Source organism: Micromonospora sp. NPDC092111 (assembly GCF_044755745.1).
GTDB lineage: Bacteria > Actinomycetota > Actinomycetes > Mycobacteriales > Micromonosporaceae > Micromonospora.
This window is the reverse complement of record NZ_JBIVRQ010000006.1, coordinates 173,015-230,309: the sequence shown is the minus strand read 5'-3', so window position 1 is coordinate 230,309 and position 57,295 is coordinate 173,015. Positions and strand designations below refer to the sequence as shown.

49 protein-coding genes (2 of these 49 cut by a window edge) are annotated in these 57,295 nt (G+C 73.6%); 28 read left to right on the top strand and 21 right to left on the bottom strand.

The genetic code is table 11. The annotated features are described in order from the left end of the window. The 7 genes from ACIQG9_RS15295 to ACIQG9_RS15265 all read left to right on the top strand — a co-directional run. Positions 1-918 carry the 3' portion of a proline racemase family protein gene (locus ACIQG9_RS15295; protein WP_400402205.1) on the top strand. It extends 84 nt beyond the left edge of the window, so the window shows 918 of its 1,002 coding nt (coding positions 85-1,002); its start codon lies beyond the left edge, outside the window; it ends in the stop codon at positions 916-918. Then, positions 915-2,339 (top strand): aldehyde dehydrogenase family protein, encoded by a 1,425-nt coding sequence (locus tag ACIQG9_RS15290; protein WP_400402203.1) that lies wholly within the window; start codon positions 915-917, stop codon positions 2,337-2,339. Before ACIQG9_RS15295 ends, ACIQG9_RS15290 begins: the two co-directional genes overlap by 4 nt. Next, complete coding sequence (locus ACIQG9_RS15285) at positions 2,336-3,751, top strand: aminopeptidase P family protein (protein WP_400402201.1); 1,416 nt, start codon at positions 2,336-2,338, stop codon at positions 3,749-3,751. The genes ACIQG9_RS15290 and ACIQG9_RS15285 overlap by 4 nt, the downstream gene beginning before the upstream one ends. After that, positions 3,727-4,896, top strand: a complete 1,170-nt coding sequence (locus ACIQG9_RS15280; RefSeq protein ID WP_400402198.1) for an NAD(P)/FAD-dependent oxidoreductase — start codon at positions 3,727-3,729, stop codon at positions 4,894-4,896. Before ACIQG9_RS15285 ends, ACIQG9_RS15280 begins: the two co-directional genes overlap by 25 nt. Next, the gene (locus ACIQG9_RS15275; protein ID WP_400402195.1) at positions 4,883-5,137 is read left to right on the top strand and encodes a (2Fe-2S)-binding protein; all 255 of its coding nucleotides are present in this window, start codon (positions 4,883-4,885) and stop codon (positions 5,135-5,137) included. Before ACIQG9_RS15280 ends, ACIQG9_RS15275 begins: the two co-directional genes overlap by 14 nt. Beyond that, on the top strand, positions 5,134-6,573 hold the full coding sequence (locus ACIQG9_RS15270; protein WP_400402192.1) for an FAD-dependent oxidoreductase: 1,440 nt from the start codon (positions 5,134-5,136) through the stop codon (positions 6,571-6,573). Before ACIQG9_RS15275 ends, ACIQG9_RS15270 begins: the two co-directional genes overlap by 4 nt. A gap of 182 nt (positions 6,574-6,755) precedes the next feature. Further along, a complete protein-coding gene (locus tag ACIQG9_RS15265) occupies positions 6,756-10,127 on the top strand; it encodes a M12 family metallo-peptidase (protein ID WP_400402189.1) in 3,372 nt (1,123 codons plus the stop codon). A 107-nt stretch (positions 10,128-10,234) separates the two neighbouring features. Here ACIQG9_RS15265 and ACIQG9_RS15260 read toward each other — a convergent pair whose 3' ends face one another. The 6 genes from ACIQG9_RS15260 to ACIQG9_RS15235 all read right to left on the bottom strand — a co-directional run bounded on the left by ACIQG9_RS15260 (position 10,235) and on the right by ACIQG9_RS15235 (position 16,923). Next, positions 10,235-11,146, bottom strand: coding sequence for a CU044_5270 family protein (locus ACIQG9_RS15260; RefSeq protein ID WP_400402186.1), 912 nt, complete (start codon positions 11,144-11,146; stop codon positions 10,235-10,237). Between the two features lie 16 nt (positions 11,147-11,162). Continuing rightward, the gene (locus ACIQG9_RS15255; RefSeq protein WP_400402183.1) at positions 11,163-11,732 is read right to left on the bottom strand and encodes an RNA polymerase sigma factor; all 570 of its coding nucleotides are present in this window, start codon (positions 11,730-11,732) and stop codon (positions 11,163-11,165) included. A 149-nt stretch (positions 11,733-11,881) separates the two neighbouring features. After that, the gene (gene mptB / locus ACIQG9_RS15250) at positions 11,882-13,402 is read right to left on the bottom strand and encodes a polyprenol phosphomannose-dependent alpha 1,6 mannosyltransferase MptB (protein ID WP_400402180.1); all 1,521 of its coding nucleotides are present in this window, start codon (positions 13,400-13,402) and stop codon (positions 11,882-11,884) included. A 487-nt stretch (positions 13,403-13,889) separates the two neighbouring features. Beyond that, positions 13,890-14,681, bottom strand: coding sequence for a DeoR/GlpR family DNA-binding transcription regulator (locus ACIQG9_RS15245; protein ID WP_400402179.1), 792 nt, complete (start codon positions 14,679-14,681; stop codon positions 13,890-13,892). Further along, on the bottom strand, positions 14,678-15,709 hold the full coding sequence (gene pdxA / locus ACIQG9_RS15240; RefSeq protein ID WP_400402177.1) for a 4-hydroxythreonine-4-phosphate dehydrogenase PdxA: 1,032 nt from the start codon (positions 15,707-15,709) through the stop codon (positions 14,678-14,680). Before pdxA ends, ACIQG9_RS15245 begins: the two co-directional genes overlap by 4 nt. Next, on the bottom strand, positions 15,706-16,923 hold the full coding sequence (locus ACIQG9_RS15235; RefSeq protein ID WP_400402176.1) for a four-carbon acid sugar kinase family protein: 1,218 nt from the start codon (positions 16,921-16,923) through the stop codon (positions 15,706-15,708). Before ACIQG9_RS15235 ends, pdxA begins: the two co-directional genes overlap by 4 nt. Before the next feature lie 208 nt (positions 16,924-17,131). Here ACIQG9_RS15235 and ACIQG9_RS15230 point away from each other — a divergent pair, with 208 nt between their 5' ends. Genes ACIQG9_RS15230 through ACIQG9_RS15195 form a run of 8 tightly spaced genes read left to right on the top strand, consistent with a single transcriptional unit; the run spans position 17,132 to position 25,327 of the window. After that, positions 17,132-18,757: an ABC transporter substrate-binding protein gene (locus ACIQG9_RS15230; RefSeq protein WP_400402174.1), complete on the top strand. Its 1,626-nt coding sequence runs from the start codon at positions 17,132-17,134 to the stop codon at positions 18,755-18,757. 3 nt (positions 18,758-18,760) lie between these two features. Next, complete coding sequence (locus ACIQG9_RS15225; protein WP_400402172.1) at positions 18,761-19,696, top strand: ABC transporter permease; 936 nt, start codon at positions 18,761-18,763, stop codon at positions 19,694-19,696. Next, on the top strand, positions 19,693-20,601 hold the full coding sequence (locus ACIQG9_RS15220; RefSeq protein WP_400402170.1) for an ABC transporter permease: 909 nt from the start codon (positions 19,693-19,695) through the stop codon (positions 20,599-20,601). The genes ACIQG9_RS15225 and ACIQG9_RS15220 overlap by 4 nt, the downstream gene beginning before the upstream one ends. Next, complete coding sequence (locus ACIQG9_RS15215; protein WP_400402168.1) at positions 20,601-21,449, top strand: ABC transporter ATP-binding protein; 849 nt, start codon at positions 20,601-20,603, stop codon at positions 21,447-21,449. Before ACIQG9_RS15220 ends, ACIQG9_RS15215 begins: the two co-directional genes overlap by 1 nt. Next, positions 21,446-22,294, top strand: a complete 849-nt coding sequence (locus ACIQG9_RS15210; RefSeq protein WP_400402166.1) for an ATP-binding cassette domain-containing protein — start codon at positions 21,446-21,448, stop codon at positions 22,292-22,294. The genes ACIQG9_RS15215 and ACIQG9_RS15210 overlap by 4 nt, the downstream gene beginning before the upstream one ends. Continuing rightward, complete coding sequence (locus tag ACIQG9_RS15205; RefSeq protein WP_400402164.1) at positions 22,291-23,268, top strand: aldo/keto reductase; 978 nt, start codon at positions 22,291-22,293, stop codon at positions 23,266-23,268. Before ACIQG9_RS15210 ends, ACIQG9_RS15205 begins: the two co-directional genes overlap by 4 nt. 29 nt (positions 23,269-23,297) lie before the next feature. Then, the gene (locus ACIQG9_RS15200) at positions 23,298-24,083 is read left to right on the top strand and encodes an HpcH/HpaI aldolase/citrate lyase family protein (protein WP_400402162.1); all 786 of its coding nucleotides are present in this window, start codon (positions 23,298-23,300) and stop codon (positions 24,081-24,083) included. Further along, entirely contained in the window at positions 24,080-25,327 is a 1,248-nt protein-coding gene (locus ACIQG9_RS15195; RefSeq protein ID WP_400402160.1) for an exo-alpha-sialidase, read from the top strand. The genes ACIQG9_RS15200 and ACIQG9_RS15195 overlap by 4 nt, the downstream gene beginning before the upstream one ends. Here ACIQG9_RS15195 and ACIQG9_RS15190 read toward each other — a convergent pair. The 3 genes from ACIQG9_RS15190 to ACIQG9_RS15180 are packed head-to-tail and all read right to left on the bottom strand — an operon-like array spanning position 25,314 to position 27,820. Next, complete coding sequence (locus ACIQG9_RS15190) at positions 25,314-25,778, bottom strand: hypothetical protein (protein ID WP_400402159.1); 465 nt, start codon at positions 25,776-25,778, stop codon at positions 25,314-25,316. The two genes, ACIQG9_RS15195 and ACIQG9_RS15190, sit on opposite strands and share 14 nt — an antisense overlap. Then, a complete protein-coding gene (locus ACIQG9_RS15185) occupies positions 25,753-26,388 on the bottom strand; it encodes an RNA polymerase sigma factor (RefSeq protein ID WP_400402157.1) in 636 nt (211 codons plus the stop codon). The genes ACIQG9_RS15190 and ACIQG9_RS15185 overlap by 26 nt, the downstream gene beginning before the upstream one ends. 28 nt (positions 26,389-26,416) lie before the next feature. Beyond that, positions 26,417-27,820, bottom strand: coding sequence for a S8 family serine peptidase (locus tag ACIQG9_RS15180; RefSeq protein WP_400402155.1), 1,404 nt, complete (start codon positions 27,818-27,820; stop codon positions 26,417-26,419). A 190-nt stretch (positions 27,821-28,010) separates the two neighbouring features. Between ACIQG9_RS15180 and ACIQG9_RS15175 the strand changes: the two genes are divergently transcribed. Further along, positions 28,011-30,626 carry a CHAT domain-containing protein gene (locus ACIQG9_RS15175; RefSeq protein ID WP_400402153.1) on the top strand — a complete coding sequence of 872 codons (2,616 nt, stop codon included), beginning with the start codon at positions 28,011-28,013 and terminating at the stop codon, positions 30,624-30,626. Positions 30,627-30,822: 196 nt separating this feature from the next. On the opposite strand, the gene ACIQG9_RS15170 is transcribed toward ACIQG9_RS15175, so the two are convergent. After that, positions 30,823-30,960: a VOC family protein gene (locus ACIQG9_RS15170; RefSeq protein WP_400402460.1), complete on the bottom strand. Its 138-nt coding sequence runs from the start codon at positions 30,958-30,960 to the stop codon at positions 30,823-30,825. Positions 30,961-31,011: 51 nt separating this feature from the next. On the opposite strand from ACIQG9_RS15170, the gene ACIQG9_RS15165 reads away from it, so the two are divergent. The 3 genes from ACIQG9_RS15165 to ACIQG9_RS15155 all read left to right on the top strand — a co-directional run bounded on the left by ACIQG9_RS15165 (position 31,012) and on the right by ACIQG9_RS15155 (position 33,858). Beyond that, positions 31,012-32,031, top strand: a complete 1,020-nt coding sequence (locus tag ACIQG9_RS15165; protein WP_400402151.1) for a LacI family DNA-binding transcriptional regulator — start codon at positions 31,012-31,014, stop codon at positions 32,029-32,031. After that, positions 32,028-33,263 carry an MFS transporter gene (locus ACIQG9_RS15160; RefSeq protein ID WP_400402149.1) on the top strand — a complete coding sequence of 412 codons (1,236 nt, stop codon included), beginning with the start codon at positions 32,028-32,030 and terminating at the stop codon, positions 33,261-33,263. The genes ACIQG9_RS15165 and ACIQG9_RS15160 overlap by 4 nt, the downstream gene beginning before the upstream one ends. A gap of 175 nt (positions 33,264-33,438) precedes the next feature. Continuing rightward, on the top strand, positions 33,439-33,858 hold the full coding sequence (locus ACIQG9_RS15155; protein ID WP_400402147.1) for a VOC family protein: 420 nt from the start codon (positions 33,439-33,441) through the stop codon (positions 33,856-33,858). 22 nt (positions 33,859-33,880) lie between these two features. Here the strand turns inward: ACIQG9_RS15155 and ACIQG9_RS15150 are convergent, their stop codons facing one another. Next, positions 33,881-34,309 carry a VOC family protein gene (locus ACIQG9_RS15150; RefSeq protein ID WP_400402458.1) on the bottom strand — a complete coding sequence of 143 codons (429 nt, stop codon included), beginning with the start codon at positions 34,307-34,309 and terminating at the stop codon, positions 33,881-33,883. Between the two features lie 167 nt (positions 34,310-34,476). After that, positions 34,477-35,034, bottom strand: coding sequence for a DinB family protein (locus ACIQG9_RS15145; protein ID WP_400402145.1), 558 nt, complete (start codon positions 35,032-35,034; stop codon positions 34,477-34,479). Between the two features lie 62 nt (positions 35,035-35,096). On the opposite strand from ACIQG9_RS15145, the gene ACIQG9_RS15140 reads away from it, so the two are divergent. The 4 genes from ACIQG9_RS15140 to ACIQG9_RS15125 all read left to right on the top strand — a co-directional run bounded on the left by ACIQG9_RS15140 (position 35,097) and on the right by ACIQG9_RS15125 (position 38,157). After that, entirely contained in the window at positions 35,097-36,098 is a 1,002-nt protein-coding gene (locus tag ACIQG9_RS15140) for a helix-turn-helix transcriptional regulator (protein ID WP_400402143.1), read from the top strand. A gap of 104 nt (positions 36,099-36,202) precedes the next feature. Continuing rightward, on the top strand, positions 36,203-36,613 hold the full coding sequence (locus ACIQG9_RS15135) for a hypothetical protein (protein WP_400402141.1): 411 nt from the start codon (positions 36,203-36,205) through the stop codon (positions 36,611-36,613). A 15-nt stretch (positions 36,614-36,628) separates the two neighbouring features. Further along, a complete protein-coding gene (locus ACIQG9_RS15130) occupies positions 36,629-37,225 on the top strand; it encodes a cell wall protein (RefSeq protein WP_400402139.1) in 597 nt (198 codons plus the stop codon). A gap of 65 nt (positions 37,226-37,290) precedes the next feature. Beyond that, positions 37,291-38,157, top strand: coding sequence for a MauE/DoxX family redox-associated membrane protein (locus ACIQG9_RS15125; protein ID WP_400402138.1), 867 nt, complete (start codon positions 37,291-37,293; stop codon positions 38,155-38,157). Positions 38,158-38,344: 187 nt separating this feature from the next. On the opposite strand, the gene ACIQG9_RS15120 is transcribed toward ACIQG9_RS15125, so the two are convergent. From ACIQG9_RS15120 to ACIQG9_RS15095, 6 genes are all read right to left on the bottom strand, one after another. Beyond that, positions 38,345-41,176 (bottom strand): PQQ-dependent sugar dehydrogenase, encoded by a 2,832-nt coding sequence (locus ACIQG9_RS15120; protein WP_400402136.1) that lies wholly within the window; start codon positions 41,174-41,176, stop codon positions 38,345-38,347. Between the two features lie 90 nt (positions 41,177-41,266). Continuing rightward, the gene (locus tag ACIQG9_RS15115; protein ID WP_400402134.1) at positions 41,267-42,433 is read right to left on the bottom strand and encodes a ThuA domain-containing protein; all 1,167 of its coding nucleotides are present in this window, start codon (positions 42,431-42,433) and stop codon (positions 41,267-41,269) included. A 586-nt stretch (positions 42,434-43,019) separates the two neighbouring features. Next, the gene (locus tag ACIQG9_RS15110) at positions 43,020-43,928 is read right to left on the bottom strand and encodes an NADP-dependent oxidoreductase (protein WP_400402132.1); all 909 of its coding nucleotides are present in this window, start codon (positions 43,926-43,928) and stop codon (positions 43,020-43,022) included. Positions 43,929-44,107: 179 nt separating this feature from the next. Next, the gene (locus ACIQG9_RS15105) at positions 44,108-46,162 is read right to left on the bottom strand and encodes a copper resistance protein CopC (RefSeq protein WP_400402130.1); all 2,055 of its coding nucleotides are present in this window, start codon (positions 46,160-46,162) and stop codon (positions 44,108-44,110) included. A 197-nt stretch (positions 46,163-46,359) separates the two neighbouring features. Then, positions 46,360-46,935 carry a sigma-70 family RNA polymerase sigma factor gene (locus ACIQG9_RS15100; protein WP_400402127.1) on the bottom strand — a complete coding sequence of 192 codons (576 nt, stop codon included), beginning with the start codon at positions 46,933-46,935 and terminating at the stop codon, positions 46,360-46,362. Beyond that, positions 46,935-47,636: a YcnI family protein gene (locus tag ACIQG9_RS15095; protein ID WP_400402123.1), complete on the bottom strand. Its 702-nt coding sequence runs from the start codon at positions 47,634-47,636 to the stop codon at positions 46,935-46,937. Before ACIQG9_RS15095 ends, ACIQG9_RS15100 begins: the two co-directional genes overlap by 1 nt. Before the next feature lie 210 nt (positions 47,637-47,846). Between ACIQG9_RS15095 and ACIQG9_RS15090 the strand changes: the two genes are divergently transcribed. Together ACIQG9_RS15090 and ACIQG9_RS15085 are read left to right on the top strand one after the other, a co-directional pair. Continuing rightward, positions 47,847-49,298, top strand: a complete 1,452-nt coding sequence (locus ACIQG9_RS15090; RefSeq protein ID WP_400402119.1) for a PepSY-associated TM helix domain-containing protein — start codon at positions 47,847-47,849, stop codon at positions 49,296-49,298. 409 nt (positions 49,299-49,707) lie between these two features. Then, positions 49,708-50,463, top strand: a complete 756-nt coding sequence (locus ACIQG9_RS15085; RefSeq protein WP_400402116.1) for a zf-HC2 domain-containing protein — start codon at positions 49,708-49,710, stop codon at positions 50,461-50,463. A gap of 44 nt (positions 50,464-50,507) precedes the next feature. Here ACIQG9_RS15085 and ACIQG9_RS15080 read toward each other — a convergent pair whose 3' ends face one another. From ACIQG9_RS15080 to ACIQG9_RS15070, 3 genes are all read right to left on the bottom strand, one after another. Next, the gene (locus tag ACIQG9_RS15080; RefSeq protein ID WP_400402114.1) at positions 50,508-51,920 is read right to left on the bottom strand and encodes an acyltransferase; all 1,413 of its coding nucleotides are present in this window, start codon (positions 51,918-51,920) and stop codon (positions 50,508-50,510) included. Between the two features lie 218 nt (positions 51,921-52,138). Further along, the gene (locus tag ACIQG9_RS15075) at positions 52,139-53,218 is read right to left on the bottom strand and encodes a low temperature requirement protein A (protein ID WP_400402111.1); all 1,080 of its coding nucleotides are present in this window, start codon (positions 53,216-53,218) and stop codon (positions 52,139-52,141) included. Positions 53,219-53,704: 486 nt separating this feature from the next. Then, positions 53,705-54,547 (bottom strand): NAD(P)H-binding protein, encoded by an 843-nt coding sequence (locus ACIQG9_RS15070; RefSeq protein ID WP_400402109.1) that lies wholly within the window; start codon positions 54,545-54,547, stop codon positions 53,705-53,707. 72 nt (positions 54,548-54,619) lie between these two features. Between ACIQG9_RS15070 and ACIQG9_RS15065 the strand changes: the two genes are divergently transcribed. The 3 genes from ACIQG9_RS15065 to ACIQG9_RS15055 all read left to right on the top strand — a co-directional run. Further along, on the top strand, positions 54,620-55,558 hold the full coding sequence (locus tag ACIQG9_RS15065; protein ID WP_400402106.1) for an AraC family transcriptional regulator: 939 nt from the start codon (positions 54,620-54,622) through the stop codon (positions 55,556-55,558). A gap of 123 nt (positions 55,559-55,681) precedes the next feature. Further along, positions 55,682-56,146 carry a hypothetical protein gene (locus tag ACIQG9_RS15060; protein ID WP_400402101.1) on the top strand — a complete coding sequence of 155 codons (465 nt, stop codon included), beginning with the start codon at positions 55,682-55,684 and terminating at the stop codon, positions 56,144-56,146. Between the two features lie 322 nt (positions 56,147-56,468). After that, positions 56,469-57,295: the start of a beta-L-arabinofuranosidase domain-containing protein gene (locus ACIQG9_RS15055; RefSeq protein WP_400402099.1), read on the top strand. Its footprint extends 1,492 nt past the window's final position; the window shows 827 of its 2,319 coding nt (coding positions 1-827); its start codon is at positions 56,469-56,471; the stop codon falls past the right edge of the window.

Genomic DNA, 57,295 nt, shown 5'->3' with positions numbered 1-57,295 from the left:
ATCCCGGGCGACACCATGGCGCAGCGCCGGGAGCACCTGGTGGCGCACCTCGACGACCTGCGGACCTTCCTGATGTACGAGCCCCGGGGCCACTCGGCGATGTCCGGGGCGATCCTGCAACCGCCGACCCGGCCGGACGCCGACGTCGGCGTCCTGTACATCGAGGTGTCGGGCTGCCTGCCGATGTGCGGTCACGGCACCATCGGGGTGGCCACCGTGCTGGTCGAGACCGGCATGGTGGCGGTCACCGAACCGGTCACCACCATCCGCCTGGACACGCCGGCCGGGCTGGTGGTGGCCTCGGTCGCCGTCACGGACGGCCACGCCACCGCTGTCACCATCCACAACGTCCCGTCCTTCGTGGCCGCGCTGGACGCCACCGTCGACGTTCCCGGGCTCGGGCGGATCCGCTACGACCTGGCGTACGGCGGCAACTTCTACGCGATCGTGGACCTCCCCGACCTGGGCCTGCGCCTCGACCGGGCCGACCGGCAACGGCTGCTGGACGCCGGACTGGCCATCATGGCGGCGATCAACTCCACCAACCGGCCGGTGCATCCGGCACAGCCGGAGATCGCCGGCTGCCGCCACGTCTACCTGGCCGCGGCGGGGTCGGACGCCCACCGGTCCCGGCACGCGATGGTGATCCACCCGGGCTGGTTCGACCGGTCGCCCTGCGGCACCGGCACCTCCGCGCGGATGGCCCAGCTCCACGCCCGGGGGCTGCTCCCCCTGCACCAGGAGTTCGTCAACGAGTCGCTGCTCGGCACCCGGTTCATCGGCCGGCTGGTCGACTCGACGACCGTCGCCGGCCGGCCGGCGGTGGTGCCGACCGTCACCGGCCGGGCGTGGCTCACCGGCACCGCACAGTACTTCCTCGACCCTGACGACCCCTTCCCGGCGGGATTCCTGTTGTGAGTGAGCTGATCCGGAGTTGTTCCCCGCAGAGCCCGGCCGACGTGGTCGCGGAGTCCGCCGCGGTCTCCCCGCAGCAGGTGCGGGACCTGGCGGGACGGGCACGCCTGGCGCAGGTCGAGTGGCACCGGCAGGGGGCGGCCGGCCGCGCCTCGGCGCTGCGAGCGGCGGCGGACCGGTTGCGGGACCGGGCCGACCCGATCACCGACCTCGTCGTCCGCGAGGTGGGCAAACCGGTGACCGAGGCCCGCGCGGAGGTCGGCCGCGCGGCGGCCATCCTCGACTACTACGCCCAGGCCTGCTTCGCCGCCACCGGTGACCTGCTGGCACCGTCGCTACCGGCGAGCCAGCCCGGCCTGCTCTACACCGAACGCCGGCCCCGCGGCGTCGCCGGGCTGGTCACCCCGTGGAACTTCCCGCTGGCGATCCCGCTGTGGAAGGCCGCCCCCGCGCTCGCCACCGGCAACGCCGTGCTGCTCAAGCCGTCACCGGAGGCGATCGCCTGTGGTGCGGAGGTCGAGCGCCTGTTCGACGGGCTGCTCCCGGCCGGGCTGCTGCACGTCGTACCGGGCGGGGCGGAGACCGGGCGGGCGGTGGTCGAGGCGGCCGACGTCGTGTCGTTCACCGGGTCGGCGGCGGTCGGCGCGGAGGTGTCCGTCGCCGCCGCCCGCGCCGGGCTGCCGGCCCAGGCGGAGATGGGCGGCCAGAACGCCGCCGTGGTGCTGCCCGACGCCGACCTCGCGTCGACCGCGGCGCTGCTCGCCAACGCCGCCATGGGGTACGCCGGCCAGAAGTGCACCGCCACCAGGCGGATCGTCGTGGTCGGTGACCCCGCCCGGTTCACCGAGGCACTGGTCGCCGCCGTCGCCGCGCTGCGGTTCGGTGCTCCGGCCGAGCCGGGCGTGGCGGTCGGTCCGGTGATCAACGCGACCGCGCGGAGCCGGGTCCTCGACGCCGTCGAGGCGGCCCGGGCCAGCGGCGGTCGGGTGCTCACCGGCGGGCACGGCGGCGACGGCCTGTTCGTCGCGCCGGTGCTGGTCGACCGCGTCGACCCGGCACACCCGGTGGCCCGGGAGGAGACCTTCGGACCGCTGGTCACCATCTTCGGCGTACCGGACCTGGCCAGCGCCGTCAAGCTGGTCAACGGCGTACGGTACGGGCTGGTGACCTCGGTGCACGGCGGCGACGTCGGCATGTTGCTCGACGCGGTACGGGGCATCGACACCGGCCTGATCCGCGTCAACGCGCCGACCACCGGAGTGGACTTCCACGCGCCGTTCGGCGGGGAGAAGGCGTCCAGCCACGGCCCGCGCGAGCAGGGCACCGCCGCGCTGGACTTCTACACCTCGACGCGCACCGTCACCTTCGCCGCTCCCCCACCGCCCGCCCCGGCACCGTCCCGCCCCGTCGAGGAGGTCGCGTGACCCGCGCCGAACTGCACACCGGCAGCCACGACCTGCCGGTCAGCCCCGCCCTTGAGGAGTTCATGCGGTCCGGCTGGGCGGACAGCGAGCGGCACGACCTGCCGGTCGACGAGGTCGCCGGCTGGGCCGCGACGCGGCGGGCGCACCTGCACGCCCGGTTCACCGGCGAGCGGCTGGTGGTCCCGGCCGGCGGGTACCAGCGGCGCTCCAACGACCAGCACCACCGCTTCCGGCCGCACTCGGCCTACGTCTGGCTGACCGGCGACCAGTCCTCCGACGGGGTGCTGGTGATCGAGCCGGACGGGGACGCGACCCTGTTCCTGCGGCCCCGCTCGGGTCGGGGCGACGGTGAGTTCTTCCGGGACCGGGTCTACGGCGAGTTGTGGGCCGGCCGGCGGCCCACCCTCGGGGAGAGCAACCGGCGGCTGGCGGTGCCGACCCGGCACCTGGCCGAGCTGGCCTCGGCGCTGTCCGGGGCGGGCGTCCCGACCCGGGTGCTGCGCGGCGTCGACCACGGCGTCGAGGCGCTGCTCGGCACGCCGGCCGGGCCGGGCGACGCGGAGTTCGCCGCGGTCCTGGCCGAACTGCGGCTGGTCAAGGACGCCTGGGAGATCGGCCAACTGGAGCAGGCGGTGGCGACCACCACCCGGGGATTCGAGGACGTGGTCCGGGCGCTGCCGATGGCGATGCGCACCTCCGAACGCCACCTGGAGGGAGTGTTCTGGCAGCGCGCCCGGCTGGAGGGCAACGACGTCGGCTACCACTCGATCGTGGCCGCCGGCGCGCACGCCGCGACGCTGCACTGGATCGACAACGACGGGCCGGTCCGCGAGGGCGATCTGCTGCTGCTCGACGCCGGCGCGGAGACCCGGTCGCTGTACACCGCGGACATCACCCGGGTGATCCCGGTCTCCGGCCGGTTCAGCCCGTTGCAGCGTGACCTGTACGAGCTGTGCCGACAGGCCAACGACGCCGCCCTGGCGGCGCTGAGACCCGGCGCCGAGTTCCGGGCGTTCCACCGGGCGGCGATGACCGTCCTGGCCCACGGGCTCGCCGACCTCGGGGTGCTGCCCTGTCCGCCCGAACAGGCGCTGGCCGAGGACTCCGGCCTGTACCGTCGGTGGACCCTGTGCGGCTCGGGTCACATGCTGGGCTTGGACGTGCACGACTGCGCCGCCGCCCGGTCCGGCAACTACCTGGACGGCCGGCTCGCCGCCGGTCACGTGCTCACGGTCGAACCGGGGTTGTACTTCCAGCCGGACGACGAGCTGATCCCCGCCGAGTTGCGGGGGCTGGGCCTGCGCATCGAGGAGGATGTCCTGATCACCGACGAGGGGTACCGGATGCTCTCCGACGGCCTGCCGCGCCAGGCGGACGACGTCGAGTCGTGGATGCACCGGATCAGTTCATGACCATGCCCGGCACCGACGTGGTCGTCATCGGAGCCGGGATGGTCGGCGCTGCCTGCGCGTACTACGCGGCCCGAGCCGGGCTCACGGTGACCGTGGTCGACCGGGGCGGCGTGGCCGCCGGCACCACCGGCGCCGGCGAGGGCAACATCCTGGTCTCCGACAAGCCACCCGGCCCGGAACTGGCGCTCGCCCGCCATTCGGCGGAGCTGTGGCGGGAGCTCGGCGACACCCTGGGCGGGGCACGGATCGAGCTGGAACACAAGGGTGGCCTGGTGGTGGCCACCTCGGCGGCGGAGCTCGCCACGCTGCGGACGTTCGCCGCCGGCCAGCGCGCCGCCGGGGTCGAGGCGTACGACGTCGCCGCCGACGCGTTGCCCGACTACGAGCCGCACCTGGCCACCGACCTCGCCGGCGGGGTGCACTATCCGCAGGACATGCAGGTACAGCCGATGCTGGCCGCCGCCCTCCTGCTGCGCGCCTCCCGGGTGCGGGTGCTGACCGGGACCCGGGTCGTCGGTCTGCCCCGGGATCCGGCCGGCGCGGTCCAGGCGGTGGCGACCGATCGGGGGCTGCTGCCGACCAGGATGGTGGTCAACGCCGGCGGGGTCTGGGCCGGCGAGGTCGCCGCGCTGGCCGGCGTCGCGCTGCCGATCCTGCCCCGGCGCGGCTTCGTGCTGGTCACCGAGGCGCTACCCGCGCTCATCCGGCACAAGGTGTACGCGGCCGGCTACGTCGCCAACGTCGAACGCAGCTCCGCCGACCTCCAGGTGTCTCCGGTGATCGAGGGGACGCGGGCGGGTCCGGTCCTGATCGGTTCCACCCGGGAACGGGTGGGCTTCGAGCCGACCTTCTCGCTGCGGGCGCTGCGTGGCCTCGCGGCGGAAGCGGTCCGGCTGTTCCCGGTCCTCGGCTCGGTGTCGGCGATCCGCGCCTATCGAGGGTTCCGCCCGTACAGCCCGGACCACCTGCCGATGATCGGGGCCGATCCCCGGGTGCCGGGCCTGCACCACGCGACCGGGCACGAGGGGGCGGGGATCGGTCTCGCCCCGGCGACCGGGCACGCCGTCGCGGCGCTGCTGGCCGGCCATCCACCACAGGTAGACCTACGATCATTCGCACCGGAGCGGCACGATGTTCACCTTTGACGGTCGTCCGATCCCCTCGGACGGCGAGCGGACCATCGCCGCGGCCCTGCTGGCCGCCGGTGTCCGCACCTGGCGACTCAGCCGGGTCGGCGGTCGGCCCCGGGGGGTCTTCTGCGGGATCGGGGTGTGCTTCGACTGCCTGGTGCGGGTCAACGGCGTGCCGTCCCAGCGGGCCTGCCTGCTGGTCGCCCGCCAGGGGGACGTGGTCGAGACCCAGGACGACCGGCGGGATCGGGCATGACCGGGCACGACGTGGTGGTGATCGGCGCCGGACCGGCCGGGCTGGCCGCGGCGGCCACCGCCGCCGACGCCGGTTGCCGGGTGGCCCTGCTGGATGCCGGGCCACGACCGGGCGGCCAGTACTGGCGGCACCGGGCCGGTGCGGACGGCCGGGAACACCAGGAGTGGTCGACGTTCGCCGGGTTGCGGGCCCGGCTGCACCGGGTCGACCGGCGCGCCGACGCCGCCGTCTGGTTCGTCGAGTCCCACCCCGGTGCCGAGGCGGCCGGGCCGGGGTTCGCCGTGCACACCGGGGCGGGGGTCGTACACGGGCGACGGCTCGTCATCGCCACCGGCGCCCACGACCGGGTGGTGCCGTTTCCGGGTTGGGAGCTGCCCGGGGTGGTCACCGCCGGCGGCGCTCAGGCCCTGCTCAAGGGGCAGGGGGTGGTCTTCGGCCAGCGCGTCGTGGTGGCCGGGACCGGGCCGTTCCTGCTGCCGGTCGCGACCGGTCTCGCCGGTGCGGGCAGCACCGTGGTCGGGGTGTACGAGGCGAACGACCTGGCCGGGTACGTCCGCCGGTTCCGCCAGGTCCTCGGCGCGGCCGGCAAGCTCACCGAAGCCGGCCGGTACGGGTGGCAGTTGCTCCGGCACCGGGTGCCGTACCACCATCGGATGGCGGTGGTGGCCGCGCACGGCACCGACCGGTTGACCGGGCTGACTGTCGCCGCCGTCGATGCCCGCGGCGCGGTGCTGCCGGGCAGTGAGTCCCAGGTGGAGTGCGACGGCCTCGCGGTCGGGTTCGGCTTCACCCCCCAGGTGGAGCTGCCGGTGGCGCTCGGCTGCGCGACCCGACTCGACGGGGACGGCAGCCTGGTGGTGGACGTCGGCCCGGACCAGGCGACCTCCGTGCCGGGGGTGTACGCCGCCGGTGAGGTCACCGGGGTCGGCGGGGCGGGGTTGGCGCTGGTCGAGGGGCAGCTCGCCGGGGGTGCCGCCGCCGTCTCGCTGGGCCGCCCACTGCCCTGGTCCACGGGCCGGCAGGACCGCCTGCTGCGGACCCGGCATCGGCTGCGTCGGTTCGCCGCGGCGCTGCACGCGGTGCATCCGGTGCCGGCCCGGTGGCCGGACCGGTGCGACGACGACACGCTGGTCTGCCGGTGCGAAGAGGTGTCGGTCGGTGCGGTACGGCAGGCGGTCCGGGAGTTGTCCGCGAGCGACGCCCGAGGCGCGAAGCTGCTGACCCGGGCCGGCATGGGCTGGTGTCAGGGCAGGGTGTGCGGCTACGCCACCGCCTGCCTGACCGCCCGGGAGGCGGCCCGGCGGCCCGGCGCGGCGGACCTCGCCGGGTACGCGTCCCGCCCGCTGGCGCAGCCGATCACGCTCAGTGAGTTGGCGGCCGGCCAGGCCGCCGACCAGCCCTGGCGCCCCCGCCGATCCGGCACGGCCGACGGGTGACGACCCGGTCACCGGACAACAAACATGATCGTTTTCTGTTACCACCTCCACCTTTACGGATGATGTTCCGGCGGGACCGCCGCCATAGCGTGTTTTCCCTGGGACAGCCCGGTGAGGTAGCCGAACGCACGACGCCCGGCCTGTTCCGCCGACCCCCGACGCACGAAGTGAGGCCCCCCTCGATGCACGTTCCACTTCCCTCTCCCGCTGGCCCAGGCGGTCACCGCCGCCGGCTGGCCGGCCTGCTCGTCGCCGTGCTGGCCGCCACCGCGCTGCCCCTGATCGGCGGCAGCGCCCCGGCGGTCGCCACCCCGGCCGACCGCGGCCCCTGGCAGGCGGTGTCCGGCGACGTCTCGACGACCGCCCGCAGCGGGCGTGCCCCCGACATCCGCGCAGAGCGTTTCGCCGCGTACACCCTCGACCGGGCCAGCCTCGCGGACACCCTGGACGATGCCCCGGCGGAGCGGGCGGGTACGGCCCGCCGCGGCCAGCCGGCGCTGACGGTCGCCCTGCCCACCCCGACCGGCGAGTTCCAGCGGTTCGCGCTGCTCGACTCCCCGGTGATGGAGCCCGGGCTCGCCGCCCGGCACCCGGAGATCAAGACCTATGTCGGCCGGGGCCTGGACGACCCGACCGCGACCGTCCGGGCCGACCTGACCCCGCTGGGCTTTCACGCCTCGGTCCGGTCGAGCGCCGGAAGCTGGTACATCGACCCGTACTACCACGCCGACCAGAGCGTGTACGCCAGCTACTACGGCCAGGACCTGGTTGACGGCGACCCCGCGTTCGTCGAGCGCGAGGACGTCGCGGCGGCGGCCGAGGCGTTGCAGCCGGAGGTGACCGGGGCCGTGCCGGCGGGCCCGCTGGTCAGCCTGCGCACCTACCGGTTGGCCCTGGTCACCGACCCCTCGTACGCCACCTTCTTCGGCGCGGGGAACGTCACCGCGGCCAAGGTGACCCTGATCAACCGGGTCACCCAGATCTACGAGGACGAGACGGCGATCCGGCTCGTGCTGGTCAACGACACCGACAAGACCAACCTGAACACCGCCGCCCTGGCCACCGAGCCGAACGGACCGTGCGGCGCGTCGGCCTGCTACACCACGGCCCAGATCTCGTCGTGCACCGGCTCGCTGCTCAACCGCAACCGGATCGTGCTCGGCCAGCTCATCGGCGCCGGCAACTACGACGTCGGGCACATCGGCCTCGGCCTGCCCGGCGGCGGCGTGGCCGGGCTCGGCGTGGTCGGCGGCGACGGCAAGGCCCGCGGCTGCACCGGCCTGCCGACCCCGGTCGGTGACTTCTACGCGGTCGACTACGTGTCGCACGAGATCGGCCACCAGTTCGCCGGCAACCACACCTTCAACGGCACCCAGTACAACTGCTCCGGCGGCAACCGCAGCGCGACCAACTCGTACGAGCCCGGCAGCGGGTCGTCCATCATGGCGTACGCGGGCATCTGCCAGCAGGACAACCTCCAGCCGCACAGCGACCCGTACTGGTCGCAGCGCAGCTACACGGAGATCACCACGTTCATCACCGGCACCCGCCCGGCGATCAACGAGGTGCAGACCCTCTCGTTGTACGGCTTCGACACCGACGGCGAGTCGTTCACGGTCAGCTACGCGGGCCAGTCCTCCGCGCCGATCGTGCGCGGCGGCAACTACACCACGGCCGGCATCAAGGCCGCCATCGAGGCGATCGCCGGCTGGCCCGCCGGAGCCACCGCCACCGTGGCGGCGTTCGGTGGCAGCGGCACGCTGAACGACACCGGCTTCCAGGTCACCTTCGGCGGGGCGCTGGCCGCCACCAACGTGGGGTCGCTCGGCCTGACCGGCGGCGACGGGGTCACCGGCTTCGTCGGTGAGACCGCCAAGGGCGGCACGGTGGACAACGGCGGTGTGCTGGTCGAGCAGACCAGCAACCGGGCCCCGGTGGTCACCCTGCCGACGTCCTCGTACACCATCCCGGCGCGGACCCCGTTCACCCTCACCGGTGGCGCGACCGACGCCGACGGCGACACCGTCACCTACCTGTGGGAGCAGAACGACCGGGGCGGCAGCGCCGGCACCGCGCTGGTCAACAACACCAAGACGAACGGCCCGCTGTTCCGGCAGTTCGGCGTGGCGGCGGCGGTCAGCCCGACCGACACGCTGGAGTACCACTCGCCGGGTGAGAACGCGGTGAGCACCGACCCGACCCGGCACTTCCCGGACCTGGGTCAGATCGCCGCGAACAACACCAACGCGGCCACCGGCGTCTGCCCGGCCGCGCCGGCTCCGCCGGCCACCGGCGGCGCGAGCAACGTGCCGGCCGCCACGGTGGACTGCTTCTCCGAGTTCCTGCCCACCGCGGACTGGGTCGGCATCGACAACGACCGGACCATGCACTTCCGGCTCACCGCCCGGGACAGCCACCCGGGTGGTGGCGGCATCGGCAGCGCCGACGTGTCGCTGACGGTCGCCCCGACGGCCGGCCCGTTCCTGGTCACCTCGCAGGCGGCGCCGACCGCCCACCTCGGTGGCGGCACCGCCCCGGTCACCTGGGACGTGGCCGGCACGAACACCGCACCGATCAACGTGACCGACGTGCGGATCTCCCTGTCCGTCGACGGTGGGGCCACCTTCCCGTACGTGCTGGCGGAGCGGACCCCGAACACCGGTGCCGCGACGGTGACCCTGCCGAACGTGGACACCGCCCGGGGTCGGATCAGGATCGAGGCGCTCGGCAACGTGTTCTTCGACCTCAACGACGCCGACCTGACCATCACCCAGGTACGCGCGGCGACGGTCGCCTACACCGGCGACGCCCTGGCGTACCCGGTGGCCGGCGCCGGCTCGACCGGTGTGCTGCTGCGGGCGACCGTCCTCGGCGCCGGTGGTGACGTCCGGAACGCGACGGTGACCTTCAAGGAGGGCGACGAGGTGCTCTGCTCGGCGCCGGCCAAGCCGTTCGGCGGGGCCGCCACCGACGGTTCGGCAAGCTGCTCGGCCGTACTGCCGGTCGGCGCGCATTCGATCACCGCGGTGCTCGGCGGGGCGTACACCGGCAGCGGCACGGCCGGTGTCACGGTGGCCGGCTGGGACGGCCGGTCGATCGCCGGATCGGGCTACCTCAAGGGCGGGAACACCGCCGGCGGCTACCCGCTCGACGACGACCGCCGGATCGAGCTCACCCTGGACGCGCGGATCAACAACGGCAAGAAGTTGGTCGGCACCGCCAAGGTCGGCTACAAGTCCGACGGCAAGCGGTACAAGTTCCAGAGCACCGGGCTGGACTCCATCGGGATCGGCGAGGTGGCCGGCGTGCCGGTCGCCGACCTCCGCTACCCGGTCACCCTGTACGACATCTCCACCGCGCAGAGCCCGGTCGCCGTGGCCACCGGGTTGACCATGCGGGTGACGGTCACCGACCGGGGCGAACCGGGTCGCCGGGACGGGGTCGGGATCACCGTCTGGGACGGTGACCGGCTGGTCTTCTCGTCCGACTGGACCGGGTCGACGACCCAGGAGATCACCCTGACCGCCTCCGGCGGCAACCTCACCATCGGCTAAGGACGAACCGTCGGCAGGGCGTCGGACCACGGTCCGGCGCCCTGCTGACGGGGACCACCACGACCAGCCCGCTCGACCGGCCGCTGGCCTGGACGCGGCGGGCCCGGTCAGGGTAGCTGGCCCGACCGGTCGACGATCGCCAGCCGGACGATGGCGGTACTCGTGTAGAGCGACTCCCTGCCGTCCCGCACCAGAACCCGGCGGGTGCCGAGGTAGGCGTGGGTCTCCCGGTCGAAGATCAGGTCGAGGTGTGCCCCGACCACGCCGGGCATCCGCAGCGCCACCCCGCGCCGGCCCGCGGCGTCCCGTACGTCGCCAGGCGCCACCTCGGCCCCGGTAACCTGGGCCATCGCCCGGAACAGCGCGCCCAGCGACCGGGGCGGCAGATAGCCGTCGAGCATCAGCATTCCGTTAACGAAGGGTGCCACGGGGTCGTCCTCGGTGGCCTCCGGGGCGGCGCGATTCCGGAGGTAGCGGATCATCTCCTCCGGGTCGGTGGGCAGATCCGCGACGTAGCCGGCCGGCCGGGACAGGTCGGAGACGTCCTCGGTGCGCCAGCCGTCGGGGTCGGCCTCCGGCCGCCGCCGCTGCTGCCAGGACGGGTCGTCGCCGACCGGCACCCAGCGCTGAACCCGCTCGTCGACGTACGGGCCGGACACCGGCTCCTCACGCCGGGTGATTCGCAGCTCGACGAAGAGGAACTGGTCCGGACGCGCCGCCAGTTCGGGCTGCTGCCGGGCGACCGCTGCGGCGTCGGTCAGGATCTCGGCGGCGCTCGCCGGCCGCTCGCCGCCCACCGTCTGCGCCACCAGCCCGCCGACGGTCAGCAGTGCGATCAGCCCACCGACCCCGGCGAGTCGCCAGCCGGGGGCGCGCCACCGGCGGGATGGGCCCGGGTGAATCGGGCGGGCGGTGGCCGGAGCGGTCGTCGCCTCGGCGGTCCGGGTGGCGAGGTGTTCCTTCAGCTCGGCGAGGAGTCGTGCCTCGAAGTTGCCCAGCGGTGAACCGGCGCGGGTCATGGTGATGGTCCCTCCGTCAGACGAGTGCGGAATCGGGGTGAGTGAGCGCGAGGCGTACGGCGCGGCGGGCCCGGTGCAGACGGACCCGGGCGGCGACCGGGGACATCCCGAGCGCACCGGCCGCCTCCGCCATGGACAGACCGTCCACGGCGACGAGTTCCAGCAACGCGCGGGTACGCTCCGGCAGGCCGCGGAGGGCCTGGTAGGTACGCCGGGCCGCCGACTCGGCGTCGATCCGCTCCTCTATGCGGGCGATGTCGTCGGCGTCCAGCAGCCGGCGTCCCGCCGCGCGACCGCTCGCCCGCAGTTGCCGGGCCACCCGCCGATGCTCGGCGGCGATCACGTTGCGGGCCACGCCGAAGATCCAGGCGACCTCGCTGCCCCGGTCCGCTCGATAGCCGGCGGCGGATTCGATCACCGCCAGGAACACCTCGGCGGTGAGGTCGGCCGCCGTGTGCGGGTCGTTGACCCGGCGAGCGACGAACCGGCCGATCGTCTCCACATGTCGGCGGTAGAACGCCTCGAACGCTGCCGGGTCCGTGCCGATGTGGACGGGATCGTCGCCGTCCGGGCTCGGGATACTCACAGGCTGTTCCCTCCTTGGCCGCCATTGCACCCCTTCATTGGCCCGGCGGCGTCGGTGCGTTACACCATGGCGGGTTAGACGGACCGTCCCCGCTGATGGTGACCTCGGTGCCGCCCGACCCGGCCCCGGCCCCGCTGCCGGGCCACCGGTCAGGGGGCGGCGCGCACGTGGGCGACCGCCGGGCCCTCGTAGCCGGCGGGCTCGTCCGCCAGCCGGGACCACACGCGCGGGCGGGTCAGGCGGGTGCACACCGCCGCGACGACCGACACGGTCAACGATCCCAGGACCGCGCCGAGGAGCGCGTGCCCGCCGGGCTGGACGCCACCGGGCAGGACCAGCAGGACGAGGGCCACCGAGCCGATCGCCACCGTACGGCGGATCGCGGTGCGGCGAGCGGCCGCGGCGAGCGGCAGGACCGCCCACAGCAGGTACCACGGGTGCACCACCGGGCCGGAGACGACCACCGCCCCGAGACACAGGCCGAGTGCGGCCACCGGCCCGTTCCGCCCGGCTCGTCGCCACAGCGCCACGCTGACCCCTGCGGCGACGGCCAGTCCGACCAGCCAGAACGCCTGGATGGTCGACTCGACCCGCACTCCGCCCAGCCGGTGCAGCAGCGTCCCGGCCGCCCAGCCGAGGTCGGTGGTGACCGACATCCAGGTGTGTGCGCGGGTGGGGGTGCCCAGGGCCCGTACCCAGCCGAAGCCGGTGCCCGCCAGGGCGGTGACGGTCAGCGCGGTGCCGGCGGCGACGACAAGGGTCCGGTGCGCCGCCCGCAGCCGTCGCCGGCGGCCGTCGAGTTGCTGCGCCCAGATCGGGACGACGAAGGCGATCGCCAGGGCCGCCGGTGCCTTGACGAGGGCGGCGAGCGTGATGACCACGATCCCGAGCGCGGGTCGGCGGCGCAGCGCCAGGAGGAGCCCGACGCACATCAGGCCCAGCATCATCGCCTCGTTGTGGGCGTCGCCGATCAGGTGCAGCAGTGTCAGCGGGTTGAGCACACCCAGCCACAGCGCGGCCTCCGGCCGCACCCCGCAGAGCCCGGCCAGCCGGGGCACCGACCAGACCAGCAGGCCCACCCCGAGCAGCGCCAGCACCCGCATCCCGACGATGCCCGCCCAGACGCCGCCGTCGGTCACCCCGGCCACCGCCGCGGCGAGTTTGAGGAAGACCGGCCCGTACGGCGCCGGGGTGTGCTGCCAGATCTCGGGCACGTTGACGGTGAGCGGGCCACCCAGGGCGGACGGGCCCACCCGGTACGCGTCCAGGCCCGCCGTCGTCATCGCGCCCTGGGCGAGGTAGCTGTGCACGTCGCCGCTGAAGATCGGGGTGATGAGGGCGAACGGTGCCCCCCACCACGCCGCCGTCGTCGCGAGTTCGCGCCGGGACGGGCCGCCGGGGGCGCGCACCGCCGCGCCGACGCGCCACCACGCCAGCAGCAGCATGCTGAGCCCGAGGTAGACCACGAACACCGACAGCGTCGTCGACCCGCGCAGGTGCCGGACGAGGGGAAGGTCGATCGCGATCTCACCGAGGGGCGTGACGCCCGCCAGCAGCCCACCCGCCGCGGTCACGGCCGAGCCGACCATGCCGAGCGTCCGGTGGCGGTACGCCGGGGCGCGGGAGGGGACGGACTCCTGGCCATCCTTCGCGCCCGCGCGACGCGACACCATCAGCAACCACTCATCCGTCAGTCCCCCCAAGGATGTGGGTCCGCCGTGGCCCTCGACCGCGCCACCGATCAGGCACATCACCTGCCGTCACCGGATCGCTACACACTGTCGAATCTAGCGTTTCCCGCCGCCGCGTCGGAGCAAGCCCGCCATCCCGCACCGGCCACCACGAGATGCCGGTCCGGCGCGGGGCCGGCACGCCGGGCGCCGACCGCCGCGATGGGCGAGAACTGCCGAGAAGGGCGCGGAGGTACGCGCCGTCGCCCTTGATCCCGCGCGGCCCGATTGCCCCACCGCGCCTCGTCGACCCGACCCCGGCTTACCCCTTGGGTCCGACCGGGGCCGAACGACGGCAGTGGGCAACGGGCAGTGGGCAACGGGCAACGGGCAACGGGGCAACGGGCAACGGGGCAGTGGGCAGCGGCCGGGGCTGGCCGCGTCGGCGTCGCCGGAGGGGCACCCCCGGTGGCGGCCCCGTCGGCGGTCAGTGCGGGTCGGGCGCGGGCGGGTCGACGACGACGACCGAGATGCCCCTGGCACGGAAGCTGGCCAGCTCGGCCAGGGGCGCGGAGTCGTCCGTGACGAGGGTCCACCGGGGTGGCATGACCGCCCAGGCGTGGAACGGCGCCTGCCCCAGCTTCGCCCCGTGCGCGAGCACGTAGACGTGGTCGGCGCGGCTCATCATGAGCTCCTTCAGCCGCGTCTGCTCAAGGTCCTTCTCGTTGATGCCCCGGTCCGCCCGGACGCCGTCCGCGCCCATGAAGGCCCGGTCGAACGACATGCGTTCGAGCGCCGACTCGGTGACCGGTCCCACGAAGCTCTGACTCAGCGTCCGCAGTCGCCCGCCGAGAAGCACCACCTCGATCTCCTCGGCCTCGGCCAGCACCTCCAGGGCGGTCAGCCCGATCGTGGAGACCGACAGGCCACTGACATCGGTGAGCAACTGCGCGAGGGCCGCCGTGGTGGAGCCGGCGTCGAGCAGCACGCTCTCGCCGGGCACGATCTGCGCCGCCGCCCAGGCCGCGATCGCCTGCTTGGCCGCGTAGGCCTCGCCGAGCCGCTGCCGCAGCGACGCCTCCGGGTGGGGCTCCAGGCTGAGGGCGCCGCCGTAGGTGCGGGCGAGCTTGCCCTGGGCGGTGAGCAGCGCGAGGTCCCGCCGGATGGTGGAGGGCGTCACGCCGAGCTTCGCGGACAGTTCCTCCACACTGGCCAGTCCATTGGAGGCGGCCATCCGGACGATCTGGTCGCGTCGTTGCCCTGATCTCAGCCTGCTCATGTCATGGGCACCCTATCCGACGACGTCGCCCCGACCGGCCGTGGCGCCATCTCCGCGGCGAGCCGCAACGCCTCGATCATCGATCGGTGGTCGGCGATCCCCTTGCCGGCGATGTCGAAGGCGGTGCCGTGGTCGACCGAGGTCCGGATGACCGGCAACCCGACGGTGATGTTGACGCCCGCCTCCAGGCCCAGCACCTTCACCGGACCGTGGCCCTGGTCGTGGTACATCGCCACGACCAGGTCGTAGTCGCCGCGGCCGGCCAGGAAGAAGAGCGTGTCCGCGGGGAGCGGGCCGTGGACGTCGATGCCGTCGGCCTGGCACGTCCGCACGGCGGGGACGATCTTCGAGTCCTCCTCACCCCGGCCGAACAGGCCGTTCTCCCCCGCGTGCGGGTTGATGCCGCACACGCCGATGCGCGGGGCGACGACACCGGCGTCGAGCATGGCCTGGTGCCCCCGACGGATGGTGCGCTCCACCAGGCCCGGCTCGATCCGCTCCACCGCGTCGATGAGACCGATGTGCGTCGTCACGTGGATGACCTTGACCCGGGGGGTCGACAACATCATCGACACCTCGCGCGTCCCGGTGAGCTCGGCCAGCAGTTCGGTGTGGCCGGGGAAGAGGTGGCCGCCGGCGTGCAGCGCCTCCTTGTTGAGCGGGGCGGTGCAGATGGCCTGCACGTCGCCGGCCATCGCCAGTTCGCTGGCCACCCGGATGTAGTGGTACGCCGCGTCGCCGGCGACCGGGGAGACCGCGCCGAACGGCAGGTCCGGCGGGAGCAGGTCCAGGTCGACCACGTTGATCCGCCCGGCGACGACCTCGGCGTCGGCCACGCCACGCACCGGCACGATGTCGACGTCGAGCCCGACGATGTCGGCGGCCTGCCGCAGCCGCGCGGCGTCGCCGACGACGAGACAGCGGGCCATGGTCGGGACCTCGGGATCGAGCAGCGCCCGGACGACGATCTCGGGACCGATACCGGCACCGTCACCCATGGTCACGGCGATGTAGGGACTGTTGGTCATCTCGGCTCCTTCTCGGGGCATGGGTCGGCCAGCACGGTGCGGGCGAGGTCGGCAAGTGAGGTCGGGCCGCCGAAGCTGCCGGGGCGGGTGACGACGACCTGTCCCGTCCCGGCGTACGAGAGCACCGCCCCGGCCCGCTGCGCCACCGGCCGCAGCCGGGCGACGCCGAGCCGGTCGAGGACGGCGCGTGCGGTCTCGCCACCGGTCAGGACCAGCGCGCGCCCGTCGGTCGCCGCCGGCGCCACGGCGGCGGCGAGGGCGCAGACCAGGCGGGGCGCGAGGTCCGGCCGGATGCCGGCGCGGTCGTCCAGGCTGACCACGGCGCAGCGCGCCGTGTCCAGTCGGGCGGTCACCTCCCGGCGCACCGTGGACGGGTCGTCGAGCAGCGCCTGCGGGTCGCACCGCAGCACGACGTCGGCCTCGGGTTCGACGGCGGCGAGCTGCGCCCGCAGGGAGGCCGCGGCGGTGCCGGCGACGACGAGGACGGCGGCGGCGGTCGGTGCGGCGACGGCATCGGCCGGGCCCGGCGGGTCCGGCGGCATGGCGCGGGCCGCCGCGGCGGCGAGGCCGGCGGACCCGACGAGCAGCGGGCGGTCGGCGGCCAGCCGGGCGGCGGCGTAGACGGCGTCCAGGTCGGCATCGGTCTCGGCGTCGCAGACGGCGACCAGCCGGGCCGAGGCGGCCGCGGCGAGGGTCGCGGCGAGGTGCCGCGCTCCCCGGCGTACGGCGGCCAGCGGCACCGTGACGGTCCCGAGCGGGGCGAGCGCGTCGGCGACCGTACGGGGGGCCGGCCGCTGCTCGGCGTGCCACAGGCCGGTGTCGGGCAGCGGGACGCCCCCGACCCGGAGCACGCCGTCGATCACCTTCCGGTCGGCCTCGGGGAGCGCGGTGGCGACCACGGGCATGACGTCGAGGGCGTCGCGCAGGGCCGCCACCTCGCTGGCGAGGTTGCCCCGCAGGAGCGAGTCGACCTTCTTCAGCACCGGTGCGCCGTGGCACAGGGCGAGCGCGGACCGTACCCGGGCCGCCGCCTCGACCGGGTCGGACCGGCGGGAGTCGGTGTCGACGGCGACCACCCGGGCGGCAGCCGGGACGGCGGTCGCCCCTTCGTGCTCACCCAGAAGCACCTCGATGCGCGTTGTGCGCAACAGGAAGGCGGCGGCCGCTTCTGAGGCACCGCTGAGGTCGTCGGCGACGATCGCCAGATCCGGCACGACAACCTCCACTTGAGCAGGAATTGGACGCTCTTTCGACGGGGGCCCTGCCGGGCTCGGCCCGGGGCGATGCCAGGGTCCGAACGTATTGAGCGACGCGAAAGACGCTACCGGCATTGCGCAGAACGCGCAACTGTGCCATCGTGGCCCCACCACCAGTGGTGTCTGTCACAGACACACCCCACCACCACCGCAAGGAGGCAGTCCCATGTCCGACACCACCCGGACGACCGGCCGCACAGGCACCGGGTCCGGCCAGGGAATCTCCCGTCGCGCGCTGCTTCAGCTCGCCGGCATCGTGGGGGCCGGCACCGTCGTGGGCTCCGCGCTGACGGCGTGCGCCGGGCCGCAGGGCGGCAGCGGAGCCGCCTCCGGCGGCGGGGCGGGCGGAAAGCTCAGCATCGTCCTCAACCGCAACCTGGTCAGCCTCGACAACAAGCTCAACCAGTACGACGCGGCGGTCACCGTGCAGCGCGCCGTCCGGCAGGCCCTCACCCGCATCGGCGGCGACCTGCGCCCGGAGCTCGTGCTGGCCGAGTCCTTCACGCTCACCGACCCCACCACGTGGACCGTCAAGCTCCGCGGCGACATCCACTACTCCGACAAGTCACCGGTCACCGTCGAGGACGTCGAGACCGCCCTGAAGTACTACTTCGAGGTCAAGGCCAGCTTCGTCGCCTCCCAGTTCGTCGAGCGGCCCACCCTGACCAAGATCGACGACCGGAGCTTCACCCTGACCACCACCCGGCCGCTGGTGACCCTCGACTCGCTGATGTCGAACATCCTCATCACGCCGGCCAAGGCGAACAAGCCGGAGGAACTGCGCGACGGTCTCGGCACCGGCCCCTACACCGTGGCGTCGGCCGACTCCGGCACCGGCACCTACCGGCTGGTGCGCAACGAGAACTACTGGGGCGAGAAGGCGCTGCTCGACGAGGTGAACATCTCGTACCAGGAGGAGGAGGGCTCACGGGTCATCGCGATCACCTCCGGCCAGGCCGACGTCATCGACACCATCACGCCCGAGTCGGCCGCCGCCCTGAAGCGGAACAGCGACATCGAACTCGTCCAGCGACCCGGCACCCGCCTGATCCACCTGTTCTACAACTTCCGCAAGCCGCCGGGTCACCCGCTGGCCAACCCCCGGGTCCGCGAAGCGCTCAGCCACGCCGTCGACCACGACTCACTCATCGCCAGCCTGATGAACGGGGTGGTCACCTCCGCCGAGGGCGTCGTGCCCAAGACCCTCGCCGGTTTCACCCCGACCGGGCAGTACACCTTCGACCCGGCCAAGGCCAAGCAGCTCCTCGCCGCCGAGGGGGTGTCGAACCTCAGCCTCACCTTCATCTGGGAGGAGTCGGAGTTCGCCGGGGCGGCGCGGGTGATGGAGGCGCTGGTCAGCATGCTGGCCGACGTCGGCGTGACGGTGAAGCTGAAGGAGATCCCCAAGGGCGGTGAGATCAACGCCTGGCGCCGCGGCGAGGCCGGCGACTGGGACGTCCTGGGCAACGGATACGGCAACCAGACCGGCCTGGCCATCACCAACCTCCAGGGCCAGTACGCCGGCACCGCCGCGAAGGAGAAGACCCGGGACACCTACCACGGCTTCGTCTTCCCCGAGATCACGAGCCTGATCGACCAGGCCGGGTCCGAGCCGGACGAGGCGAAGCGGAACGCGCTGCTCAAGCAGGCGCAGGAGCAGATCTGGGCGCTCTGGCCGGCCATGTGGGCCTGGACCCCCGACAACGTCCTCGCCAAGCGCAAGCGGGTCACGGCGCTGGACCTCTCCCCCGCCAACTCCTACGACCTGGCCAAGGTCCGGGTCTCGGGCTGACCCATGCAGCGCTACCTCCTCAAGCGGCTCGCCCAGACCGCGCTCACCGCGTGGTTCACGGTCACGGTCGTCTTCGTCCTGCTGCGCCTGGCCCCCGGCGACCCCGCCGTGAGCTACGCGCCGCCCAACCCGTCCAGCGAGCAGTTGCAGGCGGTACGGCAGCAGTTCGGGCTCGACCAACCGATCCTCGGGCAGTACCTGACGTACCTGAGCCACCTGGTGCGCGGGGACATCGGCGACTCGTTCCAGTTCCGGCAGCCCGCGCTGCAGGTCGTGCTCGACCGCCTCCCCTACACCATCACGCTCGCCGTCGCGGCCATCGCCGTGACCGCCCTGCTGGCCATCCCCCTCGGGGTATGGATGGCAAGGCGGAACAACACCGCCCCCGAACTGGGCGCGAACATCGCCACCATCGTCGGGCAGTCGATGCCGGACTTCTGGATCGGCTTCGTCCTGCTCATCGTCTTCGCGGTCAACCTCCGGTGGCTCCCGCCCTCCGGATTCACCTCGATAAGCTCGCTCATCCTGCCGTGCCTCACCATCGTCATCCTCCAGGTCGCCCTCATCTCGCGCCTCGTCCGGCGCGAGATGGTGGGCAACCTCAGCGCCCCGTACGTCACCGTCGCCCGCTCCCGTGGGGTCTCCGAGCGTCGGCTGACCTGGCGCTACGCGTTCGCCAACTCGTCCATCCCGGTGGTCACCGCGCTCGGCACCCGGTTCGCCGCGATGCTCAACGGCGTGGTCATCGTCGAGGTCGTCTTCAAGTGGCCCGGCGTCGGTGAGCTGGTGGTGGACGCCCTGGAACGCCGGGACTTCCCCCTGATCCAGGCGACGGTCCTGGTGACGGTGCTGCTCGCGCTCTTCGTCCAACTCCTCGTGGACATGCTCTACCCCCTCATGGACCCCCGGGTCCGCCTCGGTCAGGAGGCCCGCCGATGAGCGATCTCGCCGCCCCACCCGCCCGTACCGCCGTCGCCCCTCGGGTGCTGCGCCGGTCGGCGGCGGCGCGCCGGACCCGCTACAGCAGCATCAAGATATGGGTCGGCGCGGCCTGCGCCGGCGTGGTCGTGGTGCCGGTGGCCCTGGCCCGGGTCCTTCCACTGCCCGACCCGGTGCGGGGCGTGCTGCGCGAGACCTCGCTGCCGCCGTTGAGCCCCGGGCACCTGCTCGGCACCGACCCCAACGGCCGGGACCTGCTCTCCCGCATCCTGCACGGCGGGCAGACCTCGCTGCTGATCGGACTGCTCGCGATCCTGCTCTCCGGCGTCATCGGGATCATGGCCGGCGCCGCCGCCGGCTACCTCGGCGGCTGGGTGGACACCGTCGTCTCCCGCCTGCTGGAGGCGCAGATGTCGCTGCCGCTGCTGCTCATGCTCCTGCTCGTGGTGGCCCTCTTCGGCCCGTCGATCCCGGTGATCACCATGGTGATCGCCGTCGCGCAGTGGCCCGAACCGGCCCGGCTCACCCGGGCCCTCGTGCTGGTGGAACGCGAGAAACCGTACGTCGCGGCGGCCCAGGTCCTCGGGCTCCGCCGGCTGACGATCATCGCCCGCCACATCATCCCGAACATCCTGTCCCAGACCCTCGTCGTGGTGCTCCTGCTGCTCGCCCAGGCGGTGCTGCTGGAGAGCGCGCTGAGCTTCCTCGGCGCCGGCGTCCAGCGCCCCTATCCGACCTGGGGTGGCATCATCTCCGACGGCCGGGAACTGTTCGTCACCGGCGCGTGGTGGCTGGTGACCATCCCCGGCATCGCGATCGCCCTGCTGGTCCTCGGGGTCAACCTGCTCGGCGACGGTCTGCGGGACCGCGACCGGGTCCGACGGACGAAGGCGGTGAACTCCTGATGGCGGTGCTCGACGTACGGGACCTGACCGTCGACCTGATGACCGGTGCCGGCGTGCTGCGCGCGGTCGACGGGGTCAGCTTCACCATCGAGCCGGGCGAGACCGTGACCATCATCGGCGAGTCCGGCTCCGGCAAGTCGACCACGGCCATGGCCCTGCTCCGGCTGCTACCGGACGACCTCGCCGTGCTCGGCGGGCACGCCGAGATCGCGGGGCGGGACGTGATCGGCACCCGCCGCCACATCACCGCGCTGCGCGGCCGGACGGTGGCGCTGATCCCCCAGGACCCGATGACGGCGCTCAACCCCGTCACCACCGTCGGCCGGCAGATGGCCGAAGCGATCCGGCTCTCCCACCGGGGCTGCACCCGGGCGGAGGCGGACCGGCAAGCCCTCGACCTGCTCCGCGCGGTGCACCTCAGCCAGCCCGAGCGGCGGCTGAGGGCGTACCCGCACGAGCTGTCGGGGGGCATGCTGCAACGGGTCCTCATCGCCATGGCGCTGTCCGCCGAGGCCGACCTCATCGTCGCCGACGAGCCCACCTCGGCCCTGGACGTGACGGTGCAGGCCGGCATCCTGGACCTGCTGCTGGAGATCCAGGAACGCACCGGGGCGGCCCTGCTGCTCATCACCCACGACCTCGGCGTCGCCCGGCTGATGAGCGACCGGGTCCACGTGATGCAGTCCGGCCGCTTCGTGGAGGGCGGCGAGGTGGAGGACGTGATCGACCGCCCCACGCACCCGTACACCCGCAAGCTGCTCGACGCGCTGCCGAAGCTCGGTCCGTGGCAGGACCCGGCCGCCGTGCCGGCCGAGCCGCCGCAGCTCATGAAGGAGGGAGCGGTATGAGTCAGCCCCTGCTCGACGTCCGCGGGCTGGTGGTCGAGTACGGCCACGGCCGGGACCTCCACCGGGCCGTCGACGACGTCTCCTTCCAGGTCCCCCGGGGCGGCTCACTGGCCGTCGTCGGCGAGTCGGGATCGGGCAAGTCGACGATCGCCAAGGCCCTGGTCCGACTGGTGCGGCCGACCGCCGGGTCGATCGTCTTCGACGGCGTCGACCTCGCCCAGCTCACCGACCGCCGGCTGCGCCCGCTGCGACACCGGGTCCAGATGGTCTTCCAGGACCCGTACGGCTCGCTCGACCCGCACCTCAGCGCGCAGGAGATCGTCGCCGAACCCCTGGCCGCACGCGGCGAACGGTCCCGCCGGGTGCGGGAACGGCGGGCCGCCGAACTCCTCGACCAGGTCGGCCTGCCCACCTCGGCCCTGCACCGCAGACCGGCCGAGTTCTCCGGCGGGCAGCGCCAGCGCATCGGCATCGCCCGCGCCCTGGCCTCCGAACCCGACCTGCTGGTCTGCGACGAGGCCACCAGCGCCCTCGACGTCTCCGTGCAGGCGCAGGTCCTCGACATCCTCGCCGGCCTGCGTCGGGACCAGGGGCTGACCTTCCTGTTCATCTCGCACAACCTGGGCGTGGTCCGCGCCGTCAGCGACGAGGTGCTGGTGCTGCGCACCGGCCGGGTGGTCGAGCGGGGGCCCACCACGGAGGTCCTGCGGCGGCCCCGCGAGGAGTACACCCGGCAGCTCCGCCGCAGCGTCCTGGAGCCGGCGCTGATCTCCGGCCGCAAGCCCCGCGACCTGGTCCGGCGGATCGCCGCGGCGCGGACGGCGGAGAGCGTGGCGGCCGCATGAGACAGCACACCCTCGCCGGGCTGCGCCGTCCCGTGCCGACCCTCGTCCTGGGGACGATGACGTTCGGCGACACGGTCGACCTGGACACCGCCCGCGCCATGGTGGACCTGGCCCTGGACCACGGGCTGACCGCCTTCGACACGGCCAACGGGTACGCCGGCGGGCGCAGCGAGCAGATGCTCGGCGAGATCCTGCGCGGTCGCTGGGACGAGGTGACCGTGGCGACCAAGGCCGGTATCTACCCCGGGGACGCCCAGGGCGCGCCCCTGCTGTCCCGGGCGGGCCTGCACGCCTCCCTGCGGGCCAGTCTGCGCCGGCTCGGCACCGACCGGGTCGACCTGTGCTACCTGCACCAGCCGGACCGTTCGGTGCCGCTGGAGGAGACCGCGCAGGCCCTCGCCGACCTGGTCCGGGACGGCCTGGTCGACGCGGTCGGGGTGTCCAACTTCGCGGCCTGGCAGATCAGCGACGTACGCGCCGCCTGTGTGGCCGCCGGCGCTCCCCCGCCCGTGGTGGCGCAGCAGCTCTACAACCTCGTCGCCCGACGCGTCGAGGACGAGTACGTCGAGTACGCCGCCACGCACCGGCTGGCCACCATCGTCTACAACCCGCTCGGTGGCGGCCTGCTCACCGGCCGGCACTCCTTCGACGTGCCGCCGGACGAGGGCCGGTTCGGCTCGTCCGCGCTGTCCACGATGTACCGCGACCGCTACTGGAACCGACCCATCTTCGACGCCGTCGGCGCGCTGTCCCGGATCGCCGACCAGGCGGGCGTGACCCTTCCCGAGCTGTCGCTGCGCTGGCTGCTCTCCCGGGAGGTGGTGACGGCGGTGCTGCTCGGCGGGTCCCGCCCGGAACAGCTACGCGCCAACATCCGTGCGGCGGCACAGGGGCCGCTGCCCCGTGACGTCCTGGCCGCCTGCGACGAGGTCGGCCGGGTTCTCGCCGGACCCATGCCGGCCTACAACAGGTGACCCGCAACCCGCCGGAGGAATGGAACACCGTGACCACTACCGACCCGATCCCCGCCCGCGCCTTCGCCGACCGGTTGCGCCGCCGCGAGCGCGCGGTGGGCTACTGGGTGGTGCTCGACTCCCCCGTCGCCACCGAGCGGATCGCCCGGCTCGGCTACGACTACGTCTGCCTCGACGCCCAGCACGGGCTGATCGAGTACGGCGGCATCCTGCGCGGCCTCACCGCGATCGACGCCGGCGGCGGGTCGGTGGGCCTGGTCCGGGTCGGGGCGAACGACCCGTACCAGATCGGCCGGGCCCTCGACGCCGGCGCCGCCGGCGTCATCGTGCCGATGGTCGACTCGGCCGACGACGCCGCGCGGGCGGTGGCCGCGGCGACCTACCCGCCGCACGGCGTCCGCTCGTACGGGCCGATGCGCTCCGCGCTGCGCATCGGTCCGGTGCCGGCCGAGGCCGACGCCGCCGTCACCTGCCTGGCGATGATCGAGACGCCGGGCGGGCTGGCGAACGTGGAGCGGATCTGCGCCGTCCCCGGCCTGACCGGGATCTACGTCGGGCCGTCCGACCTGTGCCTCGCCATCGGCGGCACCCACCCGGGCGATCCCCGGGTCGCGGCGGCGTTCGAGGCGGCGCTGGCCCGGATCAGCCGGGCTGCGGCCGACGCCGGGGTGGCAGCCGGCATCCACACCGCCAGCGGCGAGGACGCGTCCCGCCGGCTGGCCCAGGGCTTCACCTTCGCGACGGTCTCCTCGGACCTGGTGCATTTGGAGCAGGCGGCGGCCGACCACCTGCGCTCGGCCGGGGGCGGCCGGTGAGCGCAGCGGCTCCCCTGGTCGCCGACGGCGTGCTGCGCGACCGGCCCGACGGGCTGGGCGAGGCGGTTCTGCCCACCCGCACCGTCCAGGCGCACGCGGCGAACCTCGCGGTGCTGCCCGGGGGCGACCTGGGCTGCGTCTGGTTCGGCGGCACCCAGGAGGGGGTGGCCGACGTCTGCGTCTGGTTCTCCCGGCTGCCGGCCGGCGCCGACCGGTGGAGCGACCCGGTACGGCTGAGCGACGACGGCACCCGCTCCGAGCAGAACCCGGTGCTGTTCGGCACGCCGGCCGGGGAACTCTGGCTGCTGCACACGGCGCAGCACGCCGGTGACCAGGACACCGCCGTGGTCCGGGCCCGCGTCTCCGCCGACGGGGGCGCGACCTGGGGGCCGGCGCGGGAGCTGCTGGCCTCCCCGCAGGGTGGCCTCTTCGTCCGGCAGCCGCCGGTGGTGCTGCCGTCGGGGCGGTGGCTGCTCCCGACGTTCACCTGCCCCCGGTTGCCGGGCCACCGCTGGGTCGGCGACCACGACACCAGCAGCGTGTGGTTCTCCGACGACGCCGGTGCCACCTGGCGGGAGACGCCGGTGCCGGGCTCCACCGGCCGGGTGCACATGAACATCGTGCCGCGGGCGGGTGGCGGGTACGCGGCGTACTTCCGCAGCCGCTGGGCCGACCACGTCTACCGGAGCGGGTCCCCCGACGGCGTCACCTGGGAGCCGCCGCAGGCCACCGCGCTGCCGAACAACAACTCGTCGATCCAGGCGGTGGCGCTGGGCGACGGTCGGGTGGTGCTGGTGGGCAACGGCAGCAGCCGGCGCGACGCCGTGGCCCGGCGGATCTCCCTGTACGACGAGATCGACGACCACGGGATCGTCGACGGCGCCGGGCCGCAGGTACGCCCGGTCGACCCGGGCACGGTCGGCGACGACGCCGACGGACGGACCGCGTTCTGGGGCGCTCCCCGGGCGCCGCTCGTCCTCGCCGTCTCCCCCGACGACGGGGTGAGCTGGCCGGTCCGGTGGGTGCTGGCCGACGGGGACGGCTACGCCCTGTCCAACAATTCCCGGGACGGCGTCAACCGCGAGCTGAGCTACCCCTCGGTGGTCGTGGACGGCGCGGGTGAGCTGCACGTGGCCTTCACCCACCACCGGCAGGCGATCCGCCACCTGCGGATCCCGGTGCGGTCGGTGCTGGACCGGCTCGGTCACCATCGCGTCGACGGTGGTTCCGCTACCGCAGGCTGACCCAGGTGGTGGCCACCGTGTATCCGCCGGTGCGGGCGCGGAGCTGGACCGGACCGCGCGGCGGAGCGGCCAGCGAGAAGAAGCCCACCGCGTCGAGCGCCGCCTCGTCGTAGGTCCCGGACGCCGTCTGCGCCCTGACCCGCCCGCCGCAGGCCGGGGAGAGCTGCCCGACGATCCCGGCGTCGCTCACCTCGATCTCCAGGACGACCGGGCCACTGCGGAACGACAGCGTCCGCGTCGAGCCGGCCGACCGGGTCAGCCCGGCCGGCTCGGCGTCGCACGCCGAGTCGAACGTCAGCTCGGCGAGCGCCAGATCCGCGTCCACGCTGCGCCAGGCGAACGCCGCCAGCGCCGCGGTCAGGAACTCCTCCGGAACCGGCCCGGCGTCCCACAGCGCCGCGCCCAGCTCGGTGGTCAGGGCATCGTCACCGGCCGGCGGCCACTGCTCCATCGCGTTCACCCCCGTTCGTGCGGGTGGAAGGCGCCCCGAGGTACGGGGCGAGGGCCGGGCAGTCACGCAGCCTGCGCAGGCAGCGCGCCTGGGTCGGCCCGATGCTACCGACCGGCACGCCCAATCGTTCGGCGATCTCCCGATAGCTGGACGGCGGGTCGGCCGTCAACAGGGACAGTAGCGCCTGGCAGCGGGCCGGGAGCTGCGCGAAGCCCTCCCGCAGCGCCTGCTGCCGCTCCGCGCGCAGCAACTCCTCGTCCGGGTCCGCCGCGTCCGCCGCGCGGGAGAAGCCGGGGTACGCGTCGAGCGCGTCGTCGTGCGGATCGAAGGACTGGGTGCGCCGGCTGAGGCGGGAGAGCCGGTAGCACTCGCGCCGGGTCGTGGTGGCCAGCCAGGCGGTCAGCGCCTCCGGGTCCCGCAACCGTCTCAGGTGCTCGACCAGGCGCAGCCAGACGGTCTGGTTGACGTCGCCCGCGTCGGTACGGTTCAGGTCGTGCGAGCGGATCACCGAGTACACGAACGGGGTGTACCGGCGGACCAGTTCGACCCATGCCGACTCGTCCCCGTCGGCGGCGGCGGACACCAGGCTGGTCGCGCTCCGGTCGGTCACGACGACACCTCCGGCCCGCGGGTGCGGCTCATCCGACGAGCACGCCGTAGTCGGGTTGCCAGCGGGGCGCCGCGAGCAGCACCGTGCGCGCCGCGTCGGCGCTCAGGCCACCGGCGGTCATCAGGGCGGCGAGCCGGCCGGAGACGTGCGCCGTGGCGAACGAGGTGCCGGCCCAGGCGGCGAAGCCGTGGAAGACCAGGGTCGGCCGGCCGGGCAGCGGTAGTTGACCCTCGACGTACGTGCTGTCGCGTTCACCGAGGGCGCAGGCGTCGACCCAGGTCCCGAATCCGCTGTAGGCCGCCGGGACGATGCCGCCGGAGCCGGCGCTGACCGCGGCGACCGCGACGACCCGGCCCAGGGCGGCCGGCCAGACCGGCCGGTTGTGGCCGGCGTTGCCGGCCGCCGCGACCACGGCGCTCGTCGGGGGCAGCGCGGCCACGGCGTTGGCCAGCGGCAGCGAGGGCTGGTCGTCCTGGGTGAAGCCGCCCAGGGACAGGTTGATCACGGACACGTCCGGCGCGAGCCGGCCCATGGCGGCCACCACGGTCGCCTCGTCGCCGACCCCGCTGGCGTTCAGCGCCTGCTCCGGGTCGACGCGTACCCCCGGCGCGGCCTGCCGGACCACGCCGGCGACGAAGGTGCCGTGCCCGCCCTGCGGGGCGAGCACGTCGGTGTGCACGTACAGGGGGTCCTCGTCGTCGACCTGCGGCAGGTACGCGCCGCCGAGCCACTGCGGGTGGTAGCCGCCGGCCTGCTGCCAGATGCCGGTGTCGCAGATCCCGACGGTGACGCCCGCGCCCTCACCGGACCGGGTCTTGTCCGGCGGCGGCAGCGCGGCGGCGGCCCGGGGCGGGCTGCCCGGGTTGCCCATGATGTTGCCCAGGCCCAGCAGCACGTGGTGCGGCTGGACCTTCGGCACCGGCTGGCCGGGCCACTGCTGGGGGTCGCGCAGTGCGGTCACGACTCCCGGGACGTCGGTCTCCCGGTCGAACAGCAGCCGGCTGACGCCGGCGAAGCCGGCCCCCACCGTCACCGGGTAGCCGCGGGCGCGCAGCCAGGCGGTGACCCGCTGGGTGTCGGCGACGGCGGCGAGCAGTTGCCGGGGCCGGTAGAGGAACTCCCGCCCCGGCGTGCTGTGCCGGCGGACGTCCCGGTCGGCGGCCAGCGCCTCGTCGAACGCCCGCTGGTAGGCGGCGTCGTCCGCGCTGTCGCCGAGCGGCGAGACCGGACGCGGGCCGGTGCCGAGCACCGGGACGGGGCGCAGCCCGGCGCCGAGCACCGGGACGGGGCGCAGCCCGGCGCCGAGCACCGGGACGGGGCGCAGCCCGGCGCCGAGCGGCGCCGTCGCCACGGCGAGCGCGGACGCCGCCAGCAGCCGGCGTCGGGACAGCCGGCCGGCGAGGCGCGGCGCGGTGGGGTGGTCAGGCGGCACGGGTCCTCCATGCGGATCGACAGGAGCGCGCCCGCCGGTGGCCGGCGCGGCCGAATTCCCCGGGGCACCGCCGATTCTTCCAAAGCATAGGTTAATGTCAATGACACGAATGGTCGGGCGCGGATTTCCGACATTCCGGTGTCGGTTGTCGACATTGACGACGCGCCGTCCGTCGTGGACTCTCTGTGGCATGCCCGACAGCACCGGTTCCGGTGCCGGGGCGGCGCAGGCGGCGCTCGACGCCGTCCAGCGCTACCCGCGCGAGGCGATCACGATCGCCGAGCGGGTGCTCGCCGCCGGCCGCAGCGCCGGCGACGACGAGCGCTCCACCGCCGAGCGGGCCACCGGGCTGGCCCTGCGGGAACTCAACGACCTGCCCGGCGCGCTGCGCCACCTGCGCCGGGCGGTGCGGGCCGCCGGCACGCCCCGGACCAGGGCACTGGCCCGGATGAGCCTCGGCTACGTGCTGGCCAACGCCGGCCGTACCGCTGCGGCGCTGCGCGCCGTGACCGCCGCGCTGCCCCAGCTCACCGGGGCCGACGCCGGGCGGGCCCGGATGCAGCGGGGGGTGGTGCTGCACTACCGCGGACGGTACGACGAGGCGGTGCGCGACTACGGCTTGGCCATCGACATCGCCCAGCGTGAGGGCGACACCCTGTTGGAGGCGCGGGCCCGCAACAACCGGGGACTGCTCAACGCCCACCGGGGCTCCGCCGGCGGCACCGACGACGACCTCGCCCGGGCGGCGGCCGCCTTCCAGCGGCTCGGGCTCGACCTCGCGGCGGCCGACGCGCGCTGGAACAGCGGGATCGCGGCCGGCCAACGCGGCGACATCGCGGCGGCGCTGCGCTGCTTCGCCGCCGTGGACGAGGAGTACCGGCGGCTCGCCGTGCCCCGGCCGGCGCTGCTGCTGGACCGGTTCGAGCTGCTGCTGTCGGTGCCCCTGGTCGACGAGGCGGTCGAGGTCGCCGCCGCCGCGGTCCGCGAACTCCGCCGCCGGGGGATGGCCTCGGACCTTGCCGAGGCGCTGCTGGCCCGGGCCCGGGCCGCGCTGCTCGCCAACGACCTGGACACCGCGACCGGGGCCGCCGCGCAGGCCCGGGTCCGGTTCCGGCGCCAGGGCCGCCGCACCTGGGCCGCCTTCGCCCGGCACGTCGAGCTGCGCGCGGAGTTCCGCCGGGGCACCCGGTCGGCGACCCTGCTCACGGCGATGGCCCGCACCGCCGACCAGCTCGACGCCACCGGCTGGCCGGGCCCGGCGCTGACCACCCGGATCGAGGCCGGCCTCCTGGCCGCCGCCTCGGGCCGTGCCGGCCGGGCGGTGGCCCTGTTCGAGGTGGCCGCCCGGGCCCGCCGCCGGGGCACCGCGCCCCGGCGGGTCCAGGGTTGGTACGCCCTGGCCCTGTCCCGCCGACTGAACGGCGACGACCCCGGCGCGGCCCGGGCGCTGCGCCGGGGGTTGGCCGTGCTCGACCGGCACCGGACGTCGCTCGGCGCCACGGAGCTGCGGGCCCACAGCGGGACGTACGGGCGGGAGTTGGCGGCCGAGGGCCTGGACATCGCGGTCCGGGCCGGTGCGCCGGCCCGGGTCCTGGCGTGGGCGGAGCGGTGGCGGGCCAACACCCTGCGGATGCGGGCGGCGCTGCCTCCCGACGACCCCGACCTGGTGGCGGCGCTCGCCGAGCTCAGGCTGGTCAGCAGCCTACTGGAGGACGCGGTGCTGGCCGGCCGCCCGGCGCACGCGCTGCGCGGCCGGCAGGCCCGGCTGGAGCAGCGCATCCGGGACCTGGGCCGGCGGGTGCCCGGCGGGACCGGCGTGGTGACCCCGCCCGGCGTGGGCACGCTGGCCGACCGGCTCGGCTCCCGCGTGCTGGTCGAGCTGGTGGCCCACGGCGACCGGCTCCGGGCGGTGCTGGTCCGTGACGGCCGGGCCAGCCTGCACGACCTCGGTCCGCTCGCCGAGGCGGTGCACCTGGCCCGGTCGCACCGGTTCGGCCTGCGCCGGCTGGTCACCACCGGGGACTCGGCCGCCGCGCGGGCCGGGGCCGGGCACGCGGCGGCGGCGCTGGACCGTCAGCTCTTCGACCCGTTGCGGCGGCACCTGGCCGACCGCGCCATGGTGATCGTCCCGGTCGGGGCGCTGCACGCCGTCCCGTGGTCCGGGTTGCCGACCTGCGCCGGGCGCGCCGTGACGGCTGCCCCGTCGGCCACGGTCTGGCTCGGGGCGGACCACCGGCAACCGCCGGCCGGCCCGCCGGTCCTGGCCGGCGGGCCGCGTCTGCCGGCCGCCCAGGCCGAGGTACGCCGGCTCGCGCGGGTCCTGCCCGGGGCCCGCCTGCTCACCGGGGCGGACGCCACCGCCGACGCGTTGACCTCGGCGCTGGACGGTGCCGGGCTGGTGCACATCGCCGCCCACGGCACGTTCCGCGCCGACAATCCCCAGTTCTCCACCCTGGAACTGGCCGACGGGCCGCTGTTCGCGTACGAGTGGGAGCGGGTCGCCCGTCCGCCCGGCTGCGTGGTGCTCTCCGCGTGCGACTCGGGGCTGACCGGGGTACGCCCGGGCGACGAGGTGATGGGCTTCACCGCGGTGCTGCTGGCCCTGGGCGCCCGGTGCCTGATCGCCACCGTGCTGCCGGTGCCGGCCGACCCCACCACCGCGCTCATGCTGGACCTGCACCGACGGATGCGGGCCGGGGCCCGCCCGGCGCAGGCCCTCGCCGACGCCCAGCGGGCGTTCGTCGCGTCCGGCGACAGCACCGCCCGGGCCACCGCGGCGGCGTTCGTCTGCCTCGGGGCCGGGTGACCGCACGCCGCCGGCGGCGGCTGCGGCGCTACCCGGAGTGTCCCGGTCACGCCGTCCCGGGCGGGTCCGGCCTCCGCGCCGGGCCGGGAAGCCCGTGGCGAGGACCCCCTGGCGACGGGCGAGGCGGAGCTGTCGCCGAGCGAGCAGGTCGCGGGCCGGCCGTTGACCGGCCGGCGCCGCACGCACGGGAGACCGGCTACGACACGCAGGACTCGTTGCCCTCCGGGTCGGTGAGCGTGACCCGGCTACGGGCCCGGGCGTCCCTTGTCGAGACCCGCGCGCCGCGCTCGGTGAGCTTGTCGACCGCTTCGCGTGAGAGCGCTCTCGGGTTTATCGTTCAGCGCACGCGGCGGCGGGTGATCGCCGTGGAGAGTGCAGGCACCCGATGGGCAAGGTCAGGCCGACGATCGAGGACGTCGCGCGGGTGGCGGGTGTGTCCCGCGCGACCGTGTCCCGCGTGATCAATGACGTCCCGGGTGCCTCGGGTCCGCTGCGAGCGCGGGTCTACGCGGCCGTGACGGAACTGGGCTACCAGCCGAACGAGGCGGCCAGGGCGCTGGCTTCCGGTCGGCTGCGAGCCGTCGATGTCATCGCGGCGACGTACGGCCCCGGCATCGGATGGCTCAATACCCATCCGTACTTCAGCCGGGTGCTGGCCGGCATGATGCCGGTGCTGGAAGGTGCCCGCGTGCAGCTACGGTTGCACGCGGTCGGCCTTGACGCGGCTGGTGACGTCATCGAGGAGATCGCCGCCAACGCCACCGTCGGAGCGGTTCTCGCCGACATCACCCCGGATCTCGCCAGCCGGTTCCACCGCCGGTGCCGTCGGGTGGTGTCGATGGTGCCGACCTCGGCGTCGGTCCCGGCGATGCGGGCCGACAACGTGGGCGGGGCGTACGCCGCGGTCCAGGAACTCCACCGGCTCGGCCGACGCCGTATCGCCGCCATCCACGGTCCCGTCGCCAACCCCTGCGCCATCGACCGGCGGATCGGCTATCAACGCGCCGTTCACGACCTCGGGCTACCGCGGGTCAGCGCCGACGGCGACTTCCACCGCGACGGCGGTCACCACGCCGCCCAGCAGCTACTACGACACGGCCCGGACCTCGACGCGATGTTTGTCGCCTGCGACCTGATGGCCGCCGGAGCCGTCCAGGCCATCACCGCCACCGGTCGTCGGGTGCCCGACGACGTGAGCATCATCGGCTTCGACGACAGCATCGCCGCCGTCTGCACCAACCCGCCGCTGACCACGATGCGCCTGCCGGTCGAGGAGATGGCCGCCGCCGCCACCCGGCTGCTCCTCGACGGCGTCCCCGCAACAGGTCATCGTCAGCGGTTCCCGGTCGAACTCGTCACCCGCGACAGCACCCCGACACCGACTCGCGGAAGAGGCGATAGATGACCCCGCCCGATCAGATCGAAGCAACCGACCCTGCGCTCGACGAACCCGTAGCGCACCCCTCGGCGCTACGGCTGACACTCACTTCGCCGCTCTACCGCGGCGCGACCATCGCGGTGTTCCTCGGTGCGGTCGGGTTCTCGGCCGCCGCACCACAGATCGCTTCGTTCCTGGTCAACGACCTGGGTGCCTCGCTGCGGGCAGCCGGGCTGTTCTACCTCACCAGCCTCACCGCACCGGTGGCTGGCTATCTGATCGGCCGCCGGTCCGATCGCACCGGACGCCGCCTGGGCCTGTTCCGGTGGTGTGCCGTCCTGGGCTTCGTCGGCTGGATCGGTATCGCCTACTCGACGCAGCTCTGGATGCCGTACCTCATCAGCGCCGTCATCGGCGCGTTCGGCGGCGCGGCAACGTCCCAGCTCTTCGCCGCGATAAACGACCAGCTCACGGCACGCCCCAACCCGCACAACGACGGCGTCGTCGCCGTGGTCCGGATGGCCCTGACCGGCGGTTGGGTCATCGGTCCCGCCGCCGGGGCATTCCTCGCCGCGCACACCTCGCTGCGCACCATGCTGGTCGCCACCGCCCTCTGCACGCTCGCCCAGATCATTCCCCTGGGCACACTGCGCATCACACCCGGCCACGGCAACACGCCGCAGCCGCAGGCGGTCGCTCCCACCGCGAAGGCGATGCTGCCCCTGCTCGCGTTCACCGGGTTGTACGTCCTGGTGTACCTCGGCGAGCCGATCAAATATGCGTACCTGCCGATCTACATGACCGCACAACTGGGGTTCCCGGCCGGGCTCAGCGGAGCGATCATCGGCATCCAGCCGCTGGCCGAGATCATCCTGATGCCGCTGGCAGTCCTCGTCGCCCGCAGAATCGGCATGATGCCCCTCATGGTGATCGGCGCCGCCTTCGGAATCGCTGCCAACATCTGCTTCGCCACCACCGGCACCGCTGCCGGTCTGTTCACCGGCCAGATCCTCATGGGCGCGGTGTGGGGCGTGTTCGCCGCCCTCGGCATCATCGTTGCCCAGCGGCTCCTCCCGACAGCCGTCGCCACCGCCTCTGCGGTGTTCATCAGCTCCACCGCCCTGGCCTCCGCCCTGGGCGGTGCCGCCGGAGGACTCGGCGCCGCGTCCATCGGCCTGCCCCTGGTCTTCCTCATCCCCGCCGCAGCCGGGCTGCTCGCCACCGTCGGACTCGCCCTGATGGTCCGAACGGAGAGCTGACGGCCGCGTCATCGGCGGGATCGGAGCGTTCCCCCATCCGGGTCCCACCCCGCTCGGATCGGCTCTGAAACACGGGCCGTACGCCGGACCGCGATCCGGAGGTTTCGGCCCGTCTTCTTCGGGAACGCCGACATCGGCCCGAATCTCCAGGGTGGTCCGGTAAGAGGGGGTAGATGTGACTCTGGCCAACGCGGCACCCGACTATTTCAAACCCGAGGACGGGATGTTCCTCGCCACTCTGTTGATTGTTCGCGATCTCGATCGGTCGCGCGAATACTACGAGCGAGTATTCGGAGCCACCTGTGTGCACGAGAGCAATCCGTTGATCATGAGGTTCTTCAACAGCTACATCATCATCAACGTCGAGGGCGGCCCCACCGATGACAAGCCGACGGTGCAGGCGGTAGCACCAACGGATTCCGATACTCTGAGCTGCGCGATGAACGTTCGGGTTGCCGATATCCGGAAGCTCTACAAGGAGTGGAAGGCCCGTGGTGCGGACTTCCTCACCGAGCCGAAGGACCACGGCACGGAGATCCGGTGCTATCTGCGCGACCCCGACGGCTATCTGGTTGAGATCGGGCAGGGGCTCTGACCGCGGCGCGCGCCGACCCGGCTCAGGCGACGCAGAATTCGTTGCCCTCCGGGTCGGTGAGGACGGTCCACTCGCCCCCCGGCTCCCTGACCTGCCGGACCAGCGTCGCGCCGTGCTCCCGCAGCCGGGCCACGGTCGCCTCCCGGGCATCGTGGCCGGCGTGGACGTCGACATGGAGACGGTTCTTCACCGCCTTCGACTCCGGAACGCGGTTGAACAACAGCCGCCGACCCAGACCCGCACCACTGACCGGATCGAACGGATCCTCGGGATGCCGCACCGCTGCGGCGTCCCGCCAGAACAGCCTTCCCTCGAACTCGACACGCAGCCGGGCGTCGACCGCCCCGGCGGCCAGCAGTTGCTCGATCAGCGGGCTGTTGTCCTCGATCAGGTAACCCAGTGCCTCCGCCCAGAACACCGCCTGGCGATGCGGATCAGCCGCATCGAACACCAACTTCCAACCAACCGCCATCAGAGACCTCCATCCCTGGGCCTGCCCCACCGGCAGCCCAATAACCAGTACCGCTGAAACCGCGCGGTGGCAGCGGCACGGACACCGTCACCGCCAGCGGAAACAAACGACCCGGCAAGACCAATGGAACCGGTGTGCCACCGCCGTCATCTGCGGCCCTGGTAGAGATCACGGAGCAGGCAGACCTCGGCTCCGTGATGGATCGTCTCCCGGTTGATGTGGAGCACGAGCGCCGCCATCGGGAAGTCGGCGTATGCCCCTTCGGCCGGGCCGCAGGGGCGGGCCAACCCGTCGTCGCCCAACCCCCGCACGCCCTTGGTCCAGGTGGCGTACGCCTCGTCGAGCTGTCGGAGTGCCTGGTCGGCGGTGCCGGCGTAGCCGAAGCTGTCGTAGTCGCACGGTGGGCCGCCGAAGTGGGCGGCGTTGCGCTGGCCGAGGACGGCGACGATGAGGTGGCCCAGCCGCCAGGCGATGGTCGTCACGGGTGGCGGCGTCGGTTCCGGCTGTTCGTACTCGATGACGTACTCGCCGGAACCGTGCGCGGCCTCGGCGCGGCACTCCGCCCGTGGGCGCACGCTCCAGGATCCCGCGACGGGCTCCCAGCGGTACTCGTCGTCGGTCAACCCGTCGAGCCGGCGCCGTAGCTGGTGGTGCCAGTGCCAGTCCACCTGGTCGGCCAGTTGTTCGCTCCAGTCGATGGTCATGCCGCCCACGCTATGCGCAATTGCGGACAGATCCGGTCCTCGTTGTCTGACACCCTTGATTCATGTACGACACGTCGGCGCGCCTGCTGCGGCTGCTCTCGATGCTGCAGACACGACGCGAGTGGACCGGTCCCGAGCTGGCCGGACGGCTCGACGTCACGGTACGGACCCTGCGCCGTGACGTGGCCCGGCTGCGCGGCCTGGGCTACCCGGTCCGGGCCACCCCGGGCGTGGCCGGCGGCTACCAGCTCGCCGCTGGGGCGACGCTGCCACCGTTGCTGCTCGACGACGACGAGGCGGTCGCGGTGGTGCTGAGCCTGCGAACCGCGACCAGCCACACCGTGACCGGCATCGCCGAAACCTCGCTGCGCGCGCTGGCCAAGCTGGAGCGCCTGCTCCCGGCCCGGCTGCGCCAGCGGGCGGCCGCCCTGCGGCTGGCCACCGTGCCGTTGACCGGGCCGGAGCCCACCGTCGACCCGGCCACCCTCACCGTGATCGCCGAGGCGTGCCAGGACCAGCACCGGCTCACCTTCGGATACCGCAGCCGCGACGGCGCGGCCAGCGTCCGCACGGTGCAGCCGCACCGGGTGGTGCACACCGGCCGCCGGTGGTATCTGGTGGCGTACGACGAGACGCGCGACGACTGGCGCACCTTCCGGGTGGACCGGATCGACGACCCGCGGTCGACCGGGGTCCGGTTCACCCCTCGCGACCCGCCCGACGCGGCGGCCTTCGTGTCGGACTCCGTCTCGACCGCGCCGTACCGCGTCCGGGCCCGCGTCCTGGTCCACGCCCCAGCCGACGTGGTGGCGGAGCGCTTTCCACCCACGACCGGCATCGTGGAGCCGGTGGACCCGACGAGCTGCCTGCTCACCACCGGCGCGGACTCGGTGCCGCCCATCGCGGTGCACCTCGCCCTGCTGGGACACGACTTCACCGTGCTCGAACCCACCGACCTGGTGCAGGAGTTGCGGGTGCTGGCCGACCGGCTGCACCGCGCCGCCAGCAGGGGCGGAGCCACGATCATCTCGGCGGACGGTGGCGGCGGCGGACCGCGTACGTAGGAAACCTTCCCTCCAGACGTTGACTTCGGTGGTTTTCAACACAACAATCGCGGTCTATATCGACATTCATCGTTGTCGATGACCATCTCTGGAGGGAGGTACCCATGGCAGCACTGCAAGGCGAGGTGTCGTGGTTCTGCTGCGGCAGCGCCTGGGGACCCTGCGGCACCACGGGCGGCGGCGCCTGCGGCACCTGCAGCTCGGGCAACTACCAGCACGCCTGGCCGAACACCTCGGACGCATGCCTGGCCATCACCCGCCCGGACACCTGCGGGATCGGGATGAGCCGCCGCGGCTGCGGCTTCCGGCACTACACCACCAACCTCTGCAACGGCGCCCGGGTCGGCACCACGATCGCCGACTGCGGGCCGCAGACCGACCTGTTCTGCGGTGAGCGCACCTGCTGCGGCGCGGCCTGCGGCAGCAACCGGATCATCGACCTGACGCCCGCCGCGTTCAGCGCGATCGCCAGTCTCTCCACCGGGCTCCGGCCCTGCTCGGTCGACTCCATCTGAACGGGAGGCCGCACCATGCACCAGACCCTGGACCGTAGACGACTGCTCGCCACCGCCGCGCTCGGCGGCGTGGTCGGCGCCACCGGGCTCGGCTCGCTCGCCCCCGAGGCGGCCTTCGCCGCAACGGCGGCGACCATCGAACCGGGCGCACCGGACCCCAATTTCGCCGAGGGCCGGATCAGCAAGGTCACCGGCAACATGCTGCTGGTCACCGGCTCGGACACCGTGTTGCACTCGATCCGGATCACCGACGGCACGAGCATCTGGAAGCTGCACCCGACCACGTTCGACCGGGTGGCCGTCGGCGACGGGCTCTACGCCCGCGGCGTCCGCCTGCCCGACGGCACGCTCGCCGCGGAATCCGTCTGGGTCAACATCGTCAACCTGCACGGGCACATCGCCGCCGTCGGCCGCAACGTGCTGCACCTCGACCACCAGGGCCGGCGGATCGTCGCGCACGTCGTGCCGGACCGCTCCGCCGCGGTCTACAACGGCACCCCGGCGGTCAGCGACCTGTCACTGCTGCGGGTCGGCCGGCACGTCCAGGTGCTCGGCGCCTGGCACCCGGACACCAACGAACTCGACATCGCCACCGTCTACGCCGCCGCCTGACCGGCGACGCCCGGGCGGCGCGCACCGCCCGGGCGTCGTTCCGCCGACAACCGATGGGAGAACCCATGATCGAAATGATCGCGGCACTGCAACCGCTGATCGTCGGTGCGGTGCTGCTCTGGTCCGCGCGCGTCAAGCTGTTCAGCCGGCACGCCGCCACGGCGGCCAACCGGTCGGCGCTCGTCCGGCTGCTCGGGCAACGCCGAGCGCTGCCCGCGTACCGGCTGCTCGGCGGGGTCGAGCTGACCCTCGGCGCGCTGCTCCTGCTGCCACCCGTGCTGCGGCTGGAGGCGGTCGCCGCGACCGTGCTGGCCGTCGGCTTCCTCGGCTACCTGACCTACGCCCGCCGGGCCGCCCCGGACTCCTCCTGCGGCTGCCTGAGCGCCCGCCCGACCCCCGTCTCCGGTCGCAGCCTGGCCCGGGCCGGGTTGCTGGTGACGGCGGGCGGGCTGGCCGGACTGGCCCCCGTCGGCTGGGCGACCGCGCTCACCGGGCGACCACTGGCCGGCACCGCCGTGCTGCTCGCCGAACTGGCGGCGGTGGTGGCGCTCTCGCCGGAGCTGGACGTGGCCTGGCTGCTGCCGCTGCGCCGGCTGCGCGCCCGACTGACCCACCCGCTGCGCGGCGGCTCCGGCGTGCCGCTGCTCGCCACCGTGCACCAGCTCCAACTCAGCGATTCCTACCGGCGGGTGGCGCCGCTGCTCCGCTCCGACGTGCGGGAACACTGGGACGACGGCGACTGGCGCTTCGTCGGGCACGCCGCGCTCTACCAGGGCCGCCCGGTGACCGCGGTGTTCGCCGTGCCACTGGCCGACCGGGAGCCGGACGCGGTGCGGGTCGCCGTGGTCGACGACGCCACCGGGCACACCCTGCTGAGCCTGGCCGGCCTGACGCAGCCCACCCGGCCCCGGCTCACCGTCGTCCCCGGCTAGCGGGTACCGAGCAGGGCGGACATGCCGCCGGGTCAGGGTCATGCCGGAGCGGCACACCGGCATCCGGGCCACCCGGCGACACCGGGGCGGGTATGGGGATGTCCTCCCGCCGTACCCGCCCCGGTGTCGCCAGCCGACCGCGCCGAGGGCCCGGGGCGGTGTGCGACCAGCCCGGGCCCGCCGGCCGTCAGCCGGTGAGGTCGAACTTCTCCCAGAGCCCGATCGCCGCGCGGTTGGCGATCAGCGGCGACGCCCCGGCGTTCTCGGCGGTCACGATCTGGTTGTTGACCAGGGCCCGCAGGCTGACAGTCCCGTCGGAATTGGTGACGAGCTGGAAGGTCTCCCACGGGCCGATCGCGGTACGGTTCGCGATCAGCGGCGACGCGCCCGCGTTGTCGGCGCAGACGTACAGGCCGTTGGCGCGGGACCGCAGGGCGATGTTGCCGTTGCCGGCGTCGACCCGGTCGAACTGTTCCCACGACCCGACGGTCGCCCGGTTCGCGATCAGCGGCCCACCGGCGTTGTCCGCCGTCACGTACTGACCGTTGGCCCGGGCCCGGACGCTGACCGCCCCGGTGCCACCGCCCGAGCCGGTGGCGAAGGTGAACGAGTCGAGGTCGAACAGGTTGCCGGCGCCGCCCTTGAACACCAGGTACAGCGTGGTCGGCGTGGACGGCGCGTTGGTGATGGCGCCGGACACGGTGGTGAAGGTCTCCCAGCTTCCGGTCACCGGCACCGTGACGGTGCCCAGCAGGGTGCCGGTGGCCGATCCGGTACGCACCTCGATGGTGCCGCCGGCGCCCGCCGAGGAGACCCGCGCGGTGAACCGGTTGGCGTTGGCCAGGTGGTACGGCTGGTACGAAATCCAGTCGTTGTTGTCGATGAACCCGGCGGTCCGGCCGCCCTCGGCGCTGGCGTGGTCGGCGAGCTGGACGCCGCCGGACTGGGCGCCGAAGTGCTCGCCCTGCCGGTGCTTCGGTTGCAGGGTCTTGATGCTGTGCGTGGTGAGCCCGCCGTTGTCGGTGTACGCGGCGTCGAAGACGCCGTAGATGTTGGCCGCCGCGTCGTGCTCGCCGTCGACCGGGATGGTGATGGTGCCGCTGCAACCGGTCTTCGAGGTGATCTGGTGGGCGTGGCTGTCGTGGCCCAGCGCGTAGCTGACCGTCACCCGGGCACAGTTGATCGTGCCGTCCTCCGGGTCGCTCACGGTGACCTGGAACGGCACCGTGTCACCGAAGTCGAAGAGCTGTCCGTTGGTGGGCAGGGTCAGCGACACCGTCGGAGCGGTGTTGCCGACGGTGACGACCAGGCTCGCCGTGCCGGACAGGCCGGTCGGGTCGGTGACCTTCAGGGTGGGGGTGTAGGTGCCGTTGGTGGTGTACGTCTTGGTCGGGTTGGCCGCCGTCGAGGTGGTCCCGTCGCCGAAGGTCCACAGGTAGCTCAGCGCCCCGCCCTCCGGGTCGGAGCTGCCGGCGGAGGAGAAGGTGACGGTCAGCGGGCTCGACCCCGACGTGGGGTTCGCCGAGGCGACCGCGACGGGGCTGCGGTTGCCGCCGCCGATGTACTCGACCCGGTAGAGCGCCTGGTTGTTCGCCCCGGTGCCGTAGTCCAGCGCGTAGAGCGCGCCGTCGGGCCCGAAGGCCAGGTCCATCACCTGGGTGCCGGTCCACGGGAAGTCGGAGATCTCGCCGGGCGAGCCGTCGGCGTTCACCGCGATCGCCTTGATCCAGCGGCGACCGTACTCGCCGGCGAAGTAGCGGCCGTCCAGCGACGCCGGGAACTTCACGCTGGAGTTGAGCGCCGCGTTGTACCGGTACACCGGTCCGCCCATCGGCGACTCGGAGCCGCCGCCGAACTCCGGCGGCGATCCGGCGTCGCCGTACTTGATCCAGCTCGGCTTCGCCGCCGGCAGCGTGGTGAGGCCGGTGTTGCGGAACGAGTTGTTGGTCGGCCCGCCGGCGCAGTTGTACTTGGCCAGCGACGGCCCGGACGGGAAGGTGTACTCGTTGTACGTCTCGGTCGTCGTGTTGGTGCCGGTGCAGTACGGCCAGCCGTAGTTGCCGGGCCCGGTGATCCGGTTGAACTCGACCTGGCCACCGGGGCCCCGGTTGGGGTCGGTGGTGCCGGCGTCCGGGCCGTAGTCGCCGAGGTAGACGATGCCGGTCGGCTTGTCCACGCTCATCCGGAACGGGTTGCGGAAGCCCATCGCGTAGATCTCGGGCCGGGTCCTGGCCGTGCCGGGCGGGAACATGTTCCCGGCCGGGATGGTGTACGAGCCGTCCGGCTGGGGCTTGATCCGCAGCACCTTGCCGCGCAGGTCGTTGGTGTTGCCCGACGAGCGCTGGGCGTCGAACTGCGGGTTGCGGTCGGTCCGCTCGTCGATGGGGGTGTACGAGTTGGACTCGAACGGGTTGGTGTCGTCACCGGTGGTCAGGTAGAGGTTGCCGGCGGCGTCGAAGTCGAGGTCGCCGCCGACGTGGCAGCACTGGCCCCGGTCGTTGTCGACCTGGAGCACGATCCGCTCACTGCCGAGGTTGAGCGTGTCGTCGGCGTTGAGGGTGAACCGGGACAACCGCAGGTGCCCCTTCCAGCGGTCGAAGTCCGCCGCCGTCCCACTGGTCGGGGCGTCCCCGGCCGGGGTGCTCAGGGTGGGCGAGTAGTAGAGGTAGACGTACCTGTTGGTGGCGAAGCCGGGGTCGACGGCGACGCCCTGTAGGCCCTCCTCGTCGTGGGTGTAGACCGACAGGGTGCCGGCGACCTTGGTGTTGCCGGCGGCGTCGGTCACCCGCACGGTGCCGTTGCGAGCCGTGTGGATCACCGAACGGTTGGGCATGACGGCCAGCGACATGGCCTCACCGAGTTCAGCCGCGCCGGTGGCGAGGGTGACCTGCTGGTAGTCGGCGGCGGGGATCGGGGCGGCCTGCGCGGCCGGTGGGGCGGCGACGGCAAGGGTGACGCTCGCGGCGGTGGTGAGCGCCGCGACGAGCGCGCGGGGCCAGCGCCGGGGGTACGAGGGCATGATCGTCCTTTCTCGACGATCCGGGTCGGGCGCGTGGGGGCGCGCCACGACCGGGTGGTGTGACGTGGGGGTGGTCCGGGGCGGGCGCGGTCAGCCGGTGACCAGGTCGAACTTCTCCCACTGGCCGATGGTGGCCCGGTTGGCGACCAGGGCGGCGGCGCCGCCGTTCTCCGCGACCACGTACCGGTTGTTGACCAGGGCCCGGAGGCTGACCGTGCCGTCGGAGTTGCGGACGAGCTGGAAGGTCTCCCAGGCACCGGCGGCGGCCCGGTTCGCGACCAACGGGGCGGCGCCGGCGTTCTCCGCGCAGACGTACATGCCGTTGGCGGTGGAGCGCAGCGCCACGTTGCCGCCGCCGAGGTCGACCAGGTCGAACCGCTCGGTGGCGCCGACGGCGCTCCGGTTGGCGATCAGCGCGGTGGTGGCGTTCGGCGCGCTGACGTACTGGTTGTTGGCCCGGGCCCGCAGGCTGGTGCCGCTGGGCGGCGGGGTGGTACGCGGCGTGCAGTCGGCCGCCACCGCGCCCGAGGCGACCCGCAGGCCGCCGAGCAGCATCCGGGTGAAGTTCGGGTCGCTGTACGACTCCTCGGTGTGCCCGAGCCCGGTGTACCAGGCCCGCCCGCCGCCGTAGGACCGGCACCAGGTGATCGGATGGTCGCCCATGTTCCCGCCGCTGTACGACGACTCGTCGAGGCTGGCCAGCACCCGCACGTTCGACCTGGGGTTGGTGCGGTAGTTGTACCACTCGTCGCTGCGTACCCAGGTGTCGGCCAGGTGGGCGGTGGAGGGGTTCGTCCGGTCCTCGACCCGGATGGTGGCGGACTGGATCGCCGGGTGCGAGTGGAACCACGCGCCGACCAGCCCGCCGTACCACGGCCAGTCGTACTCGGTGTCGGCGGCGGCGTGGACGCCGACGTACCCGCCACCGGCGGTGATGTAGGACTCGAAGGCCGTCTGCTGGGTGGCGTTGAGGACGTCGCCCGTCGTCGACAGGAAGACCACCGCCTGGTACTGGGCCAGGTTCGCGGTGGTGAACTGGGCGGCGTCCTCGGTCGCGGTCACCGTGAACCCGTTGGCGGCGCCGAGCTGCTGGATGGCGGCGATGCCGTTGGGGATGGACGAGTGGCGGAAGCCGGCGGTCTTGCTGAACACCAGGACCTTGGTCAGTGGCGCTGCCGAGGCCGGGGCCGGCGCGGCCACCAGGCTGGCCAGTAACACGGCCAGGCCGGCGATGAGTGCTAACGCACGGGAACGCATGCTCTGCTCCTCTGCTGAGCGTCGGCCCGGGCGGGCACACCACTGGCGTGCGGGCCCGCCGGGGCCGAGGTGGCGGTGGTACGGAGGCCGGGCCGCCGATGCTCGGCTGAGGGCGGTACAGGTGGTGCGGTGGTGGTGGTGCTGCGGTGGTGCGGTGCCTGCCGGTCGGATCGCTCCGGCCGGGTGGTGACGCGACGCGACGCCGTGGCGAGGTCCGCTCCCGCGCTCCCCCATCCGCCGACGAGGGAAGCGTCACGCCGCGACCGGCAGCGCCAGCAACGGGCTGGCGTGCCGGCGGGAACGGTGTCAGGACCGGGTCAGGCCCGTCAGCCGCTGGTGCCGGAGCCTGGATCCATCGATGCCCCTCGCCGCGTTGGTCAGGGTCGACAACGCCCGACCGGCCGGTGTGGACGGTCGCAACGAATCGACTCGTATCGCTGGGAGGAAGTTAACCCCCGATGTCCGCGCTCCGTCAAGCCCGCGTTTCGGCCTTCACCGGACGTCGTGTTCCCGACGTCGGCAGCCGGAGCGGGCAGGCCACGACCCACCCTGCGGCCGTCGGTTCGGCCCCCGGAGCCGGGATCGCTCAGCCGACCCGGAGGATCAGTTTGCCCCGCACGTGACCGCCCTGGCTGATCTCGTGAGCCTCGGCGGCCTGGTCGAGTTCGAAGGTCCGGGCGACGGGGAGGCTGAACTCGCCCCGTTCGAAGAGCCGCGCCGCCTCGTCCAGCCCCTGGTACGACCGGCCCTCGGCGCCGCTGGTCATCCGTACGCCGTACCGCTGGGCGTCCGGGTCGGAGATGGTCAGCACCTTGTCGGACGTACCGGTGATCTCGACCAGGTCGGGCAGGGCCCCCTTGCCGGCGGTGTCCAGGGCCTCGTCCACCCCGTCGGGAGAGATGTCCCGGACCCGTTCCACCAGCCCCGGGCCGTAGCTGGTCGGGTTGACGCCCAGCGCGCGCAGGAAGTCGTGGTTGGCCGGACTGGCGGTGCCGATCACGGTGGCTCCCCGGTGGCGGGCGAGCTGCGCGGTGGCCAGACCCACCCCACCGGACACCCCGTTGACCAGCAGGATGTCGTCCTCGCCCACGCCGAGCAGGTCGAGGGCACGCACGGCGGTCTCCGCCGCGACCGGCAGCCCGGCCGCCTCCTCCCAGGACATCACCGGCGGCTTGGCGGCGAAGTGCTCCAGCACCGCGTACTCGGCGTAGCCGGCGGCGGTGGCGAAGCCGAAGACCTCGTCGCCCACGCCGACCCCGGACACGCCCGCGCCGACCTCGTCGACCACCCCGGCCACGTCGCTGCCCGGGATGGTCGGCAGCGACAGCGGCATCATCTCGCGCATCGCCCCGCTGCGGATCTTCCAGTCCATCGGGTTGACCCCCACGGCACGCACGGCCACCCGGACCTGGCCCGGTCCGGCGTGCGGCTCGGGCACCTCGACCGGCCGCAGCACCTCCGGGCCGCCGTAGTCGGCGAACTGCACCGCTCTCATCTGCCACCCCCCACGTCGACCGGACGCCGACGCGCGACCGGCCGGCAGTGGTTATCCTCTCCGGCGCGTTTCACACCTGCCCAGCGGCTCGTGGCCCGGCCCGGCAAGCACGGACACCCCGGCCGGGCCGGCGCAGCCGGGGACCACCCCCGGCCCGCGCCGACACCGGTCCCGCGACCTCAGCCCACCTCGATCGTGTACTCCGCGGTGTGCACCGTCCCGTCGACCTGGAAGTCGAAGAACGCCCGGTACCGGCCCGTGCTCGGCGCGGTCAGCCAGAACTTGACCGTCCCGTCGACCAGTTCCGGCTCCGGGTGGACATGCACGTAACCCAGGTCGCCCTCGCGAACGACGACCAGATGCCCGTACGCGCCCAGGTAGCGCTCCAACCGCGGCGGTCCAGGCGGCCCGGACCCGCCGACCCGGAAGGACAGCGGCACCGTCACCCCCACCGTCGGCGTGCCGCCCATCGACACCGTGAACGGCCCGGCCGCCGCCTGCGACTGGGCCGGCGGCAGCGCGGCCGGGACGTGCGCGCCGGGAACCTGGTGGTCGACGCCGAGGACCAGCGGCAGCGCGGTGCCGTCGGCCCCGGTGACCGAGAAGTCGGCGTAGATGCGGTAGCCGCCTGCCCGGGGCAGGGTCAGCGGCACACTCCAGGTGCCGTCGGCCGTCATGGTGGGATGCAGATGCTGGTACCCGCTCAGGTCACGGCCCACCACGACCAGATGCAACGGCTTGTCGTGTACGACCGCGAAGCGCGTCGCCGGCTGCCGGTCGGGCCCGACGATCCGGAACCGGTAGTCCAGCCGCTCGCCGACCGGCTGGGACCGCGCCACCGGCTGGAGGGTGTAGCCACCGGCGCTGACCGCCATCCCGGTCACCTGCGCCTGCCCGGTGCCGCCGTCACCCGGATGCGTGTGTGCCCCGGTGCCGGGTCCGTGCTGGTGCCCGTCCCCCGCCGACACCGCCGGCCCGGTGCCGAGCGCCCCGCCGGTGGCCGTCTGCCCGCCGGTGACGCTCCGCCCGTCGGCCGTACCGATCCGTCCGAGGCCGAACCCGGCCAGCAGGGCCACCACCAGCCCACCGACGAACAGCGCGAGACCCGTGTTGCTCAGCCGGGCGCCGACGGTGGGGGCTTCCCCGTCCGCCTCGGCGGCCACATCCGGCGCTACGGTCACGGCAGGCGATCGACCGTCCGCCGGGTCGACGGCAGTTGCCGTCGCCCCCTTCCCGACCGCCGCCGGCACGGCCGCCGCCGGCACGGCCGCGACGGCCGTCCGGGCGGTGTCCGCCGCGCGGCCCCGGCGGGCCGGGGAGACGGCCGCCCGGGTCGCCCTGCCACCGGCGCCCGAGGCGGCGGCCCTGCGATCGGCGCCCGTGCGACCGGTCGCGCCTGTTCCCCGCCCGGGTCGGGAGCCGCCGCCCGGCCGGCGAGGAGCCGCCCCCGCGACGCGGGCCCGGCCGGCCGCCCTGCCCACGGGTGCCCGGCGGCGCCAGCCCACGAGGCCGGCCACCGCCGCCACGGCGGCCACCGCCCCGGCCGTCCACACCCAGCGCCCGGGACCGCCCTCGTCGTCCGGGGCCGTCGACGGAGCGGCGGCCCCGGGCGGGGCCGAGGCCGCCGCCGGCGTGGCCGGCGCGGACGACGTCGCCGCCGAACCGTGCCCGGACGTGGCGTGCTGTTCGGCGGCCGCCACCAGCGACGGATCCGGCTGGTTGGTGGGCGGGCGCCAGCCCTGCGGCGGCGTCGTCACCCGCCCCGTGTAACGGAAGCTCATCGTGCCCCGCACCGGCTCACCGTCCGAGGCCACCGACAGGTAGCTCACCGAGTACTGCCCCACCGCCGGCAGGTGCGCGAGCGTCACCACCGCCGGGTATCCCGTCGCGTACTCACGCGGTTCGAACTTCCCGTCGACCAGCAGGTACTCCCGCACCGGCTTGTCCAGGGGCTTGGCCGCCCCGTGCGCCCAGCCGTTGTCGACCCGACCGCCACCCGGCGCGGTGATCGTGAAGTACGCGTTGCCGGCGACCTTCTCGGTGAAGTAGAGCTCCACCGCCGCCAGCGGCTCGGCCACCGTGGCGCCCGTCGCCGGCGCGGACATCGCCAGCGTGCCATGGGCTGCGGCGGGCGGGGCGGAGCCGAGGACGGCGACGGCCGAGAGGAGGACGAGCGCGAACAGGCCCGAGACGGCACGTCCAGCACGTCTGGCGGCGGGAGGGGAACAACGCATTGGATCATCCTCACGACGGCCGGACTTCAATCAATAGTTCGCCAACTTTTTACGCAAATGGCAAAAGTTCCGACCGCCGCGACTCAACCTCGGAACGCGACCGTCGAAACCCGCCGCCCTCACCCCGCGCACCGGGCCGGACGGCGGGTGCACCGCGAGCCGCCGTCCCGTTCGGACCTGCGCAGAGGCCGGTCGGGTCAGCCGGTACGCCAGCGGTGGGCGGTCCGGGTGTCGGCACCCCAGGCGGCGACCAGGTCCTCGCGGGCCCGCGCGACGCGGGAGCGGATGGTGCCGACCGGGCAGCCGCACACCTGAGCCGCGTCGGCGTAGGACATGCCGAGGACCTGGGTGGCGACGAACGCCTCCCGGCGCTCCGGGGCCAGCCCGGCGATCAGGTGGTCCAGGGTCACCCGGTCGTCGACGCCGCCGGTGGTCGCGCCGGCGGCCTCGGCGACGGACTGCCAGTCCGGCAGCGCGGCGATCCGGGGCCGGGTCAGCGCGGTGCGGACGTGGTCGACGGCGACCCGGCGGGCGATGCTGAACACCCAGGTGCGGGCCGAGGAGCGCCCGGCGAAGCCGGGGAGGCTGCGCAGCGCCCGCAGGAAGGTCTCCTGGGTCAGGTCGTCAGCCTCCCCGGGTCCGGCCAGGTGGGCGAGGAACCGCCGCACCGGGCCCTGCAGGGCCCGGATGAGCGCGGCTGCGGCCTGCCGATCGCCCTGGCCGGCCAGGCGCGCCCACCGGGTCACCTGGTCGTCGTCCGGCCCGCCGGTCATCAGCCGTTTCGGGTGGTGCGTCGGTACGCGAGCAGGCCGGCGACGAGTCCGGCCAGGCCGAGCAGGACGCCGGCCAGGCCGTAGCCGTAGCCGTCGTCGCTGCTGTCGTCGGTCGACGCGGCGGTGGGGGCCGGCGGGGCGGACGCGACGGCGTCGTCGGTCGCGGCGGCGGTGAGCCTCAGCACCGGGGCCGGGTGCGCGGCCTCGACACCGGGGGTGGGTTCGTCGATCCAGCGGACGACGTCGCCGTCGGAGTAGGTCTGCAGGGCCTTGAAGACGACCTGGTCGGCGTCCGGCAGCGGGCCGAGGGAGACGTCGAACTCCTGGAACTGGCCGGGTTTGATCACCGCCGTCGGCGCGGCCGTCCAGGTGATCCTGGTGACGGCTTCGGTGATCTCCCCGTCGTCGGTCCTGATCGGGGTGGGCAGCTTCGTCTTCTCGGCGACGGCGGTCCACCCGGTGACCGGCCGGAGGGACACCGACGCGATCGGGGTGGCGGTGGGCAGGTTGACCTCGACCCTGGTGGTGTCGCCGGTGTCCTTCTCGTTGGGCACCCGGAACGAGACCTTGGTCCACCCGCCCTGGACGGCGGTGCCGGGGTTCACCGTGACGTGCGCCGCCGCGGGGCCGGCAACGACCAGGGTGGCGGCCGTCACGACCACGGCGACTGCGGCCGTGCGGGCAAGCGGGTAGGGCTTCATCGAGTCGGGTCCTCAATCGTGTGGTTGCCGGTGGTCGGCGCCGCCGCAAGGGCCGCGCGTCTGTGGTTGTCGTCGACCGGCGCGGAAAAGTTCCGGACCTCGACCGTTCGGTTGATTTCTCGGCATGTCCGATTTCAGGCGGGAACCACCGCCGCCCGCCGCCCGACCACCGATTCCGACACCCCGCGCTTCGAGTCGATCGGAAACCGCATGACGTCCACCGTCGAGACACCCGAGTCCGCGCCCGCACCCGGCACGCCCGCGCCGGCCACGACGCCGGCAGCCCGAGCGGGATGGGGCGCCCTGCTGCTGCGCGTCCACTTCTACGCCGGCATCCTGGTTGCCCCGTTCCTGCTGGTGGCGGCGCTGACCGGGCTGGCCTACACGGTCACCCCGCAGGTGGACCGGATCGTCTACGGCGGGCAGCTCACCGTCGAGCGGGTCGGCGACACCCCCCGGCCGCTCGCCGAGCAGATCACCGCCGCCCGCGCCGCCCACCCCGAGGGCAGCCTCGCGTCCGTCACCCCCGGCGAGGGCGACGCGACGACCCAGGTGGTGTTCGACGTCGCGGATCTCGGCGAGAAGCAGCACACCGTCTACGTCGACCCCTACACGGCCGAGGTGACGGGGACCCTGACCACGTGGTTCGGGTCGACACCGCTCACCACCTGGCTGGACGACCTGCACCGCAATCTGCACCTCGGCGCGCTGGGCCGTTACTACTCGGAGATCGCCGCGAGCTGGCTGTGGGTCCTCGTGCTCGGCGGAGTCATCCTGTGGTGGCGCCGCCAGCGCCCCGGCGTCGGGCGGATTCGGCGACTGTTCGGCCCCGACCTGGCCGCCCGGCGGGGTGTCCGGCGCACCCGGAGCTGGCACGCGGCGACCGGGCTGTGGCTGGCCGTCGGCCTGCTGCTGCTGTCCGCCACCGGGCTGACCTGGTCCCGCTACGCGGGGGACAACTTCGGTGCCGGCCTGGACGCCCTCGACTCCCGTACCCCCGAGGTGTCCACCGTCCTGCCCGGGGCGGCGTCGCCCGGCACGGGGTCCGGCCACCACGGCGGTGGGCAGGCCGGGCCGGCCACCGCGATCGACCCGGCCGTCACCGACCGGGTCCTCGCCATCGCCCGCGACGCCGGGCTCGACGGCCCGGTCGAGATCACCCCCGCCGCCGACGCCCGGTCGACGTGGACCGTCACCCAGGTGGACAACACCTGGCCGGTCCGCAAGGACCGGATCGCCGTGGACCCCGCCACCGGCACCGTCACCGCCCGCAGCGACTTCGCGTCCTGGCCGCTGCTGGCGCGGCTGAGCAGCCTCGGCGTCTCCGCCCACATGGGGCGGCTGTTCGGACCGGTCAACCAGGTGCTGCTCGCCGCCCTCGCCCTCGGCCTGCTCTGCGTCATCGTCTGGGGCTACCGCATGTGGTGGCAGCGCCGCCCGACCCGTACCGGCCGCCGTGCCGCCGTCGGTGCCGCGCCCGCCCGGGGCGGGTGGCAGCGGCTGCCCGGCTGGGGCATCGCCGTCGGCGTACCCGTCGTCTTCGCCGTCGGCTGGGCGCTGCCGCTACTCGGGGTGACGCTGCTGGCGTTCCTCGTCGTGGACCTGGTGGCCGGCGCGTGGGTGACCCGGCACGCCCGCAACGGGTCCGCTCCGGTCGCCTGAGCGGCCGGTGGGGGCGGCGGGTCCCTCGTGCCGGTGCCCGCAGGCCGAACCCACCGAGGCTGGCCCCGCCCGGAGTCGCGGCCCTGCGCGCGAGTCCGGGGCGAAGATCACGCTCGATCCTGGTTGTCGTGGTCTCCCAGCCGGCCGGATGCCACTGCAACCAGGATCGAGCACGATCATGGGGCCCGGCGGCCCGTCCCAGCGGGTGGGTCGTGGGTTGGACAAGACGCTGGCGGCGCCGGCGACGGGGAGGTCCCTGCGCAGCCCGCAGCCGGACCGTCACCGGTCCACGGGACGGATCCCGGTCCGCGCCGCCGACCGGGCCGCCACGACGGGCGTGACCAGGCCGGAGACGGAACAAGCGGACCATTGCGGGAACCAGGACGACCTCACGACCGACTACCGGTACATGGGGTGTGAGCAGTGGCGGGAAATCCTGTCGGCGCGGCTGGACGGCGAGGCGACCACCGAGGAACGGCACCGCGCCGACACCCACCTGGACGGATGCGTCGGCTGCCGGCGCTGGTTCGACCGGGCCGCGGCGGTGACCCGCCGGTCCCGGCTGACGCTCAGCGCCCCGGTGGACGACCTCGCCGACCGCATCCTCGCCGTGGCGAGCCCACCCGAGGTCGCCCCGGGCCGGTTCCGGAAGCGACTGTCCCTCACCCTGCGTACCGCGCTCGGCCTCGTCGGCGCACTGCAACTGGTGCTGGGCCTGACCCAGATCGGCATGGGCCCGTCCGCCGGCCACCGGCACGCCGGCGCCATCGCCTCGGGACACCTGTGGCACGAGTCCGCCGCGTGGAACGTCGCCATCGGCGCCGGCTTCCTGTTCGTCGCGACCCGGCGCACGCCCCCGACCGGGCTGCTGCCCACCCTGAGCGCGTTCGTCGGCACCCTCGTGCTGCTGTCGGTCAACGACCTGCTGACCGGCGGTGTCGACCCCACCCGGCTGGTCAGCCACGGCTTCCTGATCACCGGGTACACGATCGTGGTCGCGCTGTCCCGACCCTGGCTGCGGCCCGACGGACCGCCGACGCACGGGCGGTCCGGCCGGTCCGGTTGGCGGCTCACCGACGACCCGCCGCAACCCACCCCGGCCACGCTGCGGCTACTCCCGCCCCACCCGGGTTCCGCGCGGGCCCGCGACCGCCCGGCGGCCTGAGCGACTGCTCGTCGCCGCCAACGCGACCCCACACCCGCGAGGACTCAGGCGGTACGGGGAGCCGATCGCAGCAGCCGTAGGGTGCCCGCACCGGCCAGGTAGGCGGCCAACGCGATCGGTGGTGTTCCCAGGACCTCGGGGGTGGACATCCGGGTCATGCTGTTGATCAGCAGGCCGAGCACCACGGCCGCGTACCCGAACACGGTGAGCGCGGTACGGGCGGTGGCTGACCGGCCGGTGGACCCGCCTTCGCGGCCCCGCTCCCGCGACCGTCGCCCGGTGCGTGCCTCGATCCGGCCGAAGACGGCGACGAGGGCCAGCAGCGTCACGGCCAGCGCCAGCAACCAGGGCAGCCGCCACGCCCACCAGCCTGCGGAGCCAACCGGCGGGGCGGGCAGCCAGTGCACCGTGTCGAGCGCGCCGACCAGCAGCAACACCGCGCTCAGGTGCCACAGGAAGATGGTCAGCACGACGGCGTTCACCCCGACCACCGCCCGCCACGGACCACGGTGCCGCAGCCACCGTTCGGCCGGGCGACGCAGCAGCAGGATCACCCCGAGCTGGACGGTGGCCAGGGCCAGTAGCGCCAGGCTCGGCGGCGAGGTGTTGTCCAACCGTTCCCCGGGCACGGTGAGCATGCTGACCGGGTAGGGGCCGACGACGGTGAGCAGCACCAACGCGACCAGACCCCCGATCGTCAGCGCCGCCGCGACCGGGCGACCCAACGGCAGCCGGCGGCCCAGGAGTCCACCGCGTCGTGCTGTTCCCCGCCCGGCCCCGCCGCCGCCGCTCGCCACGGTGGCGGCGTACTGGTCGTACCAGGCGAAGCCGATCTGGTGGATGACCAGCCAGCCGAAGAGGAAGTTGCCGCCCGAGAGCAGACCGGGACCGAGGAACCGCCCGAGATCGCCGGCGGCCACCAGCGCCACCAGCACCAGCGGTACGACGAAGCCCCAGCGGCGGTGCAGCCCGTACATGATCGGGGTGAGTGCCACCACGGCGACGTAGGCGATGAGGAACCACAGCGGGATGGTGGCGAACGACACCGCCGTCCTGACCTGCGCCGGGTCCGCGCCGCCGAGGCGGGCCAGCAGAGCACCGCCGACCAGGATGACGAGCAGCACGGTGGTGGGCCGGACCAGCCGGGCGCTGCGGTCCAGCAACCAGTCGGTGGCGCTGCCGCCCCGGGCCTGCCGACTGGTCAACGAGGCGGCGTTGGCGAAGCCACCGACCAGGAAGAAGACCGGGATCACCTGGAAGAGCCAGGTGAGCGGGTAGGCCCAGCGCAGTTCGGACAGCGCGGAGCGGCCGGTGAGATGACCCGACGGGTCGTAGCTGATGGCGGTGTCCGTCCAGTGGCCGAGCACCACCAGGCAGATCGCCACCGCCCGGAGCAGGTCGGCGTACCGTTCCCGCCCGGCCGGCGTCAGGTCGGCGAGCTGACGCACACGACCCATGAGGTCACGCTAATCGACCCGCGACCGCCCGGGGCGGCTTCCGCCCCCAGACCACCCGGACCCACCCGCCGCCGTCTGCTCACCACGACGACCCGGCCCACCCATCGGACCCACCCGCCGTCTGCTCACCGCCCCACGCGGCCCACCCGCCCGGGGACCGGCGCGTCGTCGCGGCGAGCCATCGGCCGCGATGCGCGTCCGGCGGCCACCCGGCCCCCTCATCCGCTTCGGCTGCGCTCGGCCTGCCCGAGGGACCGCCGTGCGAGGTGGGCGTAGCTGACGAGCAGCGCGGCGACCGCCGCCAGCAGGGCCACCGGCTGGGTGACCACCGTCGTCACCGTCGTGATGGCCAGGACGGCGGCGCCGGTGAACACCACCCGGGACCGGGTCCCGGCACCCAGGGTGGTCTGTCGCAGCGCCACGCCGGTGATCATCCACGCCCCGATCGAGACGCCCAGGGCCACCCGAACGATCTGCGGCACCTGCGCTGTCCCGTGGGCCACCGTACTGATCACCGCACCCAACGACCAGGAGTTGAGCAACAACGCCGCCGCCAACACCCCGTGCAGGTAGGCGAAGGTCTGACCGCCACGCAGCCGCTCGACGCTGACGTCGACGGTGAGGAACTGGCTGTACACCCACCAGATCGACGCCGGCACCAGGAACGCCAGCAGCAGGCTGCCGCAGACCACCGCCTGCGGTCGCGTCGGCACCGCGTCGAGCAGGGTGGCCAGCGACGTGCCCAACAGGATGATCGTGAACAGCGCCATCCGTTCGGGCAGATGTCGGTTGTCCACCGGCACCCGCGCCAGCCACCGGCGTCCCAGCCACGGCGTCGCCAGGTCGACCAGCAGTCCCGCCGCCCACCACCACGGCCGCGACTGCGGCGGCGCCGACAGGGATCCCAGCCAGCACAGCCATCCCACCCCGAAGCCCGGCAGGTACACCACACCGACCTGCCGGGCACTGGCGTCGCTCCGCGCCGCCCGGCCGTACATCAGCAGGAGACAGCCGCGCACGACCAGGTATCCCAGCGGGAACAACACCCCGGCCGGCGCCGTCCGCGCCCCGAGGGTCAGCGCGCCGGCTCCCACCATCGACGTCAGCACCAGCAGCCGGTGCTGCTGGTCGTCTGTCTCGTAGCGGGTGTCGTAGAACGACTGCCCCAACCACGCCCACCAGATCACCGTGAACAAACCCAACCCCGCGGCCAGGCCCGGCACGGACGGTGCCGGCCCCCACCGTTGCCCCACCGACGCCACGGCGACGACGAAGACCAGGTCCGAGAAGACCTCCAACCAGCTCGCCCGCCGGCCCGGCCGGCCCGCCACCAGTCGCGGTGCCGAGCCCGACCCCGGGCCAGGACTCCACGACCACCACGACGGCATACCGCCTGCCTTCCGGACGACGAACCGGCCCCGCGCCCGGCCCCGCACGGGTGGCCGCCCGGACCGGCGCCACCCACCGCCGTTGATCCTCGACCTTCCCGGGATACGCCACCCCGGGCCGGCTTCACGGCTCGACTCCTGCGCCGCCACCCGACGCGCCGCCCAGCCACCCGACGCGCCGCCCGGCCACTCGGTGGGCCGGCCAGCCGCCTCGGCTGCCCACGGCCAGCGACGCGCCCGGTCGGTGCGGACGGGGCGAGCATCGAACGGCACGCCGCGCCCCGTCCCGCGAAGCGGCGGAGGTAACCCGAGCGGGTGACCGGTGGCCCCGTCACGACCGACGGGGCGATCGGACACCCGGCGGCTCGACGGTCCGACAGCGCCGCGACGATCAGTTCAGGACGGGTCGTTCCAGTGGCCGGCGGCGGCGGTGGCAGCGGCGTAGTCGGCGAAGTCGCGGGGCCGCCGGCCCAGGGCACGCTGCACCCCGTCGGTCAGGTGGGCGTTGCGACCGTCGAGCACGGCCGTGAACAGGTAGGTCAGCAGCCCGACGACCTCGGCGGGAACACCGGCCGCGGCGAGCGCCTCCGCGTAGTCCCGGTGGGACACCTGGACGAACTCGACGTTCCGCCCGGTCGCCGCGGCGATCTCGCCGATCGCCTCGGCGAAGGTGAGCAGCCGGGGTCCGGTCAGTTCGTAGACCTGTCCCGCGTGCCCGTCCTCGGTAAGCGCCGCCGTGGCGACGTCGGCGATGTCGTCGGCGTCCACGAACGGCTCGGGTACGTCCCCGACCGGGAGCACCACCTCACCACCCCGCACCGGCTCCAACAGGTAGTCCTCGCTGAAGTTCTGGCTGAACCAGCTCGACCGCACGATCGTCCACTCGACCCCGGAGGACTGGACGAGCCGTTCGCTGGCGTGGGCCTCCTCCTCACCCCGGCCGGACAGCAGCACCAGCCGCGAGACACCGGACGCCACCGCCAGCTCGGTGAACGCGCCGACCGCCTCGGGCGCGCCCGGCACGGCCAGGTCCGGGTAGTACGACACGTACACCGCGCCGACGTCGCGAAGCACCGGCGCCCAGGTTGCCGGCTCCGTCCAGTCGAACGGCGGCGCGGCGGAGCGGGAACCGACCCGTACGGGCACCCCACGGCCCTGTAGCCGCGCCACGATGCGGCGGCCGGTCTTGCCGGTCCCGCCGAGGACCAGGACTGTCTTCTGCTCTCGTTCCTTCGTCATAGCGACCATTGAAGTGGAGCCGTGTGAGACCTTACATAGCCACAGCGCGCCAACTTGTGTTCAATCGTCTACATGGACGCAGTCGTCGGTCTTCTCAACGGGCCCCGGGCACAGGGCGCGTTCCTGCTCCGCTCGGTCCTGACCCCGCCCTGGTCGATGCGGATCAGCGACCAGGCCCCGCTGACCCTGGTCGCCATGGTCCGCGGCGAAGCCTGGGTCGTTCCCGACCGGGATGCGACCGTGCGGCTCCGTCCGGGTGATGTGGCGATCGTCCGCGGCCCCGACCCGTACACCGTCGCCGACGACCCGGCCACGGCACCGCAGGTCGTCATCCACCCCGGGCAGCGCTGCACCACCCCGGACGGGCAGGGGCTGCCCGAGATGACGGAGCTGGGCGTACGCACCTGGGGCAACACCCCGGACGGCCCGACGATGCTGCTCACCGGCACCTACACGATGCAGGGCGAGGTCAGCCGGCGGCTGCTGAGCGCATTGCCGCCGCTGCTGGTCGTCCCCGGCGACTCCTGGGACTCCCCGTTGATCCCGCTGCTGGCCACCGAGATCGTCAAGAACGACCCGGGCCAGGAAGCCGTCCTGGACCGGCTGCTGGACCTGCTGCTCATCGCCGCGCTACGCGAGTGGTTCGCCCGGCCTACGGCCCAGGCCCCCGCCTGGTACCGGGCACACAGCGACCCCGTCGTCGGCCGGGCCCTGCAGCTACTCCACCACAACCCGGCCCAGCCCTGGACGGTGGCCGCGCTGGCGGCCAGGACCGGGGTCTCCCGAGCGACCCTGGCCCGCCGCTTCACCACGCTGGTCGGCGAACCACCCATGTCGTACCTCACCGAGTGGCGGCTCGCCTTGGCCGCCGATCTGCTCCGCGAGCCCGGCGCCACCGTCGGCGCGGTCGCCCACCGGGTGGGCTACGGCAGCTCCTTCGCCCTGAGTACCGCCTTCAAACGCATCCGCGGCCTGAGCCCCCGCGACCACCGGCTCACCACCCGGACGTAGCCGGCCGATCGGCATCCCGATCGCCGCACCGGTACGGCAGGGTGCGGCCGACACCTCCCGTTCGCCGACCCGACGACCACTGCGGCGACCGGCCCGAGGGGATCCACGCATAGACTGGCGGCGGTGAGATACCAGGAACTCGACGCGGCACTCCTCCGGCTGGTCGTCGCGGCCAGCGAGGACAGTCTCCGCGTCTTCGGCATCGAGACGGTCGCCCGGCTGGTCCGGGCGGAACTCCTCGACTTCGCGGCCGACGACGAGCTCGACGAGGGCGGCTGGGCGGCGCTGACCATCGCCCGCGAGAACGTCCGGACGGCCAGCGCGACCGAGCTACGCACGCAACTGGCCCGGATCGACGACGGCATCCGCACGGACGGCGACCTGGATCCGGGACTGCTGACCGTGCTCTCCGCGCTCGAACACTGGACCACCTACCTGGAGGAGAACCGGCGCGGCGAGCTGTACGAGCTGGCGATCCGCTCCATCGAGGAGGTCGACTTCCGGGTCTCGGCCGATCTCGACGACTTCCTCGCCACGCCGGAGATGGCCGCCGAGTACGAGCGGATCAGCCGGCTGCTCACCGGGTAGCCGGCAGAGGTCGGATGATCACCTGACACGACTCTTGGCCGATCGATCTGTTATCGATAACACCGGCAGGTCCACGTGGGCGGCACCGCACCAGCCTGCGGGCTGTCGCAGCTCATCCGCATCGCCGCACCCACACCGACTCCACCTCGGACAACTCGCCTCACTAACGGCCAGACAGTCACCATCTTGAATCTCCGCACTCGCTGCCCGTAACATGCCAGACAAATGTGAGCGTTAACTCGGCTCGTCGAACCGTCCTCCCGAGCCCGTCCCGCCGCCGACCCGTTCCACCCCGGCCGGTGGCGCCCTCCCTGGAGGTCCCATGTCATCGCTGCCCATCAGCCGCCGGCGCGTGCTGCAAGCCGCCGGCGCGACCGCCGTCCTGTCCGCGACCGGCACCGCGCTCCTCGGTGCCCGTCCCGCTGCCGCCGCCGTGCTGCCGCCCGCCCGGCCGGACCTCGGGGTCTCGGCGTACCCGTTCGACCTCGGTCAGGTGCGGCTGACCGCCGGCCGGTGGCTGGACAACCAGAACCGGACGCTGAACTACCTGCGCTTCGTCGACGCCGACCGCCTGCTCTACAACTTCCGCGCCAACCACCGGCTGTCCACCAACGGCGCCACGGCCACCGGCGGCTGGGACGCGCCGACGTTTCCCTTCCGGACCCACGCGCAGGGGCACTTCCTGACCGCCTGGGCCCAGGCGTACGCGGTGCTGGGCGACACCACCTGCCGGGACAAGGCGAACTACCTGGTGGCCGAACTGGCCAGGTGCCAGGCGAACAACGGGGCCGCCGGGTTCGCCGCAGGCTACCTCTCCGGCTTCCCGGAGTCCGAATTCACCGCGCTTGAGGCCCGCACGTTGTCCAACGGCAACGTGCCCTACTACTGCGTCCACAAGACCCTGGCCGGACTGCTCGACGTCTGGCGCTACACCGGCAACACGCAGGCCCGCTCGGTGCTGCTGGCGCTGGCCGGCTGGGTCGACACCCGGACGGCCCGGCTGAGCACCAGCCAGATGCAGGCGTTGCTGGACACCGAGTTCGGCGGCATGAACGAGGTGCTGACCGACATCTACCAGCAGACCGGTGACGGGCGCTGGCTCACCGCCGCCCAGCGGTTCGACCACGCCGCGGTGTTCAATCCCCTGGC

Coding starts and splice junctions, on each gene's coding strand:
- ACIQG9_RS15225 (WP_400402172.1), top strand. CDS start 18,761: ATGCAGCGCTACCTCCTCAAGCGGCTCGCCCAGACCGCGCTCACCGCG.
- ACIQG9_RS15105 (WP_400402130.1), bottom strand. CDS start 46,162: ATGCGTTGTTCCCCTCCCGCCGCCAGACGTGCTGGACGTGCCGTCTCG.
- ACIQG9_RS15205 (WP_400402164.1), top strand. CDS start 22,291: ATGAGACAGCACACCCTCGCCGGGCTGCGCCGTCCCGTGCCGACCCTC.
- ACIQG9_RS15125 (WP_400402138.1), top strand. CDS start 37,291: ATGATCGAAATGATCGCGGCACTGCAACCGCTGATCGTCGGTGCGGTG.
- pdxA (WP_400402177.1), bottom strand. CDS start 15,709: ATGACCAACAGTCCCTACATCGCCGTGACCATGGGTGACGGTGCCGGT.
- ACIQG9_RS15270 (WP_400402192.1), top strand. CDS start 5,134: ATGACCGGGCACGACGTGGTGGTGATCGGCGCCGGACCGGCCGGGCTG.
- ACIQG9_RS15230 (WP_400402174.1), top strand. CDS start 17,132: ATGTCCGACACCACCCGGACGACCGGCCGCACAGGCACCGGGTCCGGC.
- ACIQG9_RS15130 (WP_400402139.1), top strand. CDS start 36,629: ATGCACCAGACCCTGGACCGTAGACGACTGCTCGCCACCGCCGCGCTC.
- ACIQG9_RS15265 (WP_400402189.1), top strand. CDS start 6,756: ATGCACGTTCCACTTCCCTCTCCCGCTGGCCCAGGCGGTCACCGCCGC.
- ACIQG9_RS15140 (WP_400402143.1), top strand. CDS start 35,097: ATGTACGACACGTCGGCGCGCCTGCTGCGGCTGCTCTCGATGCTGCAG.
- ACIQG9_RS15065 (WP_400402106.1), top strand. CDS start 54,620: ATGGACGCAGTCGTCGGTCTTCTCAACGGGCCCCGGGCACAGGGCGCG.
- ACIQG9_RS15215 (WP_400402168.1), top strand. CDS start 20,601: ATGGCGGTGCTCGACGTACGGGACCTGACCGTCGACCTGATGACCGGT.
- ACIQG9_RS15115 (WP_400402134.1), bottom strand. CDS start 42,433: ATGCGTTCCCGTGCGTTAGCACTCATCGCCGGCCTGGCCGTGTTACTG.
- ACIQG9_RS15275 (WP_400402195.1), top strand. CDS start 4,883: ATGTTCACCTTTGACGGTCGTCCGATCCCCTCGGACGGCGAGCGGACC.
- ACIQG9_RS15095 (WP_400402123.1), bottom strand. CDS start 47,636: ATGAAGCCCTACCCGCTTGCCCGCACGGCCGCAGTCGCCGTGGTCGTG.
- ACIQG9_RS15165 (WP_400402151.1), top strand. CDS start 31,012: ATGGGCAAGGTCAGGCCGACGATCGAGGACGTCGCGCGGGTGGCGGGT.
- ACIQG9_RS15145 (WP_400402145.1), bottom strand. CDS start 35,034: ATGACCATCGACTGGAGCGAACAACTGGCCGACCAGGTGGACTGGCAC.
- ACIQG9_RS15120 (WP_400402136.1), bottom strand. CDS start 41,176: ATGCCCTCGTACCCCCGGCGCTGGCCCCGCGCGCTCGTCGCGGCGCTC.
- ACIQG9_RS15210 (WP_400402166.1), top strand. CDS start 21,446: ATGAGTCAGCCCCTGCTCGACGTCCGCGGGCTGGTGGTCGAGTACGGC.
- ACIQG9_RS15070 (WP_400402109.1), bottom strand. CDS start 54,547: ATGACGAAGGAACGAGAGCAGAAGACAGTCCTGGTCCTCGGCGGGACC.
- ACIQG9_RS15220 (WP_400402170.1), top strand. CDS start 19,693: ATGAGCGATCTCGCCGCCCCACCCGCCCGTACCGCCGTCGCCCCTCGG.
- ACIQG9_RS15110 (WP_400402132.1), bottom strand. CDS start 43,928: ATGAGAGCGGTGCAGTTCGCCGACTACGGCGGCCCGGAGGTGCTGCGG.
- ACIQG9_RS15080 (WP_400402114.1), bottom strand. CDS start 51,920: ATGGGTCGTGTGCGTCAGCTCGCCGACCTGACGCCGGCCGGGCGGGAA.
- ACIQG9_RS15190 (WP_400402159.1), bottom strand. CDS start 25,778: ATGGAGCAGTGGCCGCCGGCCGGTGACGATGCCCTGACCACCGAGCTG.
- ACIQG9_RS15100 (WP_400402127.1), bottom strand. CDS start 46,935: ATGACCGGCGGGCCGGACGACGACCAGGTGACCCGGTGGGCGCGCCTG.
- ACIQG9_RS15135 (WP_400402141.1), top strand. CDS start 36,203: ATGGCAGCACTGCAAGGCGAGGTGTCGTGGTTCTGCTGCGGCAGCGCC.
- ACIQG9_RS15175 (WP_400402153.1), top strand. CDS start 28,011: ATGCCCGACAGCACCGGTTCCGGTGCCGGGGCGGCGCAGGCGGCGCTC.
- ACIQG9_RS15085 (WP_400402116.1), top strand. CDS start 49,708: ATGGGGTGTGAGCAGTGGCGGGAAATCCTGTCGGCGCGGCTGGACGGC.
- ACIQG9_RS15090 (WP_400402119.1), top strand. CDS start 47,847: ATGACGTCCACCGTCGAGACACCCGAGTCCGCGCCCGCACCCGGCACG.
- ACIQG9_RS15245 (WP_400402179.1), bottom strand. CDS start 14,681: ATGAGCAGGCTGAGATCAGGGCAACGACGCGACCAGATCGTCCGGATG.
- ACIQG9_RS15160 (WP_400402149.1), top strand. CDS start 32,028: ATGACCCCGCCCGATCAGATCGAAGCAACCGACCCTGCGCTCGACGAA.
- ACIQG9_RS15260 (WP_400402186.1), bottom strand. CDS start 11,146: ATGACCCGCGCCGGTTCACCGCTGGGCAACTTCGAGGCACGACTCCTC.